This is a genomic window from Holophagales bacterium (assembly GCA_016699405.1).
In the GTDB taxonomy this organism is placed as follows: domain Bacteria; phylum Acidobacteriota; class Thermoanaerobaculia; order Multivoradales; family JAGPDF01; genus JAAYLR01.
The window spans coordinates 3,987,001-4,043,053 of the sequence record CP064972.1 but is presented as its reverse complement, the minus strand read 5'-3'; the positions used below and the strand labels follow the sequence as shown (position 1 = coordinate 4,043,053).

The window sequence follows — 56,053 nt, the reverse complement described above, 5'->3', positions numbered from 1 at the left end:
CGTTCACCGAGGCGCGCGAGGAGCGGGTCGAGGCACTGCTGCTTTCCGGGCCGAGAAAACCGGTCGCCGGGGAGCACGAACTGCAAGACGAGGACTTCGGGGTGGTGCGGGTGGAGGGAGAGATCCTCGAAACGGAGCCGCTGATCGCCGAGCAGGTACAACTCAGCCTGCCGGTCAAGCCGCTCTGCCGGCCGGACTGCGCGGGGCTGTGCCCCGGCTGCGGCGCCGACCTGAATTCCGAGCCGTGCCGGTGCGAGAGCAAGCCGACCGACCCGCGCTGGGCGGCGCTCGCGGCGCTCCGCGGACGCCGGGGCGAAGGGGCCTGAACGCCCCGCGACGAGAGGTGGAACGACCATGCCGAATCCGAAGCGACGCCACTCCAAAGCCCGCCGTGACAAGCGGCGCGCCCACGATGCCTTGACGGCGCCCGCCGTCTCGACCTGCCCGACCTGTCAGGAGCCGAAGCTCCCGCACCGCGTCTGCCCGCACTGCGGAACCTACCGCGGCCGCGAAGTGGTGCAGGTCAAGGGCAACCAGTAGTCCGGCCCGGCTCGCCGCCGGCGCCTCCACTCCGGGAGCCGCCTCCAGGTGCACGGAGAATCGCTGTGGATCGCGGTCGACGCCATGGGCGGCGACCACGCCCCGGGTGAGATCGTCCGCGGCGCGCATCGCGCTGCCGTGGAGGATGGCGCTCGCCTGCTGCTCGTCGGCGATCGCGCCCGGCTCGAGCCCGAGCTCGCCCGCCTCGGCAATGCCGACGGGCGGCTGGAGCTCTGCCATGCCGAAGAGGCGGTGGGCATGGACGAGCCGGCGATCACCCCGATCCGTCGCAAGCGCCGGGCCTCGGTGCGCGTGTGCGCCGAGCTGGTGCGCGACGGCCGCGCGCGGGCGATGGTCACCGCCGGCAACACCGGCGCGGCGATGATCGCGGCGAAGATGGTCATCGGCACCGTCCCGGGAGTCGATCGTCCCGCGCTTGCCGCGGTGCTGCCGAACCGGCGCGGGCGCACGGTGCTGCTCGACGTCGGGGCCAACGTCGACACCAAGCCCGAGAACCTCCGCCAGTTCGCGGTGATGGGACACTTCTACGCCCAGGAGATCCTCGGCACGGCAGCGCCACGCCTCGGCCTGCTGTCGATCGGCGAGGAGGAGGCCAAGGGCAACGACTTCACCCGCGAGGTGTTCCGCGCCCTGAAGGACTCCGGCATCCACTTCGTCGGCAACGTCGAAGGGCGCGATCTCTTCACCGGCAGCGTCGACGTGATCGTCTGCGACGGCTTCGTCGGCAACGCGCTGCTCAAGGCGGCCGAGGCGATGGCCGAGCTGCTCGCCGACATGATGCGCGAAGAGCTGGCGCGCAGCTCGCGCACGCGCATGGGCTACGCGATGGCGCGCCCGGCCTTCCAGGCTTTCCGTGAACGGACCGACTACCGCGAGCACGGCGCTGCGCCGCTGCTCGGATTGCAGGGCGGTTGCTTCATCGCCCACGGCCGTTCCAACGCCCGCGCCGTGCAGAGTGCCGTGCGGCGGGCCGGCGAGTTCGCTGCGGCGAATCTCGACGGCAAGATCCGCGACAAGGTGGCGCTGCTGCATCGTGCCGAGCTTCGCCTGCGCGGCGAGGCGCCCGCCTGAGCGCGCGCGCCGACGCAACGACGAGACACGGAGGGAAGTCGACGATGGCCAACGAGGCCCCACGCTTGGCGTTCGTGTTCCCGGGACAGGGCTCGCAGAAGGTGGGCATGGGGAAGGCCTGGGCGGAACGCTTCGCCGCGTCGTCGGCGGTCTTCGCCGAGGCCGATGCCGCGCTCGGTCTGTCGCTCTCGGCGCTCTGCTTCGAGGGGCCGGAGAGCGAGCTGCAGCTGACCGCCAACACCCAGCCGGCGATTCTCGCCGCGTCGATCGCCATGGCGCGCGCCGTCTCGGCGACGCTCACGGAGCTTGCGCCGGTCGCCGTGGCCGGCCACTCGCTCGGCGAGTACACGGCCCACGTGGCCGCCGGGACCCTGTCGCTCGGCGACGCGTTGCGGCTGGTACGGCGGCGCGGCGAGCTGATGCAGCAGGCGGTGCCGGTGGGGGTCGGAGCGATGGCGGCTGTGCTCGGACTTGCCCCGGAGGCGGTGGCCGAGGTGGCGGCTGCGGCGGCGGGGGACGAGGTCTGCGCGGTGGCGAACTTCAACTCGCCCGAGCAGTCGGTGCTCGCCGGCCATCGCGGCGCGGTCGAGCGGGCGATGGGGCTCGCCAAGGAACGCGGCGCCAAGCGGGCGCTGCCGCTGCCGGTCTCGGCGCCGTTCCACTGCGCCTTGATGCGACCGGCGCGCGAGGGACTCGCCCCCGACCTCGCTGCCGCGCGCTTCGCCGATCCGCGCGTGCCGGTGGTGACCAACATCGACGCGAGCCCGGTGACGACCGGAGCGGCCGCTCGCCAGGCGCTCGAACGGCAGATCGACGGTCCGGTGCGCTGGACCGAGTCGATCCGCTTCATGGCGGAGTCGCTCGGCGTGGAGCTCTTCGTCGAGATCGGCCCCGGTTCGGTGCTCGCCGGGCTGATCAAGCGCATCGCCCCGCAGGCGCGTACGATTTCGATCAACGAGCCCGACGGGATCGACCGGCTCTCCGAGCAGTTGACCGCGAGGTGACCATGTTCCGACTCGACGGCAGGACCGCACTCGTCACCGGTGCTTCGCAGGGGATCGGCGAAGCGGTCGCTCGCCGGCTCGCCGGCAGCGGCGCCCGTCTGGTGCTGGCGGCGCGCAATCGCGCACGACTCGACGCCCTGGCCGCGGAGATCGTCGCGGCGGGCGGGGAGGCTCACGCTCTGGAGGCTCGATCTCGCCGCTCCGGCCGCTGTCGGCGAGCGCCTGCGCACCATTCCCGAGCGCTTCGCGGAGATCGACGTGCTGGTCAACAACGCCGGGATCACCCGCGACAACCTGCTGCCGCGCATCTCGCTCGAGCAGTGGGACGAAGTGCTGCGGACCAACCTCACCGGTGCCTTCGCGGTGACGCGGGAGCTGGTACGCGGAATGATCCGCCGGCGCTGGGGCCGCGTCATCTCGGTCTCGTCGGTCGTCGGGCTGATGGGCAACGCCGGGCAGGCCAACTACGCGGCCGCCAAGGCGGGCCTCGTCGGCTTCAGCAAGTCGCTGGCGCGCGAGATCGCCAGTCGGAACGTCACGGTCAACGTCGTCGCCCCGGGCTACATCGAGACGGCGATGACCGCTGCGCTGCCCGACGCTGCCCGTCAGGCGCTCTTTGCCCAGATCCCTCTGGCGCGGATCGGCGCGCCCGACGACGTGGCGGCGGCGGTGGCCTATCTGGCGAGTGAAGAAGCGGGCTACGTCACCGGTCACGTGCTCAACGTTTCCGGCGGTCTATACATGTAGAGGAGCGCCCGCGCGACGTGGACTCCGGCGCGCGGGATGTGCTAGAAACTTCAGGGCGCCTTGGCGCGAACCCCCCCTAGGAGGACGACACCGATGTCCGTCGCTGAGAAAGTGAAGAGCATCATCGTGGAGCAGCTCGGAGTTGAAGCCGACGAGGTCACCTCCGAAGCCAGCTTCACCGAGGATCTGGGCGCCGACTCGCTCGACATCGTCGAGCTCGTGATGGCTTTCGAAGAGGAGTTCGGCATCGAAATCCCCGACGAGGATGCCGAGAAGATCGGCCGCGTCTCCGAGGCGGTCGCCTACATCGAGAAGCACAGCCCCGAGAAGAGCTGAACGCCTTTCGGGCGGTCTCACCCTTCCCTCATCGCGAGATGTCCATGGAACGACGACGTGTCGTCGTCACCGGCGTCGGCTTGGTGTCGCCGCTCGGTGTCGGTACGCACGAGACCTGGCAGGCACTGCTCGCCGGCCGCAGCGGGATCGGCCCGATCACCCGGTTCGACGCCAGCGGCTGGGAGAGCCGTATCGCCGGAGAGGTGAAGGGGTTCCAGGCCGAGCGCTGGATCGAGAAGAAGGACGTCAAGAAGTCCGACGCCTTCATTCACTATGCGGTGGCGGCGAGCATGATGGCGGTCGCCGACGCCGGCCTGCGCGTCACCGAGGAGAATGCCGAGCGGGTCGGTGTGGTGATCGGCTCGGGGATCGGCGGCCTGCCGTTGATCGAGCGGATGCACACGACGCTGCTCGAACGCGGGCCCACCCGCGTGTCGCCGTTCTTCATCCCCGGTCTGATCGTCAACCTGGCGGCCGGCCAGGTGTCGATCAAGCTCGGCGCGCGCGGACCGAACACCGCTCCCTGCACCGCCTGCACGACCGGACTGCACGCCGTCGGCGACGCCTACCGGCTGATCCAGCACGGCTACGCCGAGGCGATGGTGGCGGGAGGCACCGAGTCGGTGATCACCCCGCTCGCGGTGGCCGGCTTCTCGGCGATGGGCGCGCTGTCCCGGCACAACGACGATCCGCAGAGCGCCTCGCGGCCGTGGGACCGCGACCGCGACGGGTTCGTCATGGGTGAGGGCGCCGGCATCCTGGTGCTCGAGGAGCGCGAATCGGCCCGGCGCCGCGGCGCGCCGATCTACGCCGAGATCGTCGGCTACGGCATGAGCGCCGACGCCTACCACATCTCGGCACCCCATCCGGAAGGGCTCGGCGGTGCGGCAGTCATGCGCCTGGCGCTCGCCGACGCCTCGCTCGCGCCCACGGCGATCGACTACATCAACGCGCACGGCACCTCGACCCCCCTCGGCGACCTCGCCGAGGTCGCCGCGATCAAGCAGATCTTCGGCGAGCACGCCTACCAGCTCGCGGTCTCGTCGACGAAGTCGGCGACCGGCCATCTGCTCGGCGCGGCGGGCGGGCTCGAAGCCGGAATCCTCGCGCTCGCCCTGCGCGAGCAGGTCTACCCGGCGACGCTCAACCTCGATCATCCGGGGGAGGGTTGCGATCTCGACTTCGTGCCCGGTGCGCCGAGGCACGCGGCGATGGAGGTGGCGCTCACCAACTCGTTCGGCTTCGGCGGGACGAACGGCGCGCTGATCATGCGCCGGCACCGCGACGAGGGCACGTGACCGAACCGTCGGCCGCTCCTTTCGTTGGAGCGAACCGGCGCACTGCACCCCGGGTGCCGCTGGTGGTCGAGGTGCGCGTCCTGCTGCCCGACTTCGCGAGCTTCGTCCGCGAGGTCTGTCGCAACGTCTCGATCGGCGGCATGTTCGTCCAGACGCCGACGCCGCCGCCGGTGGGGAGCGTGTTGCGTTTCGAGCTCGATCTCCCCGATCGGGCGGGGGTGGTCCACGGGAGCGGCGAGGTGGCCTGGGTCCGGTCGCAGGACGACCCTCCGGCGAACCCGGCGGGATTCGGTCTGAAATTCCTCGACGTCCCGCCGACCCAGCGCGACCTGATCTTCCAGGTCGTCGACCGGTTCATCCAGCGCGGCGGCGCGCCCTTCGATCTCGATCAGGCCGGCTGAGCCGGCAGCATCTCGGCGAGTCGGCCGACCAGCTCGGCGTTCAGGGCGCCTTGCGCCCCGCGCTGCGCCAGCATCGTCAACGCGGCGACGCGTCCGGCGTCTCCCTGGTCGGCGACCGCCGAGGCGAAGACGTCGTAGGCATCGGCCACGGCGACCATCTGGCTGGCGAGACCGGGGCGCCGCGGTGTCCGCATCGCCGGGAACGACGGCGCGCCGTCGGCGCGCCAGTGGTGCTCGTAGGCGACCAGGATCGCCACCGCCGGAGCTCCCTCCACACCGCTCAGCCGGGCCGCTCCGAGCTCGGGATGGAGCTGCTGCAGCCGCCAGGTGGCGGCGTCGAGGCGTCCCCGGGTGCGCCGCACTTCGGCGGGCAGCGCGAGCTTGCCGACATCGTGGAGGAAGGCGGCGATCCCGAGGTCGCGCAGCGGATCGCCGTGGAAGCCGAGGGCTCGTCCGAGTCCCAGGGTGAGGAAACAGACGCGCAGGCTGTGCTGGAAGAGCTCGTCCTCCTCGCCGGCGATCGGTGTCAGCGGCAGGATCGTCTCGGTGGCGAGCGCGAGGGCGGCGAGGGCCTGCGAGGCGAGCCGCTCGAAGGCGTCGACTCGCGCCTTGCCGGTGCCGTTTCCTGCCGCTTCGAGCGCCTCGCGTGCGGCGGCGAGCGCCTCCGGGGTCAGCGCGTTGCGGGACGGGAGGTCGGCGAGCGCGCGTGCGGCGGTCTCGTCGAGCTCGGGCGGTGCCTGCTCGCTTTCGGGCCCGCCGCCGATGGTGGCCGAAACCTGCCCGACCTGGAGATGCAGCGTCGACTTCGCGCCCCGGCCTTCGCAAAGATCGCCGAGGAATTCGCCGAGCTCGGCGACGTCGAGGCCGCGCCGCACCGTCAGCCCCTCGATGCCGTGGCGTTCGAGCGAGTTGCGGAAGCCGCGGACGACGATTCCTCCGCCGCGCAGCGCCTGTCCCGCCACCGCGAGGTCGTCTCCGACGCGCAGGATCGAGACCTCGTCGGTCCCGCTCGCGTCGAGGAAGGCGCGCAACGCGCCGACCGCGGCGCCGATCGCCGCGGCGACGCGCGGGTGGACGCCCGGGTAGAGCGAGCGGGCGGTGAGCGCCGCGGCGAGCGGTGCGACGGTGGCCTGAGGGTCGGCGTTGGCGGGGAGCCGGGGCTCACTCATGACCGAGATCCTCCGGGTGGGGCTCGTCACGCACCGCCGGATCGGCCGCGAGGCGCTGGCACATCGCCCGGATCTGCGGGTCGCGGATGCGCATGCCGCGCTCGACCCACGGCGCGCGATCGCGGGGCTCGAAGGCGGCGAGCGCCTTGAACGCGGCCCGGCGCTCCTCGAGCGAGTCGAGCTTGAAGAGCCCCGGGGAGAAGAACCGTCGCAGCGCGTCGAGCGCCCGCGCATCGCCGATCTGGCCGAGCGCCCACCAGGCGCGCAGCCGCAGGGCGCGGCGGCGGCCGAACGGGTCCCACGGGCGCAAGAGATCGACCAGCGGCTCGACGGCCTCGTGGAAGCCGCGCCGCGCGGCAAGGGTGATCGCCGAGTCGGCGAGCTTCGGGTCGGGGTCGCGCAGCGCCTGTTCGAGCAGCTGTCGCGGCATCTCGCTGTCGAAGGAGAAGAGGTTGCGGATCGCCTCGACGCGCACGCGGATGTCGGCGTGCTCGGCGCACTTGCGCACGGCCGGGAGTGACGTGCGGTCCTCGATCCGTCGCAGGATGACGAGGGCGTTGCGCACCACGAACCACCGGCTGTCGGCGAGCAGCGCGATCGCCTCCGGGGCGATCGGATGGCCGATCGAGCAGAGGAACTCGAGAAGCTGGTGCCGGCGCGAGCGGTCCCGTTCCTCGACGAGCGCGGCGAGCAGGTGGCGAATCGCCGGGCCGCCGAGGAGGACGACCAGGTTCATGCTCTGGGCGAGCGCCGATTCGGTCATCGACGCGAGGGCGCCGACGAGCGACAGGACGCTCTCGCGGCTCGCCAGCCGTTCGATCGAGCGCCGGATGGCGCTGCGCGACGCCTCGTCGAGCAGGGCGCTGGCCGCGAGAACCTGCAGGCGTTCGAGGATCTCGGTGGCGGCGCGCGGGCGGCCGTCTTCGAGCGCCTGCCGGAAGAGGCGTTGAAGCTGCCCGAGCACCGGCTCGATCCCTTCGCTGCGGGCGAGCGGGCTCTCCAGCAGGTCGAGCAGGGTGAGGGTGAGCTGCCGATCGAGCGCCTCGGGTTCGAGCGACTCGCGCAGGCTGCCGAGATCGGGCGGAGGGCTCGCCGGCTGGACGACCTTCGGCAGGGTCACGTTCGGCGCCGGCTCCTTGCCCCCGCTGCCGAAGCGGTCGACGTCCTCGTCGGCGAAGAGCGAACGCAGGGCCGCGGCGAGGCTCCGGGCGTCGGCGTGTCGCTCGCGAGCACGCGCCTCCTCCTGCGCCGCGGCGGCGAGCGCCTGGGCGACACGCAGGGCGAGCGGCGAGAAGCGGAACTTCTGCTGCGCGAGCTGGCGAAAGGCCCGCAGCACCTCGGCCGGCGGCAACGAGGCGGCCAGTTGTCGGAGCGCTTCGGCATCACCGTCGAGGCCGGCGAGTGCGGCGATCGCCGCCTCGAGGACGGGTGAGCGCAGGTCGGCCGGCAGGGCGCGCAGCAGCGCGGTGAGCTGCGCGAGGCTGTCGCCGCGGGACGGGTCGGTCCGGTCGGCGAGCGAGCCGCGAACCATCCGCGCCAACGCCTCGGCGAGCGTGGCGCGGCTGGCGAACGCCGCCGCGCCGGGCGCGGAGCCGGCGCCCTCGCCGGTCTGGCCGCCGGCGCGGAGCTGCTGCGCCGCGGCCAGCGCGGCCAGGAGCCGCTCGACGATGCGCTCCATCTCGCGACGGGCGCTGCGGGCCGCGAGATCCTCGCCTTCGCTCTCGTCGAGGGCGAGATGGCGCCCCTCGAGCAGCTCCTGGATGATGCGCTCCTCGAGCGACTCGCCGCGATGCTCGATCTCGTGGAGCTCGTCCTCCTCGTCGGCGACGCGCAGGGCGGAGTAGTCGATCGGCTCGGCGCGCACGCCGAGGATCCCTTCTTCCAGCAGCTCCAGGTCGAGTCGGCTCTGCCCCGGGTTCTTCGGGTCGCCGGGAAGGAGGCGGAGGAATCCGCCGAGCTCTTTGAGCGTGATCCCCTCGCGGAACGACAGCACCGCGACATGACGGCGGTGCAACACCTCCGAGAGGCGCTGCGCCGGCATCGACTCGAGCTTCGTCTCGACCCAGGCGAGTGCGCCGGGGACCACCCCGAGGCGCAGCTCGCCGGTCATCGCGAGCAGCGGCCGGAGCTGAGCGAAGGCGCGCTCGACGCTGCCGAGCAGCGCCGGGTGTCCGGGTGGGTAGGTGGCGAGATTCCTCCAGGCGAGCGCGAGGTCGCGGAGGAAGGCCTCGAGTGCGACGGTCGCCTCGGGGGTGGCCACGGAGGGATTGTAGCTCCGGGAGTGCCTCAGGGAGCCAGCAAGTGGCGCTCGAAGAACTCGGTCATCCGCTCGGTCGAGTGGCGTGCCGCGGCGCCGCGGAACCCGTGCTTCTGCCCCGGGTAGAGCGCCTGTTCGAACGGGCGCTTGGCGTCGACGAAGGCGCTGAACAGGTGGAGCGAATTCTGCGGGTGGACGTTGTCGTCGCCGGTCCCGTGGAGCACCAGGAGCGCGTCGGCGAGTGCCGCGGCATGCGTCACCGCCGACGACAGGCGATAGCCCTCGGGGTTCTCCTGCGGGCTGTCGAGGTAGCGCTCGGTCCACACCGAGTCGTAGAGCGACCAGTCGGTCACCGGCGCACCGGCGACCGCGGCCTTCCAGACGCCCGGGGCGCGCAGCACGCTGTAGAGCGTGTTGCTGCCGCCGCCCGACCAGCCCCAGAGGCCGAGGCGCGTGCCGTCGACGTAGGGCAGGCTCTTGAGGTACTCGACGCCGGCGAGCTGGCCGGCGAGCTCGACCTCGCCGAAGCGGCGGTGGAGAAGGTCCTCGCCGCGCTTGCCGAAGAAGAGCGAGGCCTGGTTGTCGACCTCGAAAACAACGAAGCCACGCTGCACCATGAGGTGATTCCACAGCTCGCGGGCGCCGCCCCAGCGGTCGACGACCACCTGCGAGCCGGGCCCGCCGTAGTGGTACATCAGCACCGGCAGCTTCTTGCCGGGCTCGAGCTGTCGCGGCTTGAGCATCCGCGCCGGCAACGTCGAGCCGCCGGGGCCGGGGATGGTAAGAAACTCCCACTTCGGCAGCGAGGCGAGGTCGATGCCCGGGGCCGGCTCGTAGGGCAGCTCCGCGACCATCGCGCCATCGAGACGGCGCAGGCGGGCCGGGCGCGGTGTGTCGGCGTCGCTCGTGTTCTCGACCCAGAGCCCCGCATCCGAAGCCGCTCCCACCGCATGCCAGCCGCGACCTTCGCTGAGCGCGCGGAAGCCCGAGCCGTCGAGGCGCACCGCGAGCACCTGACGCCCTGCGGGACCGAGGCCGGCCGTGGGATACGCGGTGACGATCGCGAGCCCGGGCTTTCCCTCGCCCTTCTCGCCGATCTTGTCGAGCACCGCGTCGAGCGAAGCGATCGCCCAGCCTTCAGGGGGCAGGCGCCGGGCACTGCCGTCCTTGCCGATGCGATAGAGATGTCGCCAGCCGTCGCGCTCGGAGCCCCAGAGCCAGGTCCCGTCGGCGAGCCAGCGGAATTCCTCGCCAAGGTTGACCCAGGTCGGCCAACTCTCGACGAGGCGCGAGCGGCAACTGCCGTCGGCGCGCGAGCAGGCGAGGACGTCGATCCGATCCTGTCCGCGCACCATCCTTTGCACGGCGAGCTCGCGACTGTCGGGCGACCAGGCGAGACGGGCGAGGTAGTCGGTCGGGTCGCCGCCGGTGGCGAGCCAGCGCGTCGCATGGGTGGCGAGCTCGACGACGCCGAAGCGCACGGTCGGATTGGTCTGCCCGGCCTTCGGGTAGCGCTGCGGATCGACCTCCGGGTAGGTCGGCCGGTAGTCGATCACCGGATAGGTCGGCACGTCGCGATCGTCGAAGTGGTAGTAGGCGATCGCGGTGCCGTCGGGGCTCCACCAGAAGCTCTCCGGATTGCGCCCCCAGATCTCTTCCCAATAGACCCAGTCGGTGGTGCCGTTGAGCACCTCGCCCGGCTTGCCGTCGCTGGTGAGCGCCTGTTCCTCGCCGCTTGCCCGATCGAGCACGTAGAGATTTGCCTCCCGCACGAAGGCGACGCGCGCGCCGTCGGGCGAAAGCTGCGCGCGCTCTTCTTCGGCGGCCGTCGAAGTCAGCCGGCGCAGGCTGCCGGCGGGCGGCTCGAGGGTGAAGAGATCGCCTGCGGCTTCGAAGAGGAGGAGCTTGCCGTCCTTCGACCACGCATAGCTCGCCGGCGCGAAGCCCTTGCCGCCCGGCCCTCCTTGCCCCGCGGGCGACGCGGGCGGCAGCGCGCCGTAGTCGACGAGCACGGTGCTCTTCGCCGTCGCCGCATCGAGCGCCCAGAGCTTGCGTCCGCTTCCGTCGTCCCAGACGTAGGTCAGCACCTCGCTGCCTGGGCGGAACTGCACCTGCTCGGCGCGCTTGCCGTTGGCCTTCTCGCCGCTGATCAGGTCGAAGGTGAGCTGTTGCGACTGAGCCGGGGGGGTGAGCGCCAGCAGGCCGACCGCCGCGAAGAGGCGGGCGAAGGAGATTCTGGTGAGGAGAGACCGAAGGGAACCGCAGCGATGGTCGATCGAGGATGGCATGGGCGACTCTCTCCTTCGCGAGCGCAGGTCGACGTCGCCGAGCGGGGGACGGTGCGGGGTCGAGCCGAGGGCTCCCGAGGCCGCGCCGCCGGCTGCGCCGAGGAGGAGAAGACTAGCGGAAACGCCTCCCGCAGCCGAGGACGGCCACGGGAAGCGGACCGGACAGGACCCGCGGCGGGGGAGGAGCGGGTGCGCGAAGCTCCCGCCCTCACCCCTTTGAAACATCACCTCCGTCAGGCGGGCAAGGACACGCCCGGCGGTGGAGGAAGCGCCGCTGCCACCACCTCGGCGAGGTCCTGCGTGTCCTCGACCGCGGAGTTGAGCATCATCTTGCACTCCGGGCAGGCGGTGACGAGGAGCTTCGCGCCGGTGGCGACGACCTCCTCCTTGCGCTTCTGGTCGACGCGCACCGCGACCTCCTGCTCGCGCGCGAAGCCGGCGTTGCCGCCGCCGCAGCAGTAGGAGCGCTCGCGCTTCCGTCCCATCTCGGTGACGGCGAAGCCGGCGGCGGCGAGGATCTCGCGCGGCTCGTCGAGCACGCCCTCGTAGCGGCCGAGGTAGCAGGGGTCGTGGAAGGTCGTCGGTACCGCGCCGTTCCCGTTGCGGGTGAGCTGCAGCGAGCCGCGCCGGAGCAGGTCGACGAGCAGCTCGGAGTGGTGGACGACGCGTGGGGAGAAGGCGGCGTCGAGCGTCGGGTACTCGCGCCGCAGCGTGTGGAAGCAGTGCGGGCAGGGGGTGACGATCTTCTCGACTCCGGCGGCCTTGAGCGTCTCGAGGTTCTGCTGGGCGAAGGTCTGGAACTGCATCTCCTCGCCCTGCCGGCGGTTGTGGTGGCCGCAGCAGGCCTCGTCACCGAGCACGCCGAAGGAGACGCCGGCGTGTCGCAGCACCTTGACCATCGCCGCCGCCGGCGCCTTGGCGTCGGCGTTGTAGCCCCAGACGCAGCCGAGCCAGAGGAGCCACTCGGTCTTGCCCGGCTCGAACTCCGGGATGGCCAGCTCGTCGACGAGCTTGGCGCGCGTCGAGGTGGGCGCCGAGAACGGGTTGCCGTAGCGCTCCATCGCCTGCAGGAACTGCGAGGCGACCATCCCCTGGCCGCTGGCGAGCGCCTGCGCCCGCTTGGCGCCGGTAAGGATCTGCAGGTGCTCGATGCCGACCGGGCAGATCGACTCGCAGGCGCCGCAACTCGTGCACTGGCCGAGTGCCTCGGTGGAGATCACGTTGCCGACGACGGCGGCGTCGTCGGCGAGCTCCATCATCGTCTTGCGGCCGGCGAGGACGAAGGCGCGCGGGTCGAGCGCCTGGCCGGCGCCGTTGGCCGGGCACTGCTCGGTGCAGCGCTTGCACTCGACGCAGGTGAGGAAGTCGAGCCGCATCTTCCACGGCGTGTCCTTCATCGTCTCGAGCCCGAGCGTCGCGCCGTCGGCGCCGAGCGCCTCCTCGGAGAGATCGAGCGGCAGGATCTCGGCCATCCGGTGGGTCTTGAGGAAGATGGTCGCCGGCGAGAGGACGAGGTGGAGGTGCTTGCTGCGCAGGATCTGGTGCGGGAAGACCAGGATGATCGCGGCGTGCAGCCACCAGTTGGCCTTCGGCAGCAGGGTGGTCGGCGCGACGCTGTTGAGATAGGTCAGCATGAGCAGGACGATCATCGTGGCGACGACCGCCGAGCTCCACGACTTCGGGTCGGGCGAGATCCGCTTCATCACGAAGCGGCGGAAGGCGAGGCCGAGGATGCCGACGGTGACGGCGACGGCGACGACCGCGATGAAGGTCTTGAAGATCGGCAGCGCGCCGCCGAGGATCGGCTGGAGGAACGGCAGGCCCAGGCCCTTGAGGAAGTGGTCGACGGTCTCGAGGCCGAAGCAGACGAAGCCGAAGTAGACGAAGGCGTGCAGCGTCCCGACCACCGGCCGGTCGCCGATCACCTTCTTCTGCAGGACGACCTCGTCGACGAAGCGCCGCAGCCGGGCGCCGACGCGGTCGGTCCGCGGCCGATCGTTCTTCCCCTGGCGCACCTTCGAGAGACGCGCCCCGAAATTTCGCGCGAAGATCGCCGCCGACACCGCGATGAACACGGCGAGCAGCACCCGTTCCCAGAGAGCGAAGTCGAGGTGGTGGGCTTGCATTCGCGGATCTTATGCCGAAGTGCGGCATGAAGAGGACGGGCAGAGAGCCCCCGGTCCCGCGAGCGCGCCGGGACGCAGCTCGGACACCCCTCACGCCTCGCCGCCGTTGGCTACGGTCCATCCCGGGAGTACACTAATCGGGAATACAGAGTCCAGGACCGTGACGCATCGCCATGACCCCTCGCATGCGACGGCTCGCCCGCTTCTCCGGCCAGAAACCCGGCGCACGGCCGGTGGCCGGTTGCTGGTGGGTGGCTTGTCGACCCTGCGTCAGGGCGAGCTGGTGCTCTTCGTCTTCCAGAGAAGCGGGAGGGGTCGAATGAAGCGGATTCTCGTCTTGCTGGCGCTCTTGGCGTCGGCGACTGCGGCACGAGGGCAGACGGTTTTGTCGGTCGAGGACAGTGCCCTCTGGCGTGTCGACCTGAGGACCCGCGAGAGCCAGCTCGTCTATTCCTTCACCGCGCCGCCCCCTTCTCCGTGGTCCGGATTCGAATGCGGGACGTTGGCTGCGTCGAGCTCCGGTGACCTGCGGTGCCTCGGCACCGCTGGAATCACCGAGATTCGGCCGGGTGCTGTTCAAGTGCTCGCGCCCAATCCCCACGACCTCTGGGAGGACGGTGGATTGGCGTTCGACGCGGATAGTCGGCTCTGGTGGACGGGTGGCAGGTTCATCCAGCAGCTCGACCCGGCGACCGGCGCGATGATCTCGGAGAAGTGGCTGCTCCTTGATGCCGGCTGCTACACCCACGCCCTGGCGGCGAGAGGAAACCGCCTGTTCGCCGTCACCGGGTGTGTCTCTGACTCGCGGATTCGCCTCGAGGAGATCGACCCCTGGTCCGGCGCCTCGTTGTCGGCCATCGACGTGAGCTCGCTGGGCTTCCACATGCCGAGAGATGTCGAGTTCGACGGCAATGGTGACCTCTGGTTCAGCGATTCCGACGGGCCACCCGTGGATCCGTGGCCGACCGGTTGTGTGCGGTATTGGCGGCTCCGCCTCTCTCCACTCTCCGCGGAGATGACGTCGCAAGAATGCGGCGCGTGGCCCCTCGCCATGCCCTTCATGGATCTCGCTGCGATCGAAGGCACGAGCGTGATCGAAGTCCCCGCCGTCAGCCCGCTCGGCGCTCTCGTCTTCGTTCTGCTGCTGGCCGCAGCAGCTTGGTTCCGGTTGCGGGATGGGCGCGGTACGGACGGAACACCCGCACCATGATTCGCTCGATCGGTCGGGCAACGCGCGCTGGTTGGGATGGCGGGAGGGATCGAATGAAGCGGATTCTCGTCTTGCTGGCGCTCTTCGCCTCCGCGACCGTGGCACGGGGCGAGACCGCCTTGTCCGTCGACATGAACGCGCTGTGGCGCGTCGATCTGAACAGCCACAAGGCTCAGCTCATCTCGGAGCTTGGGACTTCCAACCCTCGATTCAGTTGCTCCGGACTAGCGGTGTCGAGAACAGGATTGATCCGCTGCGAGCGGGGCGGTCAGCTCTACGGCATTCGAGATGGCTCCGCCCAGTTGATCGGGCCGATGCCGCACGGGATCGACTTTCTCGGCATCTCCTTCGATGCCGACGGCCGGCTCTGGGCGATCGGTGGGCACCTCCTCTGGCAGCTCGATCCGAGCACCGGGACCGTGATTTCCGAGAAGTGGATCGGCCTCAAGCCGCACTGTTATGCGACCTTTCTCGCGGCGAAGGGGAACCAGCTCTTCACGCTCGCCGAGTGTGATGATCCGTATCCCGCGGGCCTCCACTACAACCTCGAGGAGATCGATCCGGAGACGGGAGCTTCGCTGGGGAGCGTCGACCTCACAGGCCTCGGAGTGGCGATGCCCATGGATGGAGCTTTCGATTCTCGAGGCGATCTCTGGTTCAGCCGGAACTTGGGCGGACCGATCATGGGAATCTACGGCGTTTCCTACAATCGACTCCGTCTATCACCGCTCTCGCTGGAGGAAACGTGGATCGGCTGGTTCTCGATTTGGTCAGGGGAGCTGAAACCGTCCTTCCATGACATCGATGCGATCGAAGGAACGGGCGTGATCGAGGTCCCCGCCGTCAGCCCGCTCGGCGCTCTCGTGTTCGTTCTGTTGCTTGGAGCCGCAGGCTGGTTCCGGCTCGGAGCCGTGGCACGCTCGCGCTGATCGGTGCTAGGAGGAGTGACCGAGCGGACCGTCGCCGCTGCGCAGCGAGCTCGGCCGATCACCGGAGCGCATGGCAGGAACTTCGGTCGACAAGTGCGGCGAGATCGTCGTTCTCCCCAGTCCATGCTTGAAGCCGTGGAGATCGAGCCGAGTGCCTTCCGAAGGGTCGACAGGTGAGTTCTTGGACAAGAAGAGCCCGTTCGTTCTCATTCCCTTGATCGTTGCCGCCCTCGCCGCCGGCGGCCTGGCGGGCGCTGGCGTGGGGCTTGGCTGGTATCCCCCCTTCGTCGGTGTCGGCGCGGCGGTGCTGATCGGCCTCGGGACGGGGGTCGTCGTGTTCCGCAGAGCGCGCTTGGCAAGGCGGGTCAGCGAAGGAGCCGGGAAGTAGGCGATTCGGAACGGACCGCCGGCCCTCGAGGCTCTTCACTCTTCGAGTCTGTCGTGGCTCAACGGCGAGCGCCAAGCGCTGCCATCGGCGCTGTCCGAGCCCACACCGAGCGAGCGTCGGAGCTCCGTGTGACGAACTGGTCTCTCGCGCGAGCTCGAGTCCTTCGGGTGTTATTGAGCGCTTCACGTCGTGTTTGACAGCCGCCTCGCCGCCGCCTACACTGCGCGAAAGTCAGATAGCCATGGGACTTCGCCCCATTCAACCGCTGCCCTCCCGCCGGAGTTACACGGCAAGAAGTGATGTGATCGCCGAATCGCGGGAGGGGTGGGAGCGGAGTCGAGTACGGACCTAGCCCGCATGCGGAGATGATCTATGGCTCGTTCCAGGAAGGCTTCCCCCCAGGCACACACAGCCCCGGTCGTCGAGCCAAAGCGTGCGACTACTGAGAGCCCGCTTGTCTTCATCAGCCACGACAGTCGCGACGCGGATCTCGCCGAGGCGTTCGGAAACCTGTTGACCGACGCAAGCGGTGGGATCCTGAAGTCGTTTCGTTCATCCGACCGCAAGGGGACGGCCGGCATCGAGTACGGGCAGGAGTGGTATCGAGCGATCATGAAGAAGCTCGACGATGCCACGGACGTCGTGGCGCTGCTGACTACCCACAGCGTGAACAGACCCTGGATTCTCTACGAGGCAGGTGTCGCGAAAGGCAAGCTGTCCGCGACCGATCGAGTTCTTGGAATCGCGCTGGGTGTGTCTCTGGACGAGGCGGCGACCGGACCGTTCGCACAGTTTCAGAACTCGCCCGATGAGGAAGATGCAATTACTGGCCTCGTCCTTCAGCTCATTCGTCGACACCCGCAGGCCGCGCCCCGAGAAGAAGCCGTTCGGCGCCAAGTGCAGGCCTTTCGGCAGTCTGTGGCCGCCCTGCTAAAGGATAGGAAGAAGGAACCTGCCCAGCCATCAGCTCGCGTCGATGAAACATCGGTGGCCAAGTTCTTCGAGGAAATCAAGGTTCTGGTGAGGGACGTTCCTGATCGCGTCGCTAGTGAGCTCGGCGGCGACGCCCGCATCCGGCGGATGCGAAAGCGACGGCGATTCCATCCGATGATGTTCGAAGAATTGCTACATCATCCGGTGCTCCGTGAGTCGCCCGACCAAGCCGGGCTGCCGATTCTGATGATGTTCAGCATGCTCCGTGACGACTATCCGTGGCTCTATGAACTTGGTGTCGGGTTGTACCGTGCCGTGCAGGACGGCGACTCCAAAGCCATCGAGCGCGCCCGCAGAGCCATCCGTGACACTGTCGAAATCACGCGGGAAGGCCCCTTCATGCACGAAATGATGGTCGGCCCCGAAGATGAAGAGGCGATGATGATGTTGCTCCACTTCGTTCGCGACCTTGAGCGCTTCACTAGTGTGCCGAGCAGGGTCGCCAGGCGGTCCACGAAGGCCCCAGAGAAGGTTGAGTGAATGCAGAAGGCCAGCAGCAGCCTACAGCGGGCGGCGCTGCGAGACGTCGCTGCTGGCGAGCGTCGCAAGAGCACTCTGGCTCACTCGTAGGCCATGGCGGAAGACGCGGAGTTTGAAGAGCTGCAGGCCCGACACCGGGCGGCAGTGGCGGCGCGCGCCCGCGAGGAACTCGGCAGGGCCGCCAATACGATCTCGACCTTCACGGCCTTCGCCGCCGCAAGGGGGCTGCAGCTCCACTCCAATGCCTTCGAGTACGTCCAGACCATCGGTGTAGTTGCGAAGGCGCCCGGCATCGCAAGAGCGCTATCAGGGCTTCGCCCAACGGAGCGAGATGGGCTGTTCGTCTATGCTGAAATAGCCGAGCACCTCCCCCCCAGCCATTTGTCGAAAGGACTCTTCGTTGGCGCCAACTACATCGTGATGGCGCATCCCTGCTTTCGGCGCCAAATGCACCCGAACGCAAACTGGGCGCCGCGATTTGTCGATCTGTTCTGGGCATTCGATGCCCCCGGCATCAAGAAGTACATCGCCATCGATGAGGATCGCGTCAGAATCAACGTCGACAGAACCAGCTACCTCGAATTAGATACCTGGTACGGCGCGCCGTTCAATGAGGACGTCCGTGCAATCAAGCCAGGCACAGTGAAGTTGCGCCCGCCTTTGGATCTAGAGCCCAGGTACGTTGACCTGTTCTTCGCGAACTCCTACTGCCTCGACATACAGTGGAGGGAGCTAGATGGCATCAAGACGTTCCAGTCTCTTGAGATCAAGACGGACAGCGTGCATACCGAGATCCAAGGAAGAAAGTACTTTCCAGCGCGCTATCTGCACGCTGAGTTTGACATGTCGGCCAACTGCTTTCGGCATTTTGACGGAGCCATCCAGCTCTACTCAGAGGAAGAGTACTTCCGGCGGCGGGACTCAGACTTCAATATGACGGACAAGACTGCCGTTCGCATCAAGGCGCGCTCAGAAAAGGTCTTCAAGCTCAACGGTCCGCTGGCTACCGCTGATTGGGTTGAACTCAGTTGTCACTTCTACACTGCCAATCCGCTCACGTTCGAGTACTTCACCGGCGGGTACCCGGAAAACGTATCTCACATCCTTAAGAAACTTCGAGCGAGCAAGCGGCACGCGGACAATGCCTATTAACCGTCCAGTATTGCACCTGCCGTTGTGGCATGAACCTGAGAGACTTCGCGCGTGCGAAAGAGGGATCGAAGGACGCTGTGTGTGGAGGCAAGGGTCGAGCTGCGCAGGCAGCTCGTCGCGCTTCGCCGCGAGGGCAAGACGCTGGTCGAGATCAGCGCGACCACGGGGTACGCGCGCACGTACTGTTCAAAGCTCGCCAAGGAGTTCGATGCCTCGACTCGAGCTGCGGCGAAGCTGAATCGTGGAGGTCGAGCCGAAGGGACGGGCCGCAAGCTCACCGCGAAGCAGGAGGAGCAGGTTCAGCGATGGTTTCGCGATCGTTGCCCCGATCAGCTTCGGCTGCGGTTCGCGCTGTGGACGCTTCGGGCTGTGCAGGAGTTGGTACGCCGCGAGTTCCGGATTCGTCTTCCGAAGAGTACGACTGCGGTCTATTTGTCGCGCTGGGGCTTCACTTCGCAGCGCCCGTTCGACAGTGGATCGCGAAGCACAGCGAAGCGATCTCGGTCTTCTTCCTGCCGCCCTACTCGCCCGAGCTCAACCCCGACGAATACCTCAACAGCGACTTCAAGCGCGACGTCTACACCGACATCCCGGCGCCCGACCAGGCGACGCTGCATCGCCAAGCGCTGGGTCACCTTCGGAGAATCCAGAGATCGCCGGCTCGAGTCGCTGCCTACTTCAAGCATCCAGCCATCCGCGATGCGGCCTGAACCGATGTCAAGTGCAAAGATGGACTTTCAATAGTTGGGCCGGCTTTCGTCCTGACCGTCCCCGGAGAACCCCGAACTGCGGAGGAATGCCAATGAGGCTTCGAACCTGCCTAGCCGCAATTGTCCTCGCAGGCCTGTCCGCCTGCGCGCAGCCGCCAGCCGCGACGAAGGAGCCGGAACAGAAGCCACCAACTGCATCAGAATTGGCTGCAAAGGTCGAAGCCGAAAGGAAGGCAGGCAGATCTGCCGCCGCCCTCCAGGCTGCTCATGACCTCATCAGTCGTTACGGCGCAACCCCGGAAGGCACCGCAGCAGCGAAATCACTACCGGCGCTTGAGGCAGAGGCGCAGGCGGCTGCTGAGGCCGAGCGCAAGCGCGCCGAGCTAGCCGCGGCTGAGGCCCGTGAGAAGGAGTTGAAAGCTAAGTGGTCGTACAGCGTCTCCGAAGATGCGATGACGGGAAAGACTGCGAGATCCGCGCGGATCGAGTCGGAGAACACGGTGAGTTTCGGCTTTCCCTATCAAGGCGAGCAACACGCCGGACTCACCTTGAGGGATCATCCGAAATACGGCCGCGACGTGATCCTCGCAATCGAGAAGGGCCAGTTCCTATGTCCATCATGGGATGGCTGCGAGGTCATGATCAGATTCGACGATGGCCAACCACAGGACTGGCACGCTTCGCCGGCAGCAGACAACGACAGCACTGTCATCTTCATTCGGAACGCAGATGGCTTTCTTCAGCGGATGAAGGCAGCCAAGGTCGTCCGGGTGCAGCCGCGCATCTATCAGGAGGGCGAGCCGATATTCGAGTTCCGTGTAAGCGGCTTCGACTTGACGAGGTATGGGAAGGGTTGACGCCCTTGCCCCCGGGTGCTGGCTGAACTTCAGAAGCGCGACACGGCTGGGGCCCCGCAGGACCGCGACCTCCGTGCAAGTGTCGCCTTCTATGAGGGAGATTCCGTCAAGTAGTCCCCTCGCCGGGTGAGGTTGTTGTCGTCGTCAGCGACGTCTCCAGTTCGAGTCCGTGCATCCGACGTGCGGCTGGCCGTTTCCACGTGCGGGCAGGATGGTGTCCTTCCACGACCTTCTATCCGTTCGGCCACGATTGGAATCACTGGCCGTCACCGAATCCTCTGTTCGCTGAAAGACGCAGCCAAGTGGAAGCGCTGGTGGGAGCTGCCCCATCGAACTTGCGGTCCTCGAAGGGTACCCGGCGGCATCGTCCGGGCAGGTCCACCAGCCGATCGTTCATGGGTTCACGCGGTAGGGTTCCGTTCTCGTCGTCGTCCTACCTGAGTCTTGTCTTCAGGCGGGCTTGAGCTTCGCGCCGGCGGGGATCTCGCCGAAGTTCACGAAGCGCCAGAGCGCGATGCGGAGCTTCCGGGCAAGTGCGACGATGCCGACCTTGCGCACTCGGGTAAGCCCTTCCCCGAAAGTCGATCCAGCCAGATGAGAGTCCTCCGCCGGATTCGCCCAGCGAGGTCACCCGAGTCCCCATTGCGCTGGCGATCGCAAGCGGTGGGAGCGTCAGGTGCGGTACCCGACTTGACATCCGCCGATCCCCGCTGGTAGAACCCGCTCGCGATGTCGGGCATGACGCAGAGCGCCAACCTTCCTGTCTCCGCCACGGGCGGGGCGGGCTGGTGGCGTCTCCACGTCCATACCCACGCCGCCTGACGGCCGGGGCCTGTTGCCCCGGCCCGCAGGGCCCCGGGGCGAGGCTGGCATCCGACACGCGCGAGCTGACCTCCTTCCGGGAACCCGGGAGGAGGTTTTCGTTTTGGGAGCTCGTGCCACTCTCGTCGCTACGCTGACCGAGCCGCCGGCCGCCGACGGGCGCTCGCTTGCCGCGCTCGGCGGCCTCGCCGATCTGCTCGAGGTGCGGGCCGACCTCGTCGGCGATCTCGACGCGGCCTGGCTGCGCTCGCACTTCCCCGGCCGGCTCCTCTACACCCTGCGCAGTCGCGCCGAAGGGGGCGCCTTCGAAGGCTCCCGGGAGCGTCGCCGGCGGCGGATCGGCGAGGCGGCGAGCGCCTACGACCTCGTCGACCTCGAAGCCGAACGCGACGCGAGCGACGACTTGCTGGCGACGATCCCCGCCGAACGGCGCGTCCTCTCGTGGCACGGGGCGCCCGCCGACCTCGAAACGCTGCGCCGCCGGTTCTCGCGCATGGCTTCCGTCCCGGCGGCGCTCTACAAGCTGGTGACCTTCGCCACCGCGCCGGGCGAAGAGCTGGCCTCGCTCGAGCTCGCCGCCGATTCGCGGCGGCGCGATCTGCTGTCGTTCGCCGCCGGCGCCTCGGCGGCGTGGACGCGCCTGCTGGCGCCGCGGCTCGGAGCGCCGTGGGTCTACGGCGCGGCGAGCGAGACGCCCGGTGCGCCGGGCCAGCCGACGGTCGCCCGGCTGCGCGCCGACTTCGGGCTGCCCGAGCTCGGCGACGTCGCCTGGATCGCCGGGCTGATCGGCAACCCGGTCGCCCACTCGCTCTCGCCGCGGCTGCACAACGGCGGCTATCGCGCCCTCGGGCTCGCCGGCCTCTACCTGCCGTTCCACGTCGAGCGGTTCGCCGACTTCTGGCTCGAGATCGTCGAGTCGGGGATCTTCGCGCGCCTCGGAATGCCGCTGCGTGCCTTCAGCGTCACCACGCCGCACAAGGAGGTGGCGATGGCGGTGGCGGGGGCGGCGAGCCCGCTCGCCGTGCTCTCGGGCTCGGCCAACACGCTGCTCTTCGCCGACGGCGTCTGTCAGGCCGAGACCACCGACGCGGTCGGTGTCGCCGGAGCCTTGCGTGCCCTTGGCCGCGATCCCGCGCGGCTCGCCGTCGCCGTGGTCGGCGCCGGCGGCGCCGGGCGCGCGGTGGCCGCCGGGCTGGCGCACGAGGGGGCGCGCGTGACGCTGGTCAATCGGACGTACGAGCGGGCGCGCGAGGTGGCGCGCGACCTGCGCGTCCAGGCGGCGCCGCTCGACGGTTTCCGCCCGCGGGGCTTCGACGTGCTGGTCAACGCCACCTCGATCGGGCGGGACGGCGAAGGGCTGCCGCCGGTCGCACTCGCCGAGGTCGCGACCGGAACGGTCGTCGTCGACCTCGTCTACGGCGACGAGCCGACGCCCTGGCTCAGCGAGGCGATGCGGCGCGGATTGCCGGCGGTCGACGGGCGAGAGGTGCTGCTGCAACAGGCGCGGCCGCAGTTCTACATGACCACCGGGTGCGAGCTGCCGCCCGAGCTGGGGCGCGAGGTGCTCGGCCTGCCGGCTCCGGGAGTGGCTCCGGGAGCGGCGTCGTGAGAGTGACCGCCTCGCTTCCCACCGGGGTCTCGGCGCTCTTCTTCGGCGCCGCGCGCCGTCGCCGTGAGCTCGAAGCGCGCCTGGCCACCGAGCTCGAGGCGGGCGGCTTCGCCGAGGTCGTCCTGCCGGTCGTCGACTTCCACGAGCCGTACGAGGGGCTGCTTTCGGCCTCGGCGCGCGCCGAGCTCTACCGCTTCACCGACCGCGACGGCGAGCTGCTGTCGCTGCGCAGCGACTTCACGCCGATGCTGGCGCGGCTGCTCGCGCCGCGTCTGCCGGGGCTCGAGCTGCCGTTGCGCCTCTTCTATCGCGGCGACGTGGTGCGTTACGAAGAGTCGCGCCTCGGGCGCGAGCGCGAGCTCTACCAACTCGGCGTCGAGATCGTCGGCGCCGCGGCCGGCCAGGCGGAGGGCGCCGGCGAGCGCGAGGCGCTGCGGCTCTTCCTGCGCCTGCTCGCGGCGGCGGGCATCGCGCGGCCGCATCTCGTCCTCGGTTTCGCCGGCGCGCTCGACGCGCTGCTGCTCGCCGGCGAGGCGGATCCATTGGAGCTCGCCCGCGGGGTGGCGCGCCGCGAGCGGGGCGTCGCTCGCCGCGGCGGCGCCGAGCTGCTGGCGATCGTCGAGCGCGGCGTGCCGGACGACACGGCGGTGCTCGGTGCGGCCGCCGCCGATCTCGCGCGGCTGCTCGCGCTGCGCGACGAGCTCGCCGTCGCCTACCCGGCGGCGCAGGTCGAGATCGACCTCGCCGAATTCGCGCTCTGCACGCTCGACGCCCGCCTGCTTGCGGCGCGCGACCGGCGCTCCTACTACGACGGCCTGGTGTTCCGCGCCTACGCCGGTCCCGCCGCTTCGCCGGTCGGGGGAGGCGGGCGCTACGACGGGCTCTTCGCCGCGCTCGGAGCGGCGGCGCCGGCGCTCGGTTTCTCCCTCGGTCTCGACGGGCTCTCGCGCCTCGCCGAGAGCATCGCGGAGGAGATCTGAGATGGCCGGCGACGCGACGCTCCGCCTGGCACTGCCGAAGGGACGGATCTTCGACGCCGCGCTCGCCGCGCTGCGCGCCGCGGGCTACCGGCTCGCCGGTCTCGAGGAGCCGGGGCGGCGCCTGCACTGGGAGTTCCCGGACGAGGGGCTCGAGGCGTTCATCCTCAAGGACTGGGACCTGCCGCTCTACGTCGAGCAGGGGATCGCCGATGCCGGGATCGTCGGCAGCGACGTCATCGACGAGGTCGATGGCGACCTGCTCGCCCCGCTCGCGCTCTTCGACGGGCGCTGCCGGCTGTCGCTGATCGGCCGACCCGGCACGCTGCCGCGGCCCGGAGCGCAGGTGCGTCTCGCCTCGAAGTACCCGCAGACGGCCCGCGCCTTCGTCGCGACGGCGCCGTGGAGCGCCGAGGTGGTGCGCCTTTCGGGTTCGGTCGAGCTCGCCCCGGTGCTGGGCCTCGCCGAGCTGGCGCTCGACGTCGTGCAGACCGGGCGCACGCTCGCCGAGCACGGTCTGGTCGAGCTCGCGGTGGTGCGTGAGGTGGCGCCGCGCCTGGTCGTCAACCGCGGCGCGTTCCTGCGCCACCGCCGGGCCCTCGGCGAGCTCTGCGAGCGGCTCGAGCGGGCGGAGGTGGCGCAATGAGCCCGATCTTCTCGATCCGCCCGCTGGGCTCGGCGAGCGGCGAGCGGATGCTCGCCCGTCTCGCGGCGCGGCGCGGGCGCGTGCTCGACGCGTCGACCGAGCGGGCGGCGCGACGCCTCGTCGAGTCGGTGCGCCGGTGGGGCGACGCGGCGCTGCTCGCCGCGGTGGCCGAGCTCGACGGCGTCGCGGCGGCGAGCGTCGGTGAGCTGCGCCTCCGGCCGAGCGCGGCCGACCGCCAGGGCGTGGGGCTGCCGGCCGGTTTCGCCGCGGCGCTCGAAGCGTCGATCGCGGCGGTCGAGGCCTATCACCGCGGACAGGTGGTCCCCGGTTTTCGTCAAGAGCTCGACGGCGTCGAGCTCGTCGAGCGGCGCGAGCCGCTCGCTCGCGTCGCCGTCTACGTGCCGGGCGGTCGCGCCTGCTATCCGTCGACGGCGGTGATGACCGTCGTGCCGGCCCGCGTCGCCGGGGTCGGCGAGATCGTCGTCGTCACCCCGCCGCGCGCCTGGGCCGAGCACGTCACGCTCCGCTACACCCTGGCGCGCCTCGGCGTCGAGGAGATCTGGGGCTGCGGCGGCGCCCATGCGGTGGCGGCGCTCGCCTTCGGCACGGCGAGCATCGCGCGTGTCGACAAGATCGTCGGGCCGGGCAACGCCTGGGTCACCGCGGCCAAGCGACAGGTGGCCGGGGAGGTGGCGATCGACGGGCTCGCCGGGCCGAGCGAGGTGGTGATCGTCGCCGGAGCGGACGCGTCGCCCGAGCTCGTCGCCGCCGATCTGCTCGCGCAGGCCGAGCACGACCCGAAGGCGGCGGCGATCCTGCTGACGCCGAGCCGTGCGCTGGCGCGTGCGGTCGCCGTCGAGCTCGAACGGCAGCTGCCGCGACTCGCCACCGCGGCGACGGCACGCGCCGCGCTCGCGGCGCTCGGCGGGGCGCTGCTCGTCGGCGACCTCGACGAGGCGATCGCCGCGGTGGCGCGGATCGCGCCGGAGCACCTGCAGCTCGTCGGCGAGCCGTTCGAGTCGGCGGCGGAGCGTTTCGGCAACGCCGGCGCGATCTTCGTCGGCGCGATGACGCCGGAGGTCTTCGGCGACTACGTGGCCGGTCCCAGTCACGTCCTGCCGACCTGCGGCACGGCGCGCTTCGCCTCGGCGCTCGGCGTCGAGGACTTCGTGCGACGCAGTCACCTGGTGCGCGTCGCCGCGGCGAGCGCGCCGCGCCTGGCGGCCGCCGCCCGCGTGCTCGCCGAGGCCGAAGGGCTGCCGGCGCACGCCGAGGCCGCCCGCCGGCGAGAGGCCGGAGGCGAGGCGGGGAGCCTGCGGCTCGCGAGTCCGGAGGTCGCGACTCGCGTCCCCTCCGGGCCGAGGAAGGCGCGATGAGCACGCTCTCGACGGCCGACCCGCGAGCCCTGCTGCCGGAGACGGTGCGCGCCCTTTCGGCCTACACCCTCGACCTTTCGCCCTGCCGGCACAAGCTCGACCAGAACGAGGTGCCGTGGGAGCTGCCGCGTCGCCTGCGCGAGACGATCGCCCGGCGCTGGCTCGCCGGCGACTGGGCGCGCTACCCGGATTTCCACGCCGACGCGCTGCGCGCGGCGCTCGGCGCGCTGCACGGCTGGCCGCGCGACGGCGTGCTGGTGGGCAACGGCTCGAACGAGCTGCTCGCGCTCACCCTCGCGGCGCTCGCCGGCGGGCGCGAGTTGCTCGCTCTCGCTCCGGGCTTCGGGCTCTACCCGGTCTTCGCGCTGGCGGCGGGCGCGCGGTGGCGCGCCTTCGGTCCGCGGCAGGACCTGCGCCTCGCCGTCGACGAGCTCGAAGCGGCGGTGGCCGAGGACCCGCGGCGGCCGGTGCTGCTCTGCACGCCGAACAACCCGACCGGCGAGGCCATACCGGCTGAGCGGGTCGAAGCGCTGCTGGCGCGCCTCGAAGCGCCGCTCTTCCTCGACAACGCGTACGGCGAGTTCTCCGGCCACGACTATCGGCCGCTCCTCGCGCGGCACCGTCACCTGCTGCTCTTCCGCACCTTCTCGAAGGCCTGGTCGCTCGCCGGGATGCGGCTCGGTTACCTCCTCGCCGACCCGGGGCTCGCCGGCGAGTTGCTCAAGCTCAAGCTGCCGTACAACGTCAACCAGGCGAGCGCGCTCGCCGGCGAGGTGGCGCTCGCTCATCCGCAGGCCGCGGGGCGTCGGGTTCGCCTGCTGATCGGCCGGCGGTCGGCGTGGAGCGCGATGCTCGCGCGCGCGGGGGCGGAGGTCTTCCCGTCGGAGGCCAACTTCGTGCTGACCCGTTGGCCGGGCGAGACGGCGGTGCGCGTGCGCGACGGCCTCGCGGCGCGCGGCATCCGGGTGCGCGACCTCTCGCGCGGCGCCGGGCTCGCCGGCTGCCTGCGGGTGTCGGTCGGCTGCGGTGCGGCGTGGCGCGACACGCGAGCGGCGCTCGCCGAGATCCTGGCCGATGAAGGTGTGGGCGAAGGTGGGGCAGAAGATTGCGCCGAAGGACTGGAAAGACGAGGGACGCGATGAGCCGACGACAGGCGACAGTGGAACGGAAGACCCGCGAGACCGACGTGCGCGTCGATCTGGCGCTCGACGGCGGCGCGGTGACGCTCGACGTGCCGAACGGCTTCTTCGGCCACATGCTGCAGGCGCTGGCGACCCACGGCGGTCTCGGTCTGACGGTGGTGGCGCACGGCGACACGCACGTCGACCTGCATCACACGGTCGAGGACGTGGGGATCGCCGTCGGCGAGGCGCTCGCCGCAGCGCTCGGCGATCGCTCCGGCGTGACGCGCTTCGCCCATGCCTATGCGCCGCTCGACGAGGCGCTGGCGCGCGCGGTGGTCGACCTTTCGGGCCGTGGTTTCTGCGCCTGGCGGGTGCCGGCCGAGCTCGAGGCGAGCTGGATCACCCGCGAGCTGCCGTTCACCCTGCTCGCCGACTTCTTCCAGGCGCTCGCCGATCGGGGGCGGCTGACCCTCCACGTCGACCTGCTCGCCGGGCGCAACCCGCATCATGCCGCCGAGGCGGCGTTCAAGGCGGTGGCGCTGGCGTTGCGTCAGGCGGTCTCCTGCCGCGGCGGCGACGTGCCGAGCACCAAGGGGACGCTCACCGCATGAGCGACGGGGCGACGGCGGGTGCCGGCGGGGTGACGGTCGTCGATCTCGGGGTGGGCAACCTCGGGAACGTGGTCCGTGCGCTCGCCCGGCTCGGCGCGACGGCGGAGATCACCAGCGAGCCGGCGCGGATCGCCGCCGGCCGGGTGCTGGTGCTGCCGGGCGTCGGCGCCTTCCGCCCGCCCCGGGAAGCGCTGCGCGGCGAGCGCGAGGCGGCCCTGCGCGCTGCGCTCGGGGCGGGAGCCTGGCTGCTCGGCATCTGCGTCGGCTATCAGTTGCTCTTCTCGGCGAGCGAGGAGTTCGGTTCGACCGACGGCCTCGGCCTGCTCTCCGGTCGCGTCACGCGGCTGCCGGACGACGTGCCGCTGCCGCACATCGGCTGGAACCGCCTGCGCGAGGTCGCCGACCATCCGCTCCTCGTCGGGCTCGCCGACGGCGAGTACGCCTACTTCGTCCACAGCTTCGCGCCGGAGGGGGTGGACGCGCGTCTCCGTCTCGCCGTGGCGCGCCATGGCCGGCCGTTCGCCGCCGTGGCCGGCGACGGCCGGGTGTTCGGCACGCAGTTCCACCCGGAGAAGAGCGGCGACGCCGGTCTGCGCCTGCTCGGCAACTTCCTGGAGCTGGCGCGATGCGCATGACGGTCGAGGCCGGCCTCGTCGAGCTCCTGCCGTCGATCGACCTCCGGCACGGGGAGGTCGTGCGCCTGCGTCAAGGGCGGGACGACGAGACCACCGTCTATCCGGCAGATCCGTTCGCGCTGCTCGCCGCCTTTCGCGCCGCCGGGGTGCGGCGCGCGCACCTCGTCGACCTCGACGCGGCGTTCGGCGAGGCGCCGCAGCGCGCCCTGCTCGCCCGACTCGCCGCGGCGGTCGACCGTCCGGCCCTCGAGCTCGGCGGCGGGCTGCGCTCGCGCGAGGCGATCGACGCGGCGCTCGCCGCCGGCTTCGAGCGCGTCGTCGTCGGCTCGCTCGTGGTGCGCGATCCGGAGCGCTTCCTCGCGCTTGCCGAGGCCCTGCCGCAGCGGCTCGTGCCGGCACTCGAGTGCGACGCCGGGCGTCTCCGCCTCGCCGGCTGGACGGAGAGCTCGCCCGTGCGGCCCGAAACGCTCGCCGCCCGGCTCGGCGGCGCGCCCTGTCCGGCGCTGCTGGTGACCGACGTGGGGCGCGACGGCACGCTCGCCGGACCGAACCTCGACCTCGCGCGCGCACTCGCCGCCGCGAGCGGCCTGCCGGCCATCGTCTCGGGCGGCGTCGCGGCGCTCGGCGATCTCGTCGCTGCCCGCGCGACGCCGGGCGTCGCGGCGGTGATCGTCGGGAGAGCGCTCTTCGAGGGGCGCTTCTCGCTCGCCGCGGCGCTCGCCGCCTGTGCCGGGGAGGAGCGCTCGTGAGCGCCGAGGCGAGGCAGACCGAGCTCGCCTGCCGGGTGATCCCGTGCCTCGACGTGGCCGACGGCGGCGTCGTCAAGGGGGTGCGCTTCACCGACTTCACCCACCACGGCGACCCGGCGGAGGCGGCCGAGCGCTATGCCGCCCAAGGGGCCGACGAGATCGTCTTCCTCGACATCGGTGCCGCGCCCGACGCCCGTCGCACCCGCCTCGACTGGGTGCGACGCACGGCCGAGCGCGTCTTCGTGCCGCTCTGCGTGGGCGGCGGCGTGCGAACCGTCGACGATGCCCGCGAGCTGCTGGCGGCCGGCGCCGACAAGGCCGGCGTCAACACCGCCGCGGTGGCACGGCCGGAGCTGGTCTCCGAGCTCGCGGCGCGCTTCGGCTCACAGTTCGTCGTGCTCTCGGTCGATGCGCGGCGCCGCGGCGACGGTTGGGAGGTGGTGACCCATGGCGGTCGCACGCCGGCCGGTCGCGACGCGCTCGCCTGGATCGTCGAAGGGGTCGAACGCGGTGCCGGCGAGGTGCTGCTCACCTCGATCGACCGCGACGGCACGCGCGCCGGCTACGATCTCGAGCTGCTCGGCGCCGCCTCGCGAGCGGTCGGTGTGCCGGTCATCGCCTCCGGTGGGGCGGGCGATCCCGCCGACCTGGCGGCGGCGCTCGAGGCCGGGGCGGCGGCGGTGCTTGCCGCGTCGATCTTCCACACCGGACGCTTCACCGTCGGCGAGGTCAAGCGCGAGCTCGCCCGGCGCGGATTCCCGGTGCGCTGGGCGCCGGGTGACGAGGGAGAGGAGAGGGCATGACTCTGGCGATCGACAGCCTGCGGTTCGACGAACGCGGACTGCTGCCGGTGGTGGCGCAGGAGGAGGGGAGCGGGGCGGTGCTGATGCTCGCCTGGGCCGATCGCACGGCGGTCGAGCGCACGCTGGCCTCGGGCGAGGCCTGGTTCTTCAGCCGCTCGCGCCAGGCGCTGTGGCGCAAGGGCGAGAGCTCCGGCAACACGCTGGCCGTCACGTCGGTGACGCCGGACTGCGACGGCGACGCGCTGCTCTATCGCGTCCGGGCCGCCGGCCCGGCCTGTCACCGCGGGACGCGCAGCTGCTTCGAGCCGAACCCGGCGGCGCTCGAGCTCGGCTGGCTCGAGGCGGTTGTCGCCGAGCGCGCGGCAGGCGGCGAGTCGACGAGCTACACGGCGCGGCTGCTCGCCGACGGCGTCGACCGGATCGCCCGCAAGGTGGGCGAGGAGGCCACCGAGACGGTGATCGCCGCCGTCGCCTCCGGCGAGCCGGGGAGCCGCGAACGACTGGTCAGCGAGTCGGCGGACCTGCTGTTCCACCTGCTCGTCCTCCTGCGCTCGCGCGATGTCGGTCTCGGCGAGGTGGCGAGCGAGCTGTCGCGCCGGCACGCCGAGCGGGGAGGGGCGCGATGAGCTCGCCGCGACCGCGTCGGGCGGTACCGCACCTTCGCGAGCTGCTGGCCGACACGCTGACCCCGCTCGCCGTCTACCGGCGCCTCGCCGGGATCTCGCCGGTGCGCTTCCTCTTCGAGAGCGTGACCGGCGGCGAGCAGGTCTCGCGCTTCAGCTTCCTCGGCTCGGCTCCGCGCGAGCTCTACCGGCTGCATGCCGATCGTCTCGAGCGTGACCGGGACTTCGAGCGCCGCGCCATGCCTGGCGAGCCGCTCGCCGCGCTGCGCGCCGTGGTGTCCGACCTGGCGAGCGAGCCCGGGCCGCTCCCGTTCACCGGCGGCTTCGTCGGCTTCTTCGGCTACGACACGATCCGTCTGCTCGAGCGGCTGCCGCAGCGCCCCCCCGACCCTTACGGGCTGCCGCTCGCCGTCCTGGCGCGCTTCGACGACCTGGTGGTCTTCGACCACGCCCGCCAGCGCGTCGTGCTGGTGGCCAACGAGATCGAAGGCGAGGTCTCCGCCACCGAGGCGGAGGCGGCGCTCGACCGCCTCGAGCGCCTGTTGGTCAGCGCCCGCGGCACCGGGGCGGTGGCCTTGCCGGCGCGCGCCCCCGATCCGCCGCCGTTCGCCTCGGCCTTCGACGGCGCGGCCTTCCGCGCCGCGGTGGCGACCGCCAAGGAGCACATCGCCGCCGGCGACATCTTCCAGGTGGTGCTGGCGCGCCGCTTCCGCGTGCCCGAGGCGCCGCCGCCGCTCGCCCTCTATCGCGCCCTGCGGCTGGTCAATCCGAGCCCCTACATGGTGCTCTTCGAGAGCCCCGAGGTGACGCTGGTCGGCGCCTCGCCGGAGATGCTGGTGCGCAAGCACGGCCGTCGCGTCGTCACCCGGCCGATCGCCGGCACGCGCCCGCGCGGGCTCGAGCCGGAGGACGATCGACGCTTCGCCGAGGAGCTGCTCGCCGATCCCAAGGAGCGTGCCGAGCACGTCATGCTCGTCGACCTCGGGCGCAACGATCTGGGACGGGTGGCGGTCGCCGGCAGCGTCGAGGTCACCTCGTTCTTCGACGTCGAGCGCTACAGCCACGTGATGCATCTCGTCTCCAACGTCGAGGGCGAGCTGGCGCCGGGGCGCGAGGCGCTCGACGCGCTCTTCGCCTGCTTTCCCGCCGGGACGGTCTCCGGGGCGCCGAAGATCCGCGCCATGGAGATCGTCGACGCGCTCGAGCCGGAGGCGCGTGGCCCCTATGCCGGAGCGGTCGGCTACCTCTCCTTCAGCGGCGACCTCGACACCTGCATCACCATTCGCACGCTCGTGGTGCAGGGGGGAGAGACCTCGGTGACCGCCGGCGCGGGCATCGTCGCCGATTCCGATCCGGCCGCCGAGCAACGCGAGACGGAGAACAAGGCGGCGGCCCTGCTCGCCGCCGTGGCGCTGGCACGCACCATCGAGGCCGGGGAGGTGCGGTCGTGATCCTGATGGTCGACAACTACGACTCCTTCACCTTCAACCTCGTCCAGGTCCTGGCGGCCGAAGGGGCCGAGGTGCTGGTGCTGCGCAACGACGCCGAGAGCGCCGCGGCGATGCTGGCGCGGCGCCCGACCGGCATCGTGCTCTCGCCCGGGCCCGGACGGCCCGAGGACGCCGGCGTCTGTGTCGAGCTCCTGGAGCGACGCCCGAACGTCCCGCTGCTCGGGGTCTGCCTCGGTCATCAGGCGCTCGGCGTCGCCTTCGGCGGGCGCTGCGAGCGGGCACCGCGCCTGATGCACGGCAAGACCTCGCCGGTGCGCCACACCGGACGCGGGATCTTCTCCGGGCTCTCCGATCCGTTCGAGGCGACGCGCTATCACTCGCTCGCCGTCCCCGAGGCGTCGCTTCCGGCCGAGCTCGAGCCGCTCGCCTGGGCCGACGACGGGACGCTGATGGGCATGGCACACCGCGAGCTGCCGTACTGGGGTGTGCAGTTCCACCCCGAGTCGGTGCTGACGCGCGAAGGGCCGCGCCTGCTCGGCAACTTCCTGCGCCTCTGTGCCGGGGAGGTGGAGTCGTGATCGAGCCGCGGCGGGCGCTCGAGCGCTGGCTCGCGCGCGAGGACCTTTCGGGCCCGGAGGTCGAGCACCTCTTCGGCCAACTGATGGACGGCGCGCTCGACGAGGCGATGAAGGCCGGGCTGCTGGTGGCGCTGTCGGCCAAAGGCGAGGCCCCGCACGAGATCGCCGGGGCGGCGCGAGCGATGCGGGCGCGGGTGCGGCGCGTCGAGCACGGGCGCGAGGGGGTGGTCGACACCTGCGGTACCGGCGGCGACGGCAAGGGGACGTTCAACGTCTCGACCGCCGCGGCGGTGGTGGCGGCGGCGGCGGGCGCGCCGGTGGCCAAGCACGGCAACCGGGCGGTGTCGAGTCGCTCGGGGAGCGCCGACCTGCTCGCCGCCCTGGGCGTCGAGGTCGAGGTGGAGCCGGAGCAGGCGGCGCGTCTGCTCGAGCAGGTCGGGCTCGCCTTCCTCTTCGCGCCGCGGCTCCATCCGGCGATGCGCGAGGTGATGCCGGTGCGTCGCGCGCTCGGCGTGCGGACCGTCTTCAATCTGCTCGGACCGCTGACCAACCCGGCCGGCGCGGAGCGGCAGTTGCTCGGTGTCTTCTCCCGGGCACGGGTCCTCCCGGTCGCCCAGGTCCTCGCCGAGCTCGGCTGTCGTCACGCCCTCGTCGTGCACGGCAGCGACGGGCTCGACGAGTTGACCACGACCGGCCCGACCTTCGTCGCCGAGGTGCGCGGCACGCGCGTCGAGACCTACGACGTGGCACCCGAGGAGGTCGGCCTGGCGCGTGTGCGCCTCGAAGCGATCGCCGGCGGCTCTCCCGAGGAGAACGCCCGGGTCGCCGAGCGGCTCTTTGCCGGGGCGGCGGGGCCGATCGCCGACATCGTGGCACTCAACGCGGGTGCCGCGCTCTTCGTCGCCGGGCTCGCACCGGATCTCGCCGCGGCGGTCGAACGGGCGCGCGAAGCGCTCGGCAGCGGTGCCGCAGCGGCGAAGCTCGAGGAGCTGCGGAGCTTCGCATGGTGAGCGCGGGCGCGCCCCCGCGTTCCCTGCCGGACGTGCTGCGCCGGATCGTGGCGCGCCGTCGCGAGTGCTTCGGCCTGGCACCGGCGGCGCTCGGCCTCGATCCGCCGGGCGAGACGACCGCGCCGCCGCTCGTCGCCAACCGCTTCGTCGCCGCGCTCGCCGCTCGGCGAGGCAACGCGGTGATCGCCGAGGTGAAGATGGGCTCGCCTCGGCTGGGCTCGCTCGCCGGCCGTGTCGATGCGCTCCGCCAGGCGCGTCTCTACGCGGCTCTCGGCGCCGCCTGCCTCTCGGTGGTCGTCGAGCCGGACTTCTTCTTCGGCAGCTACGAGCTGCTGGCGGCCTGTCGCGAGGCCTCCGGTCTGCCGGCGGTGGCCAAGGACTTCGTGGTCGACGTGCGCCAGCTCGACGAGGCGCGCGCTGCGGGGGCTGACGCGGTGCTGTTGGTGGCGGCGCTCTACGAGGCGAGCGAGCTCGCCGAGCTGGCCGCCGCGGCCCGCCGGCGCGGGTTGGTGCCGCTCGTCGAGACGCACGACGCCGCCGAGGTGGCGCGGCTCGCCGGGCGCGACTGGGAGCTCGTCGGCGTGAACAACCGCGATCTGCGAAGCTTCGACGTCGACCTCGAGCGGTCGATCGCGCTGGCCCCGACGCTGCCGCCCGGTGCGCTGCGGGTGGCCGAGAGCGGCATCGCCACCCGCACCGACGTCACGCGGCTCGCCGCCGCCGGTTTCGACGCCTTCCTGATCGGCGAGAGCCTCCTGCTCGCCGACGACCCGGCGGCGAAGCTCGCGGAGCTGCTCGGATGAGCGAGCGCCGCATCGTTTCCCCCGCCCAGGTCCTTCGCTTCGCTCAGGACGACGGGCGGTTGGCTTTCGATGGTCGTCCCGAGCGGGAGCGAGGGACCTGGGGGGCGGGCGGCGCGAACCCGGGGCGGATCGCGCGATGAGCCATCTCCCGTGCGTCAAGATCTGCGGAGTGACCCGCGTCGCCGACGCGCTGCTCGCCGTCGAGCTCGGCGCGGCGATGATCGGGCTGAACTTCTACGCCGGGAGCCCGCGGCGAGTGGCCACGGATCGCGCCCGCGAGATCGCTCGCGAAGTGGGGGAGCGAGCCCTGCGCGTCGGCGTCTTCGTCGGCGCACCGCTCGACGAGGTACGGCGCACGATGGAAGCGGTCGAGCTCGACCTCGCCCAGCTCCACGGCGACGAGCCGGACGGGACGGTGCGGGAGCTCGGAGCGCGCGCCGTCAAGGTCTTCCGCGGCGGCGCCGCCGCCGTCGACTTCGCACCGTTCCCGCAGGCGTGGGGGTTTCTCGTCGACAGCGCCGATCGGCTACGCTACGGCGGGACGGGTGAGACTTGGTCGTGGGAGCGGCTGCCGCGCCCTTCCAGCGGTCGCCCGGTGCTGGTCGCCGGCGGCATCGCTCCCGGCAATGCACGGGCGGCGCTGGCGGCGACCGGCGCCGACGGGATCGACGTCGCCTCCGGCGTGGAGTCGGCGCCGGGGGTCAAGGACGCGGCGTTGCTGCGCCGTCTTTTCGAGGAGGTCGGGCATGGCGAGTTGGAAGTCCGGACCTGACGCGCGCGGTCGCTTCGGGCCGTACGGCGGGCGCTACGCGCCCGAGACCCTGATGGCGCCGCTCGCCGAGCTCGCTGCGGCCTACGACAAGGCGCGGCGCGACCGGCGCTTCCGGGATCGCCTCGCCGATCTCCTCTCCCACTGGGCGGGGCGGCCGACGCCGCTCTACTTCGCCGAGCGCCTCTCGCGCGAGCTCGGCGGCGCGCGGCTCTTCCTCAAGCGCGAGGACCTGCTCCACACCGGCGCGCACAAGATCAACAACGCCCTGGGGCAGGCGCTGCTCGCCGAGCGGATGGGCAAGCGCCGGGTGATCGCCGAAACCGGTGCCGGCCAGCACGGCGTGGCCACCGCCACGGCGGCGGCGCTGCTCGGTCTCGAGTGCGTCGTCTACATGGGCGAGGAGGACATGCGGCGGCAACGCCTCAACGTCGATCGCATGCGCCTGCTCGGCGCCGAGGTCGTCGCCGTCGACGCGGGCAGCCGCACGCTCAAGGACGCGATCAACGAGGCGATGCGTGACTGGGTGACGAACGTCCGCACGACTCACTACATTCTCGGCTCGGTGCTCGGTCCCGACCCGTTCCCCCGGATGGTGCGCGATTTCCACCGGGTCATCGGCGAGGAGTGCCGGCGGCAGCTGAAGAAGGCGGTCGGGCGCTCCGAGCCCGACGTGGTCATCGCCTGCGTCGGCGGCGGCAGCAACGCGCTCGGCATCTTCACCGCCTTCCTCGACCGGCCGCGGGTGCGACTGATCGGGGTCGAGGCCGGCGGGCGAGGAGAGGACCTCGGCGAGCACGCGGCGCGCTTCGCCGGCGGGGCCCTCGGCGTGCTGCACGGCACGCGCACCTACGTGTTGCAAGACGAGGCCGGGCAGGTCGCGCCGACCCACTCGGTCTCGGCGGGCCTCGACTATCCGGCGGTCGGTCCGGAACATGCCGAGCTGCGCGATCGCCGACGCGTCGAGTACGTCAGCGCGACCGACGACGAAGCGGTCGCCGCCTTCCATCGACTGGCGGAGTGCGAGGGGATCCTCCCCGCCCTGGAGACCGCCCACGCTCTCGCCGAGGCGTTCCAGCGCGCGCCGCGCCTCTCGCGGCGGCACGTCCTGGTGGTGAACCTCTCCGGCCGCGGCGACAAGGACGTCGAGTCGGTCCTCGCGTTCGACGCGGCGAAGCGGGCGCCGCGGCGCCGCAGTGGAGGTGGCGCATGAGCGCGATCGCGGCGACCTTCGCCCGTTGCGAGGCCGAGGGGCGAGCGGCGTTCGTCCCCTTCCTGGTGGCCGGCGATCCCGACCTCGCTGCCACCGAGCGGTTGTTGACGGCCATGGCGCGTGCCGGCGCCGACCTCGTCGAGCTCGGCGTGCCGTTCTCCGATCCGATCGCCGACGGGGCGGTGATCCAGGCCGCCGCGGCGCGAGCGCTCGCCGGCGGAACGACGCTCTCGCGCATCCTCGAGCTGGTGGCGCGTTGCCGGGCGCGTGTCGGTGTGCCGATCGTCCTCTTCACCTATTTCAATCCGCTGCTGGCCCACGGCCTCGAGCGCTTCGCCGAGCAGGCGGCGGCCTCGGGGGTCGACGGCGTGCTGATCGTCGACCTGCCGCCCGAAGAAGCGGAGGAGGAGGTGCTGCCCGCGCTCCGTGCCGAGGGGCTCGACACGATCTTCCTGCTCGCGCCGACCAGCACGCGAGAGCGCGTCGAGCGCGTCGCGCGGCTCGGCAGCGGCTTCGTCTACTACGTCTCGCGCACCGGGACCACCGGCGTGCGCGAGCAGCTCCCGGAGTCGCTCGCCCGCGAGGTCGCGGCGGTCCGGAAACGGGTGAAGCTGCCGGTGGCGGTCGGGTTCGGCGTCTCCTCGCCGGAGCAGGTTGCCGAAGTGGCGGCCTGCGCCGACGGCGTCGTCGTCGGGAGCGCGCTCGTCCGCCTGGCGGCGGAGTGCGCCGACGAGCCCGACTTCGTGGCGCTCGTCGGCGAACGGACGCGTCAGCTCGCGGCAGCGACCGTCCGTCCGGCCAAGCAACCGCGCGGGCTCTTCGGGCTGCGGAGGGGGCGTGGCTGACGCCGCCACCCCGGCCGAACCGCCGGTCACGGTGAGCGAGCGGGTGGTCGCCCGCACCACCGGCCGCTTCCATCTCGTCCCCGGGGCCCCGGGGGCGCCGCTGCTCGTCGGCTTCCACGGCTACGGTCAGGTCGCCGCCGCGCAGCTACGCGAGCTGGTGCAACTGCCCGACCTCGACGGCTGGTCGCTCGCGGCCGTCGAAGCGCTCCACCCTTTCTACACCCGCCAGGGGGAGGTGGTCCGCAGTTGGATGACGCGCGAGGACCGCGAGTCGGCGATCGCCGACAACGTCGCCTACGTTGCTTCGGTGCTGGCGCGTCTGCACGAGATCGTGCCGTTTCCTTTCTGGGTCTCCTGCGGCTTTTCCCAGGGAGCGGCGATGGCCTGGCGCGCTGCGGTCGGACTCTCGGCCTCCGCGCCGAGCTGTCGGGCGGTGATCGCGCTCGGCGGCGACGTGCCTCCCGACCTCGATGGGCTGTCCGAGCTTCCGGTGCGACGCGCGTTGCTCGGCCGGGGCGCCGCGGACGAGTGGTACACCCCGGAGAAGCTCGCCGCCGACCGATCGCGCCTCGCGGCGCGCGGGCTCGAGCCGGAGGTGTGCGAGTTCTCCGGCGGGCACGAGTGGACCGCCCAGTTCCGCGAACGGGCGAGCCTCTTCTTGCGCTCACTCGCTTGAGCGACTGGCGACGATGAGCCGCGACGCCTTGCGAGAGCGAAGGGAGGCAGGGCCGGCAGCGCGCGGGTCGCTCCTCGCCGGGTTCAGCGTCGGCGTGCTCCTCGCCCTTGCCGCAGGCAGCGGAACGGCCCGTGCTGCCGACTCGCTGGTCCTCGGGCCGGACGACGAAAGCTGCGCGCTGCGCGGCGCCGTCGAGGTGCTCGCCGATCCCGACGGGCGCTTCGAGCCGTCGCAGGCCCTCGCTCAGTCCGGATGGGCCACGCCGCCGGCCGAGCCGCAGGAGCTTGCGCCGGGCGTCTACTGGGCGAGATTGCGGCTCGAATCGCGCGTCACCGTGCCGACGCCCTTCGTCCTCGTTCCGGACGGCCATTGGCATCGCGTCGAGGCGTTCGACGACCCGTTGTCGCCGCCGCGCGAGGTGACCGGCGCGGCGTTGCCGCTCGGGCGGCGGGCGCTGCAGAGCGTCCGACCGCTCATTCCGGTGCTCGCCGAGCCGCACGTCCACCGGTCGCTGCTGCTGCGATTCGTCGCACTGCCGGGGCATCACTTCCGTCCGGACCGATTCCTCGCCGGCTGCGAAGGGATGGCCGCCCATTTCCGCCGGGAGAGTCGCGAACGCCACCTGCACGGCCTCTACGGCGGGCTGATGCTCGCCGTGGTGTTCTACAACTTCTTCCTCTGGCTGTCGGTCCGCGACCGGGTCTATCTCCGCTACGTGCTCTACGCCGGGAGCTTCGCCTCGATCTGGCTGGCGACGGCGGGGGTCGGGCTCGACCTGCTCTGGCCCGACTGGCCGGGCTGGGACGAGGTTTCGATCTTCGTCTTCTCGGTGATGGCGCTCGTCTGCGGAAACCGCTTCGTGCAGGAGTACCTCCAACTCGGCGTTCGTCAACGCCGGCTGTCGCGCCTGCTCGACTTCACCAGCGTTGCGGCCATCGGGCTCGGGCTGGCGGCCCTCGCCGGTCAGTGGGACCTGGCGATGGACCCTTTGGCCCTCCTCGCCTTCGCGGTCGTGCTGCTCCAGTTCGTGGCGGGCGGCCGGGCGCTGCGCTCGGGCTTCGCGCCGGCGCGGATCTACCTCGTCGCCTGCGGCGCCCTCGTCCTCGGGGTGATGGCCTACGTCCTGGCCTACCTCGGGTGGCTGCACACGAGCTTCGCGACGCGCTATGGCGCGCAGATCGGCTCGGCGCTCGAGATGGTCCTCCTGGCCTTCGCCCTCGGTTCGCGAATCCGCACCCTCGAGCTCGAGCAGCGGGAGGGGGAGGATCGCTATCGCGCCCGCCTCGAGCGTGAAGTCGAGGAGCGCACGGCGAGCCTGGCGGCGGAGAAGAGTCGTGCCGACGCCGCGCGGCAGGAGGCCGAGCAGGTGAATCGCGAGCTCGTCGAGGCGAACCGGCGTCTCGAACGGATCACCCTGGTCGACGGTCTCACCGGCGTGGCCAACCGCCGGCACTTCAATCACGTCTTCGAGGCGGAGTGGCGTCGCGCTCAGCGGCTCCATGCGCCGATCGGCGTCGTGCTCTTCGACGTCGACCATTTCAAGGCGTTCAACGATCGCTACGGCCACGCTGCCGGCGACGATTGCCTGCGGCGGGTGGCGGCGACCCTGGCCGATCTCGCCCGCCGCACCAGCGACGTCGTGGCGCGCTACGGCGGCGAGGAGTTCGTGGTCATTCTGCCGGCGACCGATCTCCCCTCGGCACAGGCACTCGCCGAGCAGGCGCGTGCCGCCATCGAGGAGCTGGCGATCGAGCACGCCGACGCAACGAACTGGCGGCGGCTGACGCTCAGCGCCGGCGTGGCCTGCCAGGTGCCGGAGGTCGGCAGCTCGAGCGCCGCGCTGCTCGCCGCGGCGGATGCGGCGCTCTACGCGGCCAAGCGCGCCGGGCGCAATCGGGTCGAGGTCGCGGCGGCACCCGCGACAACGTGAGCGGCCGGTCCGAGGAGGGTCCATGGAACAGGCTTCGGTCGTCGTCTGTGGTGCCGGCATCGGCGGTCTCGCGGCGGCGCACGAGCTCGCGGTGCGGCGCGGCCGGCGCGACGTCGTCATCGTCGATCCGCTGCCGCCCCTCTCGTTGACCAGCGACAAGTCGACCGAGTGCTACCGCAACTGGTGGCCCGGTCCGGGCTCGACCCTGGTGCGGTTGATGAACCGGTCGATCGACCGGCTCGAGGAGCTCGAGCGGACGAGCGGCGGGCGACTGGCGCTCAACCGCGCCGGCTACCTCTACCTGACGGGCGTCCCCGCGACAGCGCGCGAGCTCGAGCGGCAAGGCCGGGAGATCTCGGCGCTCGGAGCGGGGGCGTTGCGGGTCCATCGGCCGGGCGACGACGAACGGGCGTACCCGCCGCTCCGGCTCGACGGGTGCGACCCGACGCTCGACGGCGCCGATCTCCTGCTCGATCCGCGGCGCATCCAGCGTCTCTTCCCGGGGCTTGCCGGCGACGCCGTGGCCGCGCTCCACGCGCGACGGTGCGGCTGGCTCTCGGCGCAGCAGCTCGGCATGGAGCTGCTCGACCGTGCGCGCGATGCCGGCGCCCGGCTCGTTGCCGGGCGCGTCGTGGCGATCGAGGTCCAGCGAGGGGCCGTGCAGGAGGTCGTGATCGAGACGAACGACGGACAGCGGCAGCGTGTCCGCACGGCGACCGTCGTCGACGCGGCGGGTCCGCACGCTGCCGAGGTCGCCGGCCTGGCCGGGGTCGAGTTGCCGCTCACCTGCGAGCTCCATGGCAAGGTCTTCTTCGACGACCATCTCGGCGTGGTGCCGCGCGAGCTGCCGCTCACCATCTGGTGCGATCCGATCGAGCTCGCCTGGAGCGAGGAAGAGCGTGCCGGGATCGCGGCCGACCCGGCCCTCGCCCCGCTGTTGCGACCGCTGCCGGCAGGGATGCACTTCCGCCCCGAGGGCGGGCGGGCGAGCCGCTGGCTTCTACTGCTCTGGACCTACCATCTCGAGCCGGTCCCGCCGGTCTTCCCTCCGCGCTTCGACCCGGTCTATCCCGAGGTCGCCGTGCGAGGCCTCGCGCGAATGGTGCCTGCGGCTGCCGCCTACCTCGAGCGTGGCATGCGAAAACCGCGAGTCGACGGCGGCTACTACTGCAAGACACGGGAGAATCGTCCGCTCGTCGGCCCGACGCCGGTGGCCGGATTCCACCTCTTCTGTGGCCTCTCCGGCTACGGGATCATGGCCTCGCAGGGTCTCGCCGAGCTGCTCGGCGGCTGGGTCGCCGGTGGCGAGTTGCCGGACGACGCCGGAGAGTTCCTCCTCTCGCGCTACGCCGACGCGGCATACCGCGCCCGACTCGATGCTCTGACGTCGGGACAGCTCTGAGGTACTCCACTCAGCGCGGCGCGCGCTCCTCGAAGACGCGGCAGAGCTCGACGATCACTTCGACGGCCTTTTCCATGTCCTGGACCGAGACCCATTCGAGCCGGGAGTGGAAGTTGTGCTCGCCGGCGAAGAGGTTGGGTGTCGGCAGGCCCATGAAGCAGAGGCGCGAGCCGTCGGTGCCGCCGCGGATCGGGCGCTCGCGCACGGCGAGGCCGGCGCGGCGGATCGCCTCGCGGGCGTTCTCGACCACCTGCGGGTAGGCGTCGAGGATCTCCCGCATGTTGCGGTAGGACTCCTCGACCTTGGCGGTGACCGAGGCGCCCGGCCAGGCGGCGACGGTCTCGTGCGCCAGTTTCTCGAGCCACGCCTCCTTTTCCGCCAGCGCGGCGGTGCGGAAGTCGCGGATGAGCAGCTTGACCGAGGTGCGCTCGACGCTCGCGTTGACCACGTAGGGGTGGACGTAGCCCTCGTAGTCCTCGGTGGTCTCGGGGGAGAGCCCGTCCTTCGGCAGCCGGGAGACGAAGTCGGCGGCCACCTTGATCGAGTTGACGAGGCGGTCCTTGCCGTAGCCGGGGTGGGTGTTGAAGCCCTGGAAGGTGAGGGTCAGCGAGTCGGCCGAGAAGCTCTCCATCTCGACCTCGCCGAGCGTTTCGCCGTCCATCGTGTAGGCGCAGGCGGCGCCGAACGCGGCGACGTCGAAGTGCTCGGTGCCGCGCCCGACCTCTTCGTCCGGGGTGAAGGCGATCCGGATCACTCCATGCGGAATCTCCGGGTGCGCCAGGAGGTATTCGGCGGCAGCGACGATCTCGGCGACACCTGCCTTGTTGTCGGCGCCGAGCAGCGTCGTGCCGGAGGCGGTGACGAGATCGTTGCCGATCTGCTCGGCGAGGTGCGGGTTGTCGGCGAAGCGGAGCACCGCGGTCGGATCGTCGGGGAGGACGAGATCCTGTCCGCGATACGCGCGGTGCACGATCGGTTCGACGTTCTCGCCCGGCATCTCCGGCGAGGTGTCGACGTGGGCGATGAAGCCGATCACCGGCACCTCGCGCTTCGCCGAGGTCGCCGGGATCGTCGCGGTGACGTAGCCGTGGGCGTCCATGGCGGCGTCGTCGAGGCCGATGTCGCGCAGCTCGCCGACGAGCCGCTCGAGCAGCACGAGCTGCTTGGCGGTCGAAGGATAGGTCTCGGAGGTCTCGCTCGACTGCGTGTCGAAGCGGACGTAGCGCAGAAAGCGGTCGAGGACCGAGGTGTGGAAGGAAGGCGTCGGCATCGCAGGTCTCCAGACGAAGAGGGCCGGCCGCCCGGAAGCGACCGGCCCGCCAAGTCTGAAGCCCGCGAGGAGCTACTGCAAGGGGATGGCGAAGTTCGGCGCGGTGGTCGTCGGATTGCCGTCGACCCGGTTGTTGCCCGCCGAGCGCACCTGGGCGCCGGCGACGAACGAGATGCCGACGGTGTTGTTGTAGATCCCGTTGTTGGCCAACCGCACCGTGGCGCCGGAGACCGAGGCGCTCACCGCGGTGCCGTTGAAGGCGAGGGTCGAGCCCTCGGCGATGAGGAGGCTGGTCGCGGCGGAGCTGAGCAGCGCGGTGCCGCCGGAGTTGACGGTCGAGTCGCTGATCGAAACGAAGGTGTTCGCCGTTGCCTCGACGCCGGTCGTGGCGCCGAAGATGCTCAAGCGGTCGAAGACGCCGGTGGCGAATCCCGAGGTGGTGGCGATCCGGATTCCGGCCGGTGCGCCGACGATCGACACGTCGCGGCCGACGATCGTTCCGCTGGCCGAAAGCGAGATGTCGATCGCCCGGGTAGTGACGCTGGAGATCGTGACCCTGTCGAGCTCGACGCGGCCGCCGGCGAGATAGCGGATCCCGTTCAGCCCGGTCCCGGCGCCGTGGATGCTCAGGTTGCGCAACACCACGCGGTCGTTCACTCCGGCGTTGATGATGACGCCGTTGGTCCCGGCCGAAAGGATGCCGGCGAGCGTGCCGTCGCCACTGATGGTGATCGACTTGGTGATCGTCACCGCGCCGAAGCCACCGGGGTCGAGCACCGAGATCTCGCCGCCGGCGGCGGTCTTCGAGATGGCGCCGGCGAAGGTCTTGCAGGGCGCCGTGCGACTGCAGGGATTGGCGTCGTCGCCGACTCCGGAAACCCAGGTGCGCGTGGCCTGGCCGAAGGCGGCGGGAGCCACGGCGAAGCTCAGCAGCGCCGCGGCGAACGAAAGACGGGTGCGAATGGTCATGGGCGATCCTCCTGGTACAGATCTACGCTCTTTCCTCCGGACAGAGGTCAGCGGCGGCCGGCAAGAGGTGATCCGTCGATGCCCCGAAGGGTAGCACCGATCGCCTGCGGGGGCGACTCGGAAATCCTGGAAATAAGAGGCTTGCAGAGTCGGGAAGGGGCGCTCGAAACGGCGCCTCAGTCCGCTGACGGAGCCGGAGCTCCGCTCTTGGCGCGCCGCCCCTTCCACCAATGCACGAAGACCGGTGCCACGGAGATCAGGATGATCAGCACCAGGACCTTCTCGAGATGGCGTTGCACGAAGGGGATCTGGCCGAAGAAGTAGCCGAGCAGGATCATCGAGCAGACCCAGGCGATGCCACCGGCGATGTTGAAGAAGACGAAGCGGCGATAGCGCATCTGCGCGACGCCGGCGACGACCGGTGCGAAGGTACGGGCGAACGGCATGAAGCGGGCGAGGACGATCGTCATCCCGCCGTAGCGTTCGTAGAACTCCTTGGTGCGCAGCAGGTGCTCGCGCTTGAAGAACCGCGAGTCGGGCCGCGAGTAGAGCGGTGGCCCGGCCTTCTTGCCGATGGCGTAGCCGGTCGAATCGCCGACGATGGCGGCGAGCGAGATGAAGACGAGCAGGTGCCAGAGCTCGAGCGCGCCGGTCGTGGCGCAGACGAAGCCGGCGGTGACGAGCAGCGAGTCGCCCGGCAGGAAAAAGCCGACGAGCAGGCCGGTCTCGGCGAAGACGATGCCGATGAGCGCTGCGAGCCCGCCCCAGCGGATCAGCTCGGTGAGACCCTCGACGGTACCGATGAGATGGAGGAAGTCGCGCAGCAGCTCCAAGCGGTTCTCCTTGCCGACGTGCACTCTAGCAAAGGCGACGCGGTGCTCAGCCGAGGGTGGCCGGAGCCGGGTTGCCGGCGGGTGGGTCGCCCTGCTCGCGGATCATCCGACGGACCCACGGCAGCAGGGCGAGCCCCGGCAGGGCGAGCGCCGCAGTGATGGCGAAGTAGATCGGGTAGCCGAGCCCTTCGACGCCGATTCCCGAGAAGGCGCCGGCGAGGTCTCGCGACAGCGAGAATCCGGCCGAGAGCAGGGCGTACTGCGTTGCCGCATGCGAGCGGTCGCAGAGGTTCATCAGGAACGAGAGGAAGGCCGCGGTGCCCAACCCCTGGCAGATCGACTCGATCGCCGAGGCCGCGTAGAGCGTCGCTTGAAAGGGGCCGAACGAAAGGCCGAGCAGGCTGGCGTCGCCGCGCGGCAGGTCGAGCGCCGCGACCACGACATAACCGAAGTTCGACACGAGTTGCGCGGCACCCAGCCAGAACAATCCGGAGAAGACGCCGCGGCGCTGGATGAACCAGCCGCCGGCGAGCGCGCCGAGAATCGTCAGTCCCATGCCGATGCCGGAGGAGAAGAGGCCGATCTCGGTCGGCGTCATGCCGCGATCGACCCAGAACGGCTTGACCATCCGCCCGAGCATCGAGTCGCCGATCTTGAAGCAGAGCACGAACGCGACGACCGGCAGCATCTCGCGACGAAAGGCCCAGCGCAGCATCTCCGGCGACAGGAAGGAGACGAGGGCGAACGACCCGGCGATCACGGCGAGCGTCACCCAGAGCCCTTGCCAGTCGGTGCGGTAGGCCTGGGCCACGAGGACGCCGGCGGCAGCGAGCAACGCTGCCTGCCCGGGGCCGAAGCGCTTCAGCGGCGCGACGGTGCCGTCGAGCGCGGCGGGAACCACCCGGCCGGCGTGCTCGCGCGGGACGCGAGGGCTGGCGAAGGCGAGGACCGCCGAGGCGAGGCAGAGGCAGGCGGCGAGGATCCAGACGCCGGTCCAACCGAAGGTGGGACGGTCCGCCAGGAGCAGCAACACGCCGCCGGCGAAGAGCAATGCGCCGCGGTAGAGAGAGACCCGCATGCCGTTGATCAGTCCGCTGTCGCGCGGCGTCGAGACGTCGACCGCGTAGGCGTCGATCGAGATGTCCTGCGTCGCCGAGAGGAAGGTGAAGGCGAGCAGGATCCCCCAGAGCGCCGCACCCGGGTGTGCGGCGTCGAATCCGAGCATCGCCAGGCAGAGGGCGGCGAGGCCGACCTGGCAGGCGGCGATCCACCCCTGACGCGAGCCGACCCGGTCGGCGAACGGCGCCCAGGCGGGTTTGAGCGTGTAAGGCAGGAAGAGGAGCGACATGAGGCCGATCTCGCGCAACGAGACCCCGTGCAGGCGGAAGTAGACTGGCCAGACGTCGTACGCGATGCCGTAGGGGAACCCCTCCGCGAAGTAGAGGACGGCCACCCAGGCGAGCTTGCGGCGCAGCGTCACCGGCGGATCATAACCGCGTGCCCGCCGGCCTCGATGCCGGACGAGAGGATGCAGCGAGCGCGCGACGGTCGTACAGTTCACGCTCGAGCGCCACGCGGAGTCACCCGGCGCAAGGAGCGATGCCATGCCTGCCTACGTCCTGGTCGAAATCACCGTGACCGACCCGACCACCTACGAGCGCTACAAGCGGCTGGCGGAGGCGTCGGTCGCCGCCCACGGCGGGCGCTACCTGGTGCGCGGCGGCCGGGTCGAGCCGCTCGAAGGGAAGCGCTCGCTCCAGCGACTGGTGATTCTCGAGTTCCCCTCGATGGAGCAGGCACGGACCTGGTGGGCGTCCCCGGAATACGCCGCCGCCAAGCCGGTCCGGGCGGCGAGCGCGACGACCGAGATGATCCTGCTCGACGGCTACGCGCCGGCGGCGACCTGATCGGCGTCGGCGCGGGGGGGCTAGACTGCCGCGGCATGAACCGGCCCGGAGAGCGCTTCGTCAATCTCTCGGCGACGGCGACCGTTCTCTCGCCCGAGCCCTCCTCTGTCGTCGCGTTCGATCGCGCGGGACGCCTGATCACCTTCGCCCGGGGCGAGTCGTTCTTTCGCCGCAGTCTCGGTTCGGATCTCTTCGAGCGGCATCGTACGGCCGAGACGCGGTGGCGGAAGCTCGGCGATCCCGAGGCCGTGCAGCATTTCGCCGAGGCCCGTGAGCTCGCCCTGGCGATGGCGTCCGAACCCGGGGAGGTCGCGCTGCGCGAGCGGGTCGAGCGGGAGGTCGCCCCGTGGACTCCCGCTCGGCTGCTCGCCGAGCGCGAGCGCTTCGACCGCACCTATCGTCCGATCGCCATCCTGCCACCGGACCAGTACCTTTCGGTGGTCGTGCAGGCGACCGAAGGCTGCACCTGGAACCGCTGCACCTTCTGCTCGTTCTACCAGGACCGGCCGTTTCGCGCGCGTGGCATGGTCGAGCTCGGCGCGCACCTTGCCGCTGTCCGGGAGCTGCTCGGTGGGGACCTCGCGCGGCGCCGCTCCGTTTTCCTTGCCGACGGCAACGCCCTGGCTCTGGGGACGCGGCGGCTCCTGCCGATCTTCGACCGGATCGCGCGGGAGCTTCCGGGCCTGCCGGTGGCGAGCTTCGTCGATGTCTGGAGTGGCGAGAAGCACGACCCGGCCGACTGGCACGCGCTCGTCGCCCGCGGACTGACGCAGGTGGCGATCGGCATGGAGAGCGGGGACGACGAGCTGCTGGCGCTGGTCGACAAGCCGGGGAGCGTCCGCGAGCTGGCCTCGTTCGTCGCCGAGCTCAAGGCGGCGGGCGTGGCGCTCTCGTTGATCGTCATCGCCGGGCTGGGCGGGGAGCGGTTTCGCGTGCGCCACCGCGAGGCGACGGTCGCCGCGCTCGCCGCGCTGCCCCTCGATCGCCACGATCGCGTCTATCTCTCGCCGTTCGTCGAGGATCCGGCGTCGGAGTACGCCCGGCGGGCCGCGGCGAGCGGGTTGCAAGCGATGACACCCGAGGCGATCGCCGACGAGCTCGCGACGCTCGCGGTGGCCCTGCGTGCCGCCGGGCTGCGCGTCGGTCGCTACGACCTGCGCGAGTTCTTCTACTGATCGCCTGGAACGGCACGACGCAGGTCCGACCCTTCGGCCGCCTCGGGTGTCGTCAACGCCGTTCGCCGCGTCGCGGATAGCCGCTGACCGGGCGTCGTCGCACCCCCGTCATCCCGAGCGAGAGCGAGGGATCCGGGGGTGGTCGGCAGGAGGTCCTGGGGCCCGGTGTGGCGCCCCCCAAGTCCAGGGCCTTGCGTTCGTTCGGGACGACGGGACGGCACGACGCCGGCCGGTCGAGCCTCGAGCGCACCCCCTTCTAGGTGCCGGCCGGGCCGAGGCGGTTGGCGTCGACGATGGCCCGGACGATCGCCACGTTGTCGCGATGTCCGGTCAGCCGCGCCGTGACCTTGCCGCGCAGCGGGTAGCCGAGCAGATAGAGATCGCCGAGGATGTCGAGCACCTTGTGGCGTGCGAACTCGTCCGGGAAGCGCAGCTGGGTGTTGATCACGTCGTCCTCGCCGACCAGGATGAAGTTGTCGAGCCGCCCACCGGAACCGAGACCGAGCTCGTTCATCATCTTGAGGTCACGCATGAAGCCGAAGGTGCGTGCCGGGGCGATCTCGTCGCGGTAGCGGGCGAACGAGTCGAGCGTGAATTCGCAGAACTGCTCGCCGATCGGCGGCGGATAGCGCAGGAGGTAGGAGACCGAGAGACCGTCGAACGGCTCGGCGGTGAGCACCTTGCCCGGGCCGCTCGACACCTCGTAGCGGCGGTCGATCACCACTTCGCGCCGCGGCAGGCCCTGGTCCTCGACGCCGATCTGCTCGAGGGTGCGACAGAAGTCGCTCGACGAGCCGTCGAGCACCGGCACCTCGCCGTGAAGCTTGACCAGCAGGTTGGTCACGCCGGCCGCGTGAAGCGCCGACAGCAGGTGCTCGACGGTGCGCACCGCGGCCACGTCGCGTCCCAGGGTCGTGGCGTAGTCGGTGTCGCCGACCGAGTCGAGATGCGCCGGGATCGCCGTCCCGCTCGGCAGCGAGAGGAAGTGAATGCCGGAGTCCGGTGGCAGGGGTTGGAGCACCATCCCGGTGCGCCCGCCGGAGTGCAGTCCGAAACCGTAGACCACCGAGCTGTGGCGCAGCGTGCGCTGCGGCTCGCGGCCTTCGCGCAGGATGCCGAGCGCCGGCGGCGCGGGCATCCGCCGTTCGGCGCTGTCGGGGTAGAACGGCGGCTCGGCGGTCGTGCCGGCCATCTGCTGATGGCGGTGGTCGAGCGCCGAGCGCAGGGCCTCGATCGTCTGAGCGTAGGTGAGCGGCTTCTCCAGATAGTCGAACGCGCCCATCTTGATCGCCCGCACGGCGGTCGACGTGGTGCCATGGCCGGACATCATCAGCACCGTGGCCTGGGGATCGAGGGCGCGGATCGCCTGCAGCGTCTCGAGGCCGTCGCGATCGGGCAGCCAGACGTCGAGGAACACGACGTCGGGCCGATGCGCACCGTAGAGGGCGAGCGCCTCCTCGCCGCTGGTCGTCCCCAGGCATTCGACCCCCTGGTCCGAGAGCACGCCGGAGAGGGTCTGCAGAATGCTGGGCTCGTCGTCGACGATCAGGGCGCGCGGCGCCATCGGTTCCTCCTTCGTCAAGTCGGCCGGCTCGCGGACGGCCTCGCCGGCATGTTACTTCCGCCCATGCGTGCGGCCAAGGGCATTCGCGCGCCGAATCGGCTAGGCTCCGCCAACGCCGTCGCGGCTGGCGCGGTGGCATGGGACGGAGGAGCGGCCGTGGAGCTGAGCACAGGCACGGGACGAGAAAGTCGCGGGCGGCGGGTCACCCTCTGGGTGTTGGCTTTCCTGGTGATGGCTGCAGCGGTCGTCTATCAGCGGCGGACCGGGCCGACCTACCCGGCCCGCGGCTCGGTGTCGATCGCCGGCAAGACGCTCGATTTCCGCCTGCTGCGCTCGCAGGTGACCACCGCGGAGGCTCCGGTCGAGCTGGCTGCGCCGGTCGGCGTCGACGGGACGCTGCGTTGGCGCCGCCTGCGCAGCGACGACGAGTGGCAGCGTGTCCCCATGCGGCGGGAGGGAGAGGTGCTGCGGGCGACCTTGCCGATCCAGCCCCCGGCCGGCAAGGTCGAGTATCTTCTCGAGCTCGCCACGGCCGCCGGCAGCGCCACCGTGCCGCCCGATGGCAGGCCAGTCGTCCTGCGCTACCGTGGCGACGTGCCGGCCTGGCTGCTCCTGCCGCACATCTTCTGCATGTTCGTCGGGCTGCTGATGGCGGTGCGCGCGGGGCTCGCGGCGCTGGTCTCTCCGACCGGGGTGACCCGCCTGGCGCGCCTGGCCCTGGGGGGCATGACGCTCGGCGGCATGATCCTCGGCCCGATGGTGCAGAAGCACGCCTTCGGCGCCTACTGGACCGGCTGGCCGCTCGGCCAGGATCTGACCGACGACAAGACGCTCTGGATGTGGCTCGCCTGGGTGGTCGCCGTGCTCGTTCTCGGTCGTGGGGCGGAGGAGGGTCGGCCCTGGCGCCGCCTCGTGGTCGCGCTCTCGATGGCGGTGAGTCTCGCGGTCTACATGGTTCCGCACAGCGCCCGCGGCAGCGAGCTCGACTATCACAAGCTCGACCAGGGCGTCTCCGCGACCGACGCGATCCATACCGGCCGGTGAGCCGGGTCCCTGCCCACCCGGGTGGGGCGTTCGGCTGTTCTCTTGATAAGATGATCTCCAGATCATGAATACCGAACCGGCTGCCCCCATTGCCCCTCGGCCCACCCCTCCGCCCCATCCGTCGCCGGTTCCGGCGTCGAAGCTCGGCCGCCTTGCCAGTGAGGCCCTGGCGGCCTCCCAGTCACTCTGGAAGCTCGACCGGGAGTGGCCTGCGACCGCCCTCCAAGGGAAGGCCTCTCGCTGGCGCAGCACGCAGGTGCGCTGGCTGCGTCACACGGTGCAACTCCTCTTCGCCTGCCTGGTGCTGGCCATCGGCGTCGAGTTCGTCCGCTGGGTCCGCGGGCTCGAGGCCGGGCAACTCGTCGGTCAGCGTCCGCCCGGCGTCGAAGGTTTCCTGCCGCTCTCCGGTCTCATGTCGTTGCGCCATCTCTGGCACAGCGGGGAGATCCACTCGGTCCACCCGGCGGCGCTCGTGCTGCTGCTGCTCTTCGTGGGGATGAGCCTCGCGGTCAAGAAGTCGTTCTGCTCCTGGGTCTGCCCGGTGGGCGGCGTCTCCGAGATGCTCGCCGCGCTCTCGAAGCGGCTCTTCCGGCGTCGGATCGCGCTGCCGCGCTGGCTCGATCTGCCGTTGCGCTCGCTCAAGTACCTGCTCCTCGCCTTCTTCGTCTGGGCCATTTTCGTTCGCATGTCGGCGCCGCTCATCGCTTCGTTCCTCGACTCGCCGTACAACCGGGTGGCCGACGTCAAGATGCTCTACTTCTTCGAGCGGCTCTCGCCGCTCGCCGGCAAGGTCCTGCTCGGGCTCGTCGCCGTGTCGGTCGTCATCCCGTATGCCTGGTGCCGCTACCTGTGCCCGTACGGAGCTCTGCTCGGCATCACCTCGCTGCTCGCGCCGGGCAAGATCGTCCGCCATGCCCCGTCGTGCATCGACTGCGGACGGTGCGCCAAGGCCTGCCCGGCGAGATTGCCGGTCGACCAGCTCTCGCGCGTGCGCTCGGACGAGTGCGTCGGTTGTCTCTCGTGCGTCGCCGACTGTCCGGTGCCACGGGCGTTGCGCGTCGAGACTCCCGGATGGTGGGGGCGCCTTGCACGCCCGCTGCGGCCAGCGGTCGCGGCGGCCCTGCTGGTCGGGCTCTTCCTCGGGGGGGTCGCGGCCGCGCGCCTCTCCGGCCACTGGCGTTCGAGTGTGCCCGACGCCGAGGTGATGCAGCGCATCCACTCCCTCGACGGGCCGGAGTACGACCACCTCCGCTAGACTGCCTCGATCCGCTCGGTCGAACGGCCGAGGGCGGGAGGAGCGATGGCGAGGAAGCAGCGCATTTACAAGGTCCTCTTCACCAGCAACGGGCAGCTCGTCGAGCTCTACGCCCGCCAGGTGACGCAGGGGAGTCTCTTCGGCTTCATCGAGGTCGAAGATCTGATCTTCGGTGCGCGGTCGCAGGTGGTCGTCGATCCCGGCGAAGAGAGCCTGCGTCACGAGTTCGGCGAGGCCAAGCGCCTCTTCCTGCCGCTCCACGCCATCGTCCGCATCGACGAGGTCGAGCGCGAAGGGACGTCGCGCATGCGAGCCGCACCGGAGGGCGCCAGCACGGTCCGGCCGTTCCCCATCCCGGTCGTCAAGCCGGGCGATCCGCCACATCGCTGAGGCGCGCTGCGAGGCTCGCGCGGGCCGGCGGTTCCCTTACCTGGAGGTCTCGTCTTCGGTGCGGAAGAGCGCTCCGTGCAGGGACCCTTCCATCACGAGCAGGCGCCGCTTGAGCGCGACCCCGCCGCCGAACCCGGTGAGCGAGCCGTCGGCACCGATCACGCGATGGCAGGGGATGACGATCGGCAGAGGGTTCGCACCGCAGGCCTGGGCGACGGCGCGCACCGCCTTCGGCCGGCCGATCCGACGCGCGATCTCGCCGTAGCTCGCCGTGGTGCCGGGCGGAATCCGCACGAGCTCCTCCCAGACCGCGCGCTGAAAGGCGGTGCCCTCCGGGGCGAGCGTCACCTCGAAGCGCTCGCGGCGGCCGGCGAAGTACTCCTCGAGCTGGCGCGCCAGTGCCTGGGCTGCCGGACTGACGGACGGGGGCTCCGCCGGATTGGCCTCGCCCTCGAGCGGGAAGCGCAGTGAGGTGAGCGCGCCGCCGCGATCGAAGCGCACGCGCAGCGGGCCGATGGGGGTGGAGAGGATCTCGTCGGGATCGGTCATGGCGGCTCTCGCGGCGCGAGCCTAACCTCTCGCGGCGGCTGGAGCGAGGCGAGGGGCGGGATAGGATTCGCTCGACCCGGGGAGGGGACGATGGCGGGCGATCTCACGGCAGTTCATGCGCGGGTGTTGACCCAGGTCCGGCAGATGGCGGCGCTCGCCGCGGACGATTCGGTCCTGGCACGGCGGGACGACGCGGTCTCGCACTGGAGCGTCGGCCAGCAGGTGGAGCACCTGGCGATCACCGACCAGCAGATCCTGCTCGCGCTCGGCAAGCTTGCCGGCGAGCCCGATCGCGATGCCGAACGTCGCGCCCATCCGCTCGGCCGGTTGTTCCTCGCGCTCAACTGGATTCCGCGCGGCGTCGGCAAGGCGCCCGATTTCACCCGACCGCAGGGGGTCGACGCGCAACGCTTGCGCGCCCAGCTTTCCGAGGTCGAGCTCGCCCTGGTCGACTTCGGCGAGCGGCTCCCCGACCTTGGTGCCGTGCGCGGTCGCATCCGCCATCCGCGCTTCGGCTGGCTCGATCTCGGGCAGTGGCTGCGTTTTCTCGAAGTGCACCACCACCACCATCTGAAGATCGTCGGCGACATCCGCCGGTCGGCTGCGGTCTCCTGACCCTCAACGGCAGGCGAGCAGCAGCGCGCGAAGCGCCGGCAAGACCGGCAGATCGGCTTCGGCCCAGTCGAGCGGTTCGAGCTCGTCCGGCCCGAGCCAGCGGACGGCGGTGTGCTCGGCCAATTGCAGCACCCCGCCGCGGATCGTGCACCGGTAGACCTCGAGCCGAATGCGCCGCGGACCCTGGTCGTCGAAGCCGACGCCGATCCGCGCTCCGACCTCGACGGTGAGGCCCAGCTCCTCGGCGATCTCGCGCGCCAGCGCTGCCGCCGGAGGCTCGCCGGGGTGGACCTTGCCGCCGGGGAACTCCCATTTTCCCGGAAGCGCCATCGTCGGCGAGCGCTGGGCCACGAGGCAGCGCCCCGTCTCGACGATGGCCGCACCGACGACCAGAAGCGTTTCGGGCAGCGTAGGCGACGGGGTGCTCATGGGCTCATCCTCTCGCAGGTCGCGTCGGGCCGGAGGTCGAGGCCGCCTGTCGGGGTGGCGAGCCGGTTGCGGCAGGGGTGTAGAGTGCGTCTAGACGGCCCGTAGAGCACCCCGGAGGATCGCATGCGCGTGACCTCTCGCCCCATCCTTGCGCTCGCTCTCGGCGCCCTCGTGGCGCTGTTCGCCCGCGCGTCGTTCGCCCAGACGCCCTACCTCGTCCACGATCTCGATCCCGGCTTCCGCTATCCCTGGGGCTTCCTCGGCCCGACAGAAGGGGCAGTGGGCCTGGGCGGGACGGCGTACTTCTTTCACGACGACGGGACGCACGGCCGCGAGCTCTGGCGGAGCGACGGCACGGCGCTCGGCACCTACCTGCTGCGCGACCTCTGCCCGGGCTCGTGCGGTGCTTACGCGACCGAGTCGATCGATGCGCTCGCCGAAGTGGGCGGGCGACTCTTCTTCGTCGCCGACGACGGCATCCACGGCGCGGAGCTCTGGTCGAGCGACGGCACGGCGGCGGGCACGGCGATGGTGCTCGACATCCGCCCCGGCTTGCTCGGCTCCGAGCCCGCGATGTTCCGCACGGCGAGTGGCCTGCTCTTTTTCGTCGCCGACGATGGAGTGCATGGCCGCGAGCTCTGGCGCTCGGACGGAACGCCGGGCGGCACCTTTCTGGTCCGCGACGTGACAGGAGACGCCACCTCGCCCTTCTTCGTCGCCATCGAGCCCGGTGGAGGTCGGCTCTGGCTCCTCGTTCGCGCGGGTCCGCAGGCGAATGGGCTGTGGGCGAGCGATGGGACGGCGGCGGGAACGACGAGGGTGATCGATGTCGACCCCTACCGGACCGGTTTTGTTTCGCAACACGCCCTCCTTGCTGCGTTGCCGGACGGGACCGCGGTCTTCCAGCGCCGGCTCGCCAGTAGTCAGGTCGAGCTCTGGCGGTCCGACGGCACGGTGGCTGGCACCTTCGTCTTGCGAGCCATCACGACTTCGGCCGACCAGGTCATTCGGTCGGGGAGCGGCGCATATTTCCTTGATCGCGTGCCAGCCGCCGGCTGTCCGACGCTCTATCGAACCGACGGCACCGTCGCCGGCACGCTGCAGGTTCCACTCCCCGTCGACTCCTGCGTCTCGCTCTCGCTCCTCGGTGTGCCGGTGGGTTCGAAGCTACTGGCCGCAATCTCGACGGAGGCCACCGGTTTCGAGCCATGGGTCGTCGACGGTCTCTCCGCGACTTCGTTGGGAGACCTCGACCCCGGGGCGGCGGGATCCCTCATGTACGAGGACTTCTGGTATTTCGCCTCACCCGGAAGCCCGGTGAGCGCCAGCCGAGCGGTCTTTCTGGCCCATGAGGGCGCGACGGGCGATCTGCAGGTCTGGGTCTCGGATGGCTCATCGGCCGGGACCCACGCGGTGACCTCGTTTCCTCTCGACTACCTGCCTCAGGCGTACCCGATCCGCCTCATCATGACCTCGCTGCACGAGATTGGAGGCGCGCTGTTTCTTCCTGCATGGGACGACGCCGGAGGATCGACACTCTGGCGCGTCGATCTCGGGGTCGCAGGAACGAGTCTGGTGAGGGCACTTCCCGATCCGGGCTCCGGTTTCGTGCCGGGATGGACGGCCGACATATTCCGGAGTTCGTTGCCGCCGTATTGCCTTCAGTCAGTGGGCGAGCGCCTTCTGCTCTCGATGGCCGGCAGCGCAGGAGGTTCGTGGTTCAGGAAATTGATCTCCACAGACGGCTCGATCGGCGGGCTCGAGAACCTCGGAAGCGGTACGAGTGGAGGGATCTGGCAGTGTGCGTCTTCCGGGGACCGTGCGCTCGTGTACGACTCTCCAGACGGGGTCGATGAGTCGATCGAGTACCTGCTGACGGACGGGACGCCGGAAGGAAGTGGAGCGCCGTTCACTCCCGGGTCCGGTATCCCCGGAGGCGAGATGGCGCCGGCGGTGTCTCGTCTCGATGACCGCTGGCTCCTCAGCGGGGATGCCCAGCTCTGGGAGAGCGACGGGACCCTGGCGGGAACGACATCCGTTGCCGGGTTTTCGCCGAATTGTGCGTACACCAAGCTCGTCTCCGGCTCCGACCGCGCCATCTTCGGGTGCCAGGAACTGGCGAGCTACTCGACCTCCAGCGGCACGACCACGCTCCTCGCGGACCTTGGACCGGAGGGTCAGCTTCTCGAGGGTTTGTCCGTCGGCGACGCCTTTGCGCTGATCGCCTCCGATCCCCTCCGCGGGGAAGAGCTCTGGTGGACGGACGGAACCCCGCAAGGGACGAGGCTGCCTCGAGAGATCGGTCCCGGCGCGGCGTCAGCGCTCCCGCTGGCGCGCACTTGGATTCCGGGAGGCCCTCCCATCTCCGGCCGCCTCGCTGCGCTCGGTGCCCGAGCGCTGTTCGCCGCCGACGACGGCGTGCACGGTGAGGAGCTGTGGATCACCGACGGGACCGAGGCTGGAACGGTGATGGTCGCTGACCTCTACCCGGGGAGCTATCCGTCGACGCCGCGTCAGCTCACCACGGCGGGCGATCGCATCTACTTCGTCGCCGAGCACCCACTCCTCGGCCGCGAGCTCTGGGTGAGCGATGGAACTTCAGCCGGCACGCGCGTCTTCGCCGACCTCGTCCCCGGAGCCGATTCGTCGCGGCCCGACGACCTGGCCTTCCTCGACGGTCAGCTCTACTTCTCGGCGTGGACGCCGACCTACGGACGCGAGGCCTGGCGCACCGACGGCGTGTCGAAGCTGACGATGCGCGTCACCGACATCGCACCGGGCGCGCAGTCGTCGAGCCCCGGGCTCTTCCGTCGCGTCGGGCCGCGCCTCTTCTTCGCCGCCGACGATGGCGTGCACGGCAGCGAGCTCTGGGCGATCTCGGACGACGGGAGCGTCCCGCTCTTCCACGACGGCTACGAGAGCGGCGGCCTTCAGCGCTGGGACGGCCCGCTGCCCTGAGGTCCGGTGCGCGTCGCCTCGCGGCGGATCCCCTCGAGCATGCCGCGGAAGACGAGGCCGTGAAACGGCGCCACGGCGTACCAGTAGGCGAGTCCGGCGAGGCCGCGCGGCTGGAAGCGGGCGATCTGGGTGAGGAGAGGGCGGCTCGGGTCGCCTGCGTCGGGGGTGATCTCGAAGCGCAGCAGAGCCTCGCCGGGGAGCTTCATCTCGGCGCGCAACGACAGGGAACGATCCGGCTCGACGCCGGTGACGCGCCAGAAGTCGAGCGCATCGCCGTAGGCGACGTGGTCCGGGTCGCGCCTCCCGCGTCGGAGCCCCGGGCCTCCGGCCAGACGGTCGAGCGCGCCGCGCAGTCGCCACAGCAGGTCGGCGGCGTACCAGCCGTGGCCGCCGCCGATGCGGCAGACCGCCGCGAAGAGCGCGGCGGGGGTCGCCGCCACCTGGGTCGTTCGCCGGTCCTCGAAGA

The 56,053-nt window shown here is 70.9% G+C and carries 53 protein-coding genes and 2 pseudogenes (2 of these 55 running past the window's edge); 42 read left to right on the top strand and 13 right to left on the bottom strand.

The annotated features are described in order from the left end of the window. The 8 genes and pseudogenes from IPJ17_16745 to IPJ17_16710 all read left to right on the top strand — a co-directional run. Positions 1–326: the 3' portion of a DUF177 domain-containing protein gene (locus IPJ17_16745; GenBank protein QQR73112.1), read on the top strand. It extends 208 nt beyond the left edge of the window; only the last 326 of its 534 coding nucleotides appear in the window; its start codon lies beyond the left edge, outside the window; its stop codon occupies positions 324–326. Between the two features lie 28 nt (positions 327–354). Next, positions 355–540 carry a 50S ribosomal protein L32 gene (rpmF, locus tag IPJ17_16740; GenBank protein QQR73111.1) on the top strand — a complete coding sequence of 62 codons (186 nt, stop codon included), beginning with the start codon at positions 355–357 and terminating at the stop codon, positions 538–540. 84 nt (positions 541–624) lie between these two features. After that, positions 625–1,632 carry a phosphate acyltransferase PlsX gene (gene plsX, locus IPJ17_16735; GenBank protein QQR76208.1) on the top strand — a complete coding sequence of 336 codons (1,008 nt, stop codon included), beginning with the start codon at positions 625–627 and terminating at the stop codon, positions 1,630–1,632. 44 nt (positions 1,633–1,676) lie between these two features. Further along, positions 1,677–2,636, top strand: coding sequence for an ACP S-malonyltransferase (gene fabD / locus IPJ17_16730; protein QQR73110.1), 960 nt, complete (start codon positions 1,677–1,679; stop codon positions 2,634–2,636). Positions 2,637–2,638: 2 nt separating this feature from the next. Further along, positions 2,639–3,383 (top strand): annotated as a pseudogene (fabG, locus tag IPJ17_16725) (3-oxoacyl-[acyl-carrier-protein] reductase). Positions 3,384–3,476: 93 nt separating this feature from the next. Further along, positions 3,477–3,719 carry an acyl carrier protein gene (locus tag IPJ17_16720; GenBank protein ID QQR76207.1) on the top strand — a complete coding sequence of 81 codons (243 nt, stop codon included), beginning with the start codon at positions 3,477–3,479 and terminating at the stop codon, positions 3,717–3,719. A 44-nt stretch (positions 3,720–3,763) separates the two neighbouring features. Next, on the top strand, positions 3,764–5,017 hold the full coding sequence (fabF, locus tag IPJ17_16715; protein ID QQR73109.1) for a beta-ketoacyl-ACP synthase II: 1,254 nt from the start codon (positions 3,764–3,766) through the stop codon (positions 5,015–5,017). Continuing rightward, positions 5,014–5,418: a TIGR02266 family protein gene (locus tag IPJ17_16710; protein ID QQR73108.1), complete on the top strand. Its 405-nt coding sequence runs from the start codon at positions 5,014–5,016 to the stop codon at positions 5,416–5,418. Before fabF ends, IPJ17_16710 begins: the two co-directional genes overlap by 4 nt. Here the strand turns inward: IPJ17_16710 and IPJ17_16705 are convergent. The 4 genes from IPJ17_16705 to IPJ17_16690 all read right to left on the bottom strand — a co-directional run bounded on the left by IPJ17_16705 (position 5,406) and on the right by IPJ17_16690 (position 13,258). Next, entirely contained in the window at positions 5,406–6,587 is a 1,182-nt protein-coding gene (locus tag IPJ17_16705; protein ID QQR73107.1) for an HD domain-containing protein, read from the bottom strand. The two genes, IPJ17_16710 and IPJ17_16705, sit on opposite strands and share 13 nt — an antisense overlap. After that, positions 6,580–8,847 carry a HEAT repeat domain-containing protein gene (locus tag IPJ17_16700; protein QQR73106.1) on the bottom strand — a complete coding sequence of 756 codons (2,268 nt, stop codon included), beginning with the start codon at positions 8,845–8,847 and terminating at the stop codon, positions 6,580–6,582. The genes IPJ17_16705 and IPJ17_16700 overlap by 8 nt, the downstream gene beginning before the upstream one ends. Before the next feature lie 26 nt (positions 8,848–8,873). Next, complete coding sequence (locus IPJ17_16695; protein QQR73105.1) at positions 8,874–11,132, bottom strand: DPP IV N-terminal domain-containing protein; 2,259 nt, start codon at positions 11,130–11,132, stop codon at positions 8,874–8,876. A 233-nt stretch (positions 11,133–11,365) separates the two neighbouring features. Further along, positions 11,366–13,258 (bottom strand): (Fe-S)-binding protein, encoded by a 1,893-nt coding sequence (locus IPJ17_16690; protein ID QQR73104.1) that lies wholly within the window; start codon positions 13,256–13,258, stop codon positions 11,366–11,368. A 319-nt stretch (positions 13,259–13,577) separates the two neighbouring features. On the opposite strand from IPJ17_16690, the gene IPJ17_16685 reads away from it, so the two are divergent. From IPJ17_16685 to IPJ17_16655, 7 genes are all read left to right on the top strand, one after another. Then, positions 13,578–14,468: a hypothetical protein gene (locus IPJ17_16685; GenBank protein QQR73103.1), complete on the top strand. Its 891-nt coding sequence runs from the start codon at positions 13,578–13,580 to the stop codon at positions 14,466–14,468. 53 nt (positions 14,469–14,521) lie between these two features. Further along, positions 14,522–15,397, top strand: coding sequence for a hypothetical protein (locus IPJ17_16680; GenBank protein ID QQR73102.1), 876 nt, complete (start codon positions 14,522–14,524; stop codon positions 15,395–15,397). A 181-nt stretch (positions 15,398–15,578) separates the two neighbouring features. After that, on the top strand, positions 15,579–15,785 hold the full coding sequence (locus IPJ17_16675) for a hypothetical protein (GenBank protein ID QQR73101.1): 207 nt from the start codon (positions 15,579–15,581) through the stop codon (positions 15,783–15,785). A gap of 372 nt (positions 15,786–16,157) precedes the next feature. Beyond that, the gene (locus tag IPJ17_16670) at positions 16,158–17,258 is read left to right on the top strand and encodes a toll/interleukin-1 receptor domain-containing protein (protein ID QQR73100.1); all 1,101 of its coding nucleotides are present in this window, start codon (positions 16,158–16,160) and stop codon (positions 17,256–17,258) included. Positions 17,259–17,351: 93 nt separating this feature from the next. After that, positions 17,352–18,410 (top strand): hypothetical protein, encoded by a 1,059-nt coding sequence (locus IPJ17_16665; GenBank protein ID QQR73099.1) that lies wholly within the window; start codon positions 17,352–17,354, stop codon positions 18,408–18,410. A gap of 353 nt (positions 18,411–18,763) precedes the next feature. Then, entirely contained in the window at positions 18,764–19,120 is a 357-nt protein-coding gene (locus IPJ17_16660) for a transposase (protein QQR73098.1), read from the top strand. Between the two features lie 92 nt (positions 19,121–19,212). Continuing rightward, complete coding sequence (locus IPJ17_16655; protein ID QQR73097.1) at positions 19,213–19,977, top strand: hypothetical protein; 765 nt, start codon at positions 19,213–19,215, stop codon at positions 19,975–19,977. Between the two features lie 450 nt (positions 19,978–20,427). On the opposite strand, the pseudogene IPJ17_16650 reads toward IPJ17_16655, so the two are convergent. After that, positions 20,428–20,529 (bottom strand): annotated as a pseudogene (locus tag IPJ17_16650) (IS110 family transposase). Between the two features lie 373 nt (positions 20,530–20,902). Between IPJ17_16650 and IPJ17_16645 the strand changes: the two are divergent. The 20 genes from IPJ17_16645 to IPJ17_16550 all read left to right on the top strand — a co-directional run bounded on the left by IPJ17_16645 (position 20,903) and on the right by IPJ17_16550 (position 40,629). After that, a complete protein-coding gene (locus tag IPJ17_16645; protein QQR73096.1) occupies positions 20,903–22,408 on the top strand; it encodes a type I 3-dehydroquinate dehydratase in 1,506 nt (501 codons plus the stop codon). Beyond that, positions 22,405–23,388, top strand: a complete 984-nt coding sequence (locus IPJ17_16640) for an ATP phosphoribosyltransferase regulatory subunit (GenBank protein QQR73095.1) — start codon at positions 22,405–22,407, stop codon at positions 23,386–23,388. Before IPJ17_16645 ends, IPJ17_16640 begins: the two co-directional genes overlap by 4 nt. A gap of 1 nt (position 23,389) precedes the next feature. Beyond that, positions 23,390–24,031, top strand: a complete 642-nt coding sequence (locus IPJ17_16635; protein ID QQR73094.1) for an ATP phosphoribosyltransferase — start codon at positions 23,390–23,392, stop codon at positions 24,029–24,031. Further along, the gene (hisD, locus tag IPJ17_16630) at positions 24,028–25,407 is read left to right on the top strand and encodes a histidinol dehydrogenase (protein ID QQR73093.1); all 1,380 of its coding nucleotides are present in this window, start codon (positions 24,028–24,030) and stop codon (positions 25,405–25,407) included. Before IPJ17_16635 ends, hisD begins: the two co-directional genes overlap by 4 nt. Then, a complete protein-coding gene (locus tag IPJ17_16625; protein ID QQR73092.1) occupies positions 25,404–26,549 on the top strand; it encodes a histidinol-phosphate aminotransferase family protein in 1,146 nt (381 codons plus the stop codon). The genes hisD and IPJ17_16625 overlap by 4 nt, the downstream gene beginning before the upstream one ends. Next, entirely contained in the window at positions 26,546–27,142 is a 597-nt protein-coding gene (locus tag IPJ17_16620; protein ID QQR73091.1) for an imidazoleglycerol-phosphate dehydratase, read from the top strand. The genes IPJ17_16625 and IPJ17_16620 overlap by 4 nt, the downstream gene beginning before the upstream one ends. After that, positions 27,139–27,777: an imidazole glycerol phosphate synthase subunit HisH gene (gene hisH, locus IPJ17_16615; GenBank protein QQR73090.1), complete on the top strand. Its 639-nt coding sequence runs from the start codon at positions 27,139–27,141 to the stop codon at positions 27,775–27,777. Before IPJ17_16620 ends, hisH begins: the two co-directional genes overlap by 4 nt. Then, the gene (locus IPJ17_16610) at positions 27,768–28,526 is read left to right on the top strand and encodes a 1-(5-phosphoribosyl)-5-((5-phosphoribosylamino)methylideneamino)imidazole-4-carboxamide isomerase (protein QQR73089.1); all 759 of its coding nucleotides are present in this window, start codon (positions 27,768–27,770) and stop codon (positions 28,524–28,526) included. The genes hisH and IPJ17_16610 overlap by 10 nt, the downstream gene beginning before the upstream one ends. Next, positions 28,523–29,329: an imidazole glycerol phosphate synthase subunit HisF gene (gene hisF / locus IPJ17_16605; GenBank protein QQR73088.1), complete on the top strand. Its 807-nt coding sequence runs from the start codon at positions 28,523–28,525 to the stop codon at positions 29,327–29,329. Before IPJ17_16610 ends, hisF begins: the two co-directional genes overlap by 4 nt. Further along, positions 29,326–29,955 carry a bifunctional phosphoribosyl-AMP cyclohydrolase/phosphoribosyl-ATP diphosphatase HisIE gene (locus IPJ17_16600; protein QQR73087.1) on the top strand — a complete coding sequence of 210 codons (630 nt, stop codon included), beginning with the start codon at positions 29,326–29,328 and terminating at the stop codon, positions 29,953–29,955. The genes hisF and IPJ17_16600 overlap by 4 nt, the downstream gene beginning before the upstream one ends. Further along, positions 29,952–31,403, top strand: a complete 1,452-nt coding sequence (gene trpE, locus IPJ17_16595; GenBank protein QQR73086.1) for an anthranilate synthase component I — start codon at positions 29,952–29,954, stop codon at positions 31,401–31,403. The genes IPJ17_16600 and trpE overlap by 4 nt, the downstream gene beginning before the upstream one ends. Further along, on the top strand, positions 31,400–31,981 hold the full coding sequence (locus IPJ17_16590) for an aminodeoxychorismate/anthranilate synthase component II (GenBank protein ID QQR73085.1): 582 nt from the start codon (positions 31,400–31,402) through the stop codon (positions 31,979–31,981). Before trpE ends, IPJ17_16590 begins: the two co-directional genes overlap by 4 nt. Continuing rightward, positions 31,981–32,991: an anthranilate phosphoribosyltransferase gene (trpD, locus tag IPJ17_16585; GenBank protein ID QQR76206.1), complete on the top strand. Its 1,011-nt coding sequence runs from the start codon at positions 31,981–31,983 to the stop codon at positions 32,989–32,991. The genes IPJ17_16590 and trpD overlap by 1 nt, the downstream gene beginning before the upstream one ends. After that, the gene (locus IPJ17_16580) at positions 32,985–33,794 is read left to right on the top strand and encodes an indole-3-glycerol-phosphate synthase (protein ID QQR73084.1); all 810 of its coding nucleotides are present in this window, start codon (positions 32,985–32,987) and stop codon (positions 33,792–33,794) included. Before trpD ends, IPJ17_16580 begins: the two co-directional genes overlap by 7 nt. A 136-nt stretch (positions 33,795–33,930) precedes the next feature. Then, the gene (locus IPJ17_16575) at positions 33,931–34,566 is read left to right on the top strand and encodes a phosphoribosylanthranilate isomerase (GenBank protein QQR73083.1); all 636 of its coding nucleotides are present in this window, start codon (positions 33,931–33,933) and stop codon (positions 34,564–34,566) included. Then, entirely contained in the window at positions 34,541–35,776 is a 1,236-nt protein-coding gene (gene trpB / locus IPJ17_16570; protein QQR73082.1) for a tryptophan synthase subunit beta, read from the top strand. Before IPJ17_16575 ends, trpB begins: the two co-directional genes overlap by 26 nt. After that, positions 35,773–36,621 carry a tryptophan synthase subunit alpha gene (locus IPJ17_16565; protein QQR73081.1) on the top strand — a complete coding sequence of 283 codons (849 nt, stop codon included), beginning with the start codon at positions 35,773–35,775 and terminating at the stop codon, positions 36,619–36,621. The genes trpB and IPJ17_16565 overlap by 4 nt, the downstream gene beginning before the upstream one ends. Beyond that, positions 36,614–37,297, top strand: coding sequence for a phospholipase (locus tag IPJ17_16560; protein ID QQR73080.1), 684 nt, complete (start codon positions 36,614–36,616; stop codon positions 37,295–37,297). The genes IPJ17_16565 and IPJ17_16560 overlap by 8 nt, the downstream gene beginning before the upstream one ends. 28 nt (positions 37,298–37,325) lie before the next feature. Then, on the top strand, positions 37,326–39,227 hold the full coding sequence (locus IPJ17_16555) for a diguanylate cyclase (GenBank protein ID QQR73079.1): 1,902 nt from the start codon (positions 37,326–37,328) through the stop codon (positions 39,225–39,227). A 22-nt stretch (positions 39,228–39,249) separates the two neighbouring features. Beyond that, entirely contained in the window at positions 39,250–40,629 is a 1,380-nt protein-coding gene (locus IPJ17_16550) for an FAD-binding oxidoreductase (protein QQR73078.1), read from the top strand. Positions 40,630–40,639: 10 nt separating this feature from the next. Here the strand turns inward: IPJ17_16550 and pepT are convergent, their stop codons facing one another. The 4 genes from pepT to IPJ17_16530 all read right to left on the bottom strand — a co-directional run bounded on the left by pepT (position 40,640) and on the right by IPJ17_16530 (position 45,262). Beyond that, on the bottom strand, positions 40,640–41,899 hold the full coding sequence (gene pepT / locus IPJ17_16545) for a peptidase T (protein ID QQR73077.1): 1,260 nt from the start codon (positions 41,897–41,899) through the stop codon (positions 40,640–40,642). Between the two features lie 72 nt (positions 41,900–41,971). Continuing rightward, the gene (locus tag IPJ17_16540) at positions 41,972–42,868 is read right to left on the bottom strand and encodes a hypothetical protein (GenBank protein QQR73076.1); all 897 of its coding nucleotides are present in this window, start codon (positions 42,866–42,868) and stop codon (positions 41,972–41,974) included. A 176-nt stretch (positions 42,869–43,044) separates the two neighbouring features. Beyond that, positions 43,045–43,692, bottom strand: a complete 648-nt coding sequence (locus IPJ17_16535) for a VTT domain-containing protein (GenBank protein ID QQR76205.1) — start codon at positions 43,690–43,692, stop codon at positions 43,045–43,047. A gap of 55 nt (positions 43,693–43,747) precedes the next feature. Then, positions 43,748–45,262, bottom strand: a complete 1,515-nt coding sequence (locus IPJ17_16530) for an MFS transporter (protein ID QQR73075.1) — start codon at positions 45,260–45,262, stop codon at positions 43,748–43,750. Positions 45,263–45,305: 43 nt separating this feature from the next. Between IPJ17_16530 and IPJ17_16525 the strand changes: the two genes are divergently transcribed. Together IPJ17_16525 and IPJ17_16520 are read left to right on the top strand one after the other, a co-directional pair. After that, a complete protein-coding gene (locus tag IPJ17_16525; protein QQR73074.1) occupies positions 45,306–45,608 on the top strand; it encodes a DUF1330 domain-containing protein in 303 nt (100 codons plus the stop codon). A gap of 35 nt (positions 45,609–45,643) precedes the next feature. Continuing rightward, complete coding sequence (locus tag IPJ17_16520) at positions 45,644–46,783, top strand: radical SAM protein (protein QQR73073.1); 1,140 nt, start codon at positions 45,644–45,646, stop codon at positions 46,781–46,783. A 256-nt stretch (positions 46,784–47,039) separates the two neighbouring features. On the opposite strand, the gene lpxC is transcribed toward IPJ17_16520, so the two are convergent. Then, on the bottom strand, positions 47,040–48,347 hold the full coding sequence (gene lpxC, locus IPJ17_16515) for a UDP-3-O-[3-hydroxymyristoyl] N-acetylglucosamine deacetylase (protein ID QQR73072.1): 1,308 nt from the start codon (positions 48,345–48,347) through the stop codon (positions 47,040–47,042). 156 nt (positions 48,348–48,503) lie between these two features. Between lpxC and IPJ17_16510 the strand changes: the two genes are divergently transcribed. The 3 genes from IPJ17_16510 to IPJ17_16500 all read left to right on the top strand — a co-directional run bounded on the left by IPJ17_16510 (position 48,504) and on the right by IPJ17_16500 (position 51,036). Continuing rightward, positions 48,504–49,391, top strand: coding sequence for a hypothetical protein (locus IPJ17_16510; GenBank protein QQR73071.1), 888 nt, complete (start codon positions 48,504–48,506; stop codon positions 49,389–49,391). A gap of 64 nt (positions 49,392–49,455) precedes the next feature. Continuing rightward, entirely contained in the window at positions 49,456–50,646 is a 1,191-nt protein-coding gene (locus IPJ17_16505) for a 4Fe-4S binding protein (protein QQR73070.1), read from the top strand. 45 nt (positions 50,647–50,691) lie between these two features. Next, positions 50,692–51,036 (top strand): DUF1820 family protein, encoded by a 345-nt coding sequence (locus IPJ17_16500; GenBank protein QQR73069.1) that lies wholly within the window; start codon positions 50,692–50,694, stop codon positions 51,034–51,036. Positions 51,037–51,072: 36 nt separating this feature from the next. On the opposite strand, the gene IPJ17_16495 is transcribed toward IPJ17_16500, so the two are convergent. Further along, positions 51,073–51,585 (bottom strand): methylated-DNA--[protein]-cysteine S-methyltransferase, encoded by a 513-nt coding sequence (locus IPJ17_16495; GenBank protein QQR73068.1) that lies wholly within the window; start codon positions 51,583–51,585, stop codon positions 51,073–51,075. Between the two features lie 90 nt (positions 51,586–51,675). Between IPJ17_16495 and IPJ17_16490 the strand changes: the two genes are divergently transcribed. Then, a complete protein-coding gene (locus tag IPJ17_16490; protein QQR73067.1) occupies positions 51,676–52,200 on the top strand; it encodes a DinB family protein in 525 nt (174 codons plus the stop codon). Between the two features lie 3 nt (positions 52,201–52,203). Here IPJ17_16490 and IPJ17_16485 read toward each other — a convergent pair whose 3' ends face one another. Continuing rightward, the gene (locus IPJ17_16485) at positions 52,204–52,629 is read right to left on the bottom strand and encodes a (deoxy)nucleoside triphosphate pyrophosphohydrolase (GenBank protein QQR73066.1); all 426 of its coding nucleotides are present in this window, start codon (positions 52,627–52,629) and stop codon (positions 52,204–52,206) included. Between the two features lie 129 nt (positions 52,630–52,758). On the opposite strand from IPJ17_16485, the gene IPJ17_16480 reads away from it, so the two are divergent. Next, a complete protein-coding gene (locus IPJ17_16480; GenBank protein ID QQR73065.1) occupies positions 52,759–55,587 on the top strand; it encodes a hypothetical protein in 2,829 nt (942 codons plus the stop codon). Here IPJ17_16480 and IPJ17_16475 read toward each other — a convergent pair. Continuing rightward, positions 55,560–56,053 carry the final stretch of an SDR family oxidoreductase gene (locus IPJ17_16475; GenBank protein QQR73064.1) on the bottom strand. It continues 1,006 nt past the right edge of the window, so the window shows 494 of its 1,500 coding nt (coding positions 1,007–1,500); the start codon falls outside the window, past its right edge; its stop codon occupies positions 55,560–55,562. The two genes, IPJ17_16480 and IPJ17_16475, sit on opposite strands and share 28 nt — an antisense overlap.

Excerpts from the sequence above, each read along its gene's own strand:
- IPJ17_16685 (QQR73103.1), top strand. The coding sequence starts at position 13,578 with ATGAAGCGGATTCTCGTCTTGCTGGCGCTCTTGGCGTCGGCGACTGCG.
- IPJ17_16625 (QQR73092.1), top strand. The coding sequence starts at position 25,404 with ATGAGCACGCTCTCGACGGCCGACCCGCGAGCCCTGCTGCCGGAGACG.
- IPJ17_16505 (QQR73070.1), top strand. The coding sequence starts at position 49,456 with ATGAATACCGAACCGGCTGCCCCCATTGCCCCTCGGCCCACCCCTCCG.
- IPJ17_16580 (QQR73084.1), top strand. The coding sequence starts at position 32,985 with ATGGTGAGCGCGGGCGCGCCCCCGCGTTCCCTGCCGGACGTGCTGCGC.
- hisH (QQR73090.1), top strand. The coding sequence starts at position 27,139 with ATGAGCGACGGGGCGACGGCGGGTGCCGGCGGGGTGACGGTCGTCGAT.
- fabD (QQR73110.1), top strand. The coding sequence starts at position 1,677 with ATGGCCAACGAGGCCCCACGCTTGGCGTTCGTGTTCCCGGGACAGGGC.
- IPJ17_16600 (QQR73087.1), top strand. The coding sequence starts at position 29,326 with ATGACTCTGGCGATCGACAGCCTGCGGTTCGACGAACGCGGACTGCTG.
- plsX (QQR76208.1), top strand. The coding sequence starts at position 625 with ATGGGCGGCGACCACGCCCCGGGTGAGATCGTCCGCGGCGCGCATCGC.
- IPJ17_16520 (QQR73073.1), top strand. The coding sequence starts at position 45,644 with ATGAACCGGCCCGGAGAGCGCTTCGTCAATCTCTCGGCGACGGCGACC.
- IPJ17_16575 (QQR73083.1), top strand. The coding sequence starts at position 33,931 with ATGAGCCATCTCCCGTGCGTCAAGATCTGCGGAGTGACCCGCGTCGCC.
- IPJ17_16565 (QQR73081.1), top strand. The coding sequence starts at position 35,773 with ATGAGCGCGATCGCGGCGACCTTCGCCCGTTGCGAGGCCGAGGGGCGA.
- rpmF (QQR73111.1), top strand. The coding sequence starts at position 355 with ATGCCGAATCCGAAGCGACGCCACTCCAAAGCCCGCCGTGACAAGCGG.
- trpE (QQR73086.1), top strand. The coding sequence starts at position 29,952 with ATGAGCTCGCCGCGACCGCGTCGGGCGGTACCGCACCTTCGCGAGCTG.
- IPJ17_16635 (QQR73094.1), top strand. The coding sequence starts at position 23,390 with ATGGCCGGCGACGCGACGCTCCGCCTGGCACTGCCGAAGGGACGGATC.
- IPJ17_16655 (QQR73097.1), top strand. The coding sequence starts at position 19,213 with ATGAGGCTTCGAACCTGCCTAGCCGCAATTGTCCTCGCAGGCCTGTCC.
- IPJ17_16610 (QQR73089.1), top strand. The coding sequence starts at position 27,768 with ATGCGCATGACGGTCGAGGCCGGCCTCGTCGAGCTCCTGCCGTCGATC.
- IPJ17_16495 (QQR73068.1), bottom strand. The coding sequence starts at position 51,585 with ATGACCGATCCCGACGAGATCCTCTCCACCCCCATCGGCCCGCTGCGC.
- IPJ17_16550 (QQR73078.1), top strand. The coding sequence starts at position 39,250 with ATGGAACAGGCTTCGGTCGTCGTCTGTGGTGCCGGCATCGGCGGTCTC.
- IPJ17_16705 (QQR73107.1), bottom strand. The coding sequence starts at position 6,587 with ATGAGTGAGCCCCGGCTCCCCGCCAACGCCGACCCTCAGGCCACCGTC.
- IPJ17_16695 (QQR73105.1), bottom strand. The coding sequence starts at position 11,132 with ATGCCATCCTCGATCGACCATCGCTGCGGTTCCCTTCGGTCTCTCCTC.
- IPJ17_16680 (QQR73102.1), top strand. The coding sequence starts at position 14,522 with ATGAAGCGGATTCTCGTCTTGCTGGCGCTCTTCGCCTCCGCGACCGTG.
- IPJ17_16670 (QQR73100.1), top strand. The coding sequence starts at position 16,158 with ATGGCTCGTTCCAGGAAGGCTTCCCCCCAGGCACACACAGCCCCGGTC.
- IPJ17_16485 (QQR73066.1), bottom strand. The coding sequence starts at position 52,629 with ATGAGCACCCCGTCGCCTACGCTGCCCGAAACGCTTCTGGTCGTCGGT.
- IPJ17_16490 (QQR73067.1), top strand. The coding sequence starts at position 51,676 with ATGGCGGGCGATCTCACGGCAGTTCATGCGCGGGTGTTGACCCAGGTC.
- IPJ17_16620 (QQR73091.1), top strand. The coding sequence starts at position 26,546 with ATGAGCCGACGACAGGCGACAGTGGAACGGAAGACCCGCGAGACCGAC.
- IPJ17_16665 (QQR73099.1), top strand. The coding sequence starts at position 17,352 with ATGGCGGAAGACGCGGAGTTTGAAGAGCTGCAGGCCCGACACCGGGCG.
- hisD (QQR73093.1), top strand. The coding sequence starts at position 24,028 with ATGAGCCCGATCTTCTCGATCCGCCCGCTGGGCTCGGCGAGCGGCGAG.
- IPJ17_16690 (QQR73104.1), bottom strand. The coding sequence starts at position 13,258 with ATGCAAGCCCACCACCTCGACTTCGCTCTCTGGGAACGGGTGCTGCTC.
- lpxC (QQR73072.1), bottom strand. The coding sequence starts at position 48,347 with ATGGCGCCGCGCGCCCTGATCGTCGACGACGAGCCCAGCATTCTGCAG.
- IPJ17_16525 (QQR73074.1), top strand. The coding sequence starts at position 45,306 with ATGCCTGCCTACGTCCTGGTCGAAATCACCGTGACCGACCCGACCACC.
- fabF (QQR73109.1), top strand. The coding sequence starts at position 3,764 with ATGGAACGACGACGTGTCGTCGTCACCGGCGTCGGCTTGGTGTCGCCG.
- IPJ17_16500 (QQR73069.1), top strand. The coding sequence starts at position 50,692 with ATGGCGAGGAAGCAGCGCATTTACAAGGTCCTCTTCACCAGCAACGGG.
- IPJ17_16540 (QQR73076.1), bottom strand. The coding sequence starts at position 42,868 with ATGACCATTCGCACCCGTCTTTCGTTCGCCGCGGCGCTGCTGAGCTTC.
- IPJ17_16720 (QQR76207.1), top strand. The coding sequence starts at position 3,477 with ATGTCCGTCGCTGAGAAAGTGAAGAGCATCATCGTGGAGCAGCTCGGA.
- pepT (QQR73077.1), bottom strand. The coding sequence starts at position 41,899 with ATGCCGACGCCTTCCTTCCACACCTCGGTCCTCGACCGCTTTCTGCGC.
- trpB (QQR73082.1), top strand. The coding sequence starts at position 34,541 with ATGGCGAGTTGGAAGTCCGGACCTGACGCGCGCGGTCGCTTCGGGCCG.